Annotated in this window: 47 protein-coding genes, 1 tRNA gene and 3 pseudogenes (1 of these 51 running past the window's edge); 20 read left to right on the top strand and 31 right to left on the bottom strand. The window is 53.7% G+C overall.

Annotated elements, in window-relative coordinates:
- From IPQ00_03525 to trmFO, 7 genes are all read right to left on the bottom strand, one after another.
- On the bottom strand, positions 1 to 467 hold the 5' portion of the coding sequence (locus IPQ00_03525; protein ID MBL0239633.1) for a carboxypeptidase regulatory-like domain-containing protein. It extends 5248 nt beyond the left edge of the window; only the first 467 of its 5715 coding nucleotides appear in the window; the start codon lies at positions 465 to 467; its stop codon lies off the left edge, out of view.
- A gap of 157 nt (positions 468 to 624) precedes the next feature.
- Positions 625 to 936 carry a hypothetical protein gene (locus tag IPQ00_03520; protein MBL0239632.1) on the bottom strand — a complete coding sequence of 104 codons (312 nt, stop codon included), beginning with the start codon at positions 934 to 936 and terminating at the stop codon, positions 625 to 627.
- Positions 937 to 942: 6 nt separating this feature from the next.
- The gene (locus IPQ00_03515) at positions 943 to 1260 is read right to left on the bottom strand and encodes a hypothetical protein (GenBank protein ID MBL0239631.1); all 318 of its coding nucleotides are present in this window, start codon (positions 1258 to 1260) and stop codon (positions 943 to 945) included.
- A 194-nt stretch (positions 1261 to 1454) separates the two neighbouring features.
- Positions 1455 to 2366, bottom strand: coding sequence for a tyrosine recombinase XerC (gene xerC, locus IPQ00_03510; GenBank protein MBL0239630.1), 912 nt, complete (start codon positions 2364 to 2366; stop codon positions 1455 to 1457).
- Entirely contained in the window at positions 2366 to 3430 is a 1065-nt protein-coding gene (locus tag IPQ00_03505; GenBank protein ID MBL0239629.1) for a VWA domain-containing protein, read from the bottom strand. The genes xerC and IPQ00_03505 overlap by 1 nt, the downstream gene beginning before the upstream one ends.
- 40 nt (positions 3431 to 3470) lie before the next feature.
- The gene (locus IPQ00_03500; protein ID MBL0239628.1) at positions 3471 to 4208 is read right to left on the bottom strand and encodes a sulfite exporter TauE/SafE family protein; all 738 of its coding nucleotides are present in this window, start codon (positions 4206 to 4208) and stop codon (positions 3471 to 3473) included.
- 99 nt (positions 4209 to 4307) lie between these two features.
- Positions 4308 to 5654 carry a methylenetetrahydrofolate--tRNA-(uracil(54)-C(5))-methyltransferase (FADH(2)-oxidizing) TrmFO gene (trmFO, locus tag IPQ00_03495; protein ID MBL0239627.1) on the bottom strand — a complete coding sequence of 449 codons (1347 nt, stop codon included), beginning with the start codon at positions 5652 to 5654 and terminating at the stop codon, positions 4308 to 4310.
- Positions 5655 to 5950: 296 nt separating this feature from the next.
- Here trmFO and IPQ00_03490 point away from each other — a divergent pair, with 296 nt between their 5' ends.
- From IPQ00_03490 to IPQ00_03475, 4 genes are all read left to right on the top strand, one after another.
- Positions 5951 to 8620 carry an EAL domain-containing protein gene (locus tag IPQ00_03490; protein ID MBL0239626.1) on the top strand — a complete coding sequence of 890 codons (2670 nt, stop codon included), beginning with the start codon at positions 5951 to 5953 and terminating at the stop codon, positions 8618 to 8620.
- Between the two features lie 159 nt (positions 8621 to 8779).
- Positions 8780 to 9463 carry a hypothetical protein gene (locus IPQ00_03485; protein ID MBL0239625.1) on the top strand — a complete coding sequence of 228 codons (684 nt, stop codon included), beginning with the start codon at positions 8780 to 8782 and terminating at the stop codon, positions 9461 to 9463.
- On the top strand, positions 9456 to 10715 hold the full coding sequence (locus IPQ00_03480) for a hypothetical protein (protein ID MBL0239624.1): 1260 nt from the start codon (positions 9456 to 9458) through the stop codon (positions 10713 to 10715). Before IPQ00_03485 ends, IPQ00_03480 begins: the two co-directional genes overlap by 8 nt.
- Positions 10712 to 14206: an error-prone DNA polymerase gene (locus IPQ00_03475; protein ID MBL0239623.1), complete on the top strand. Its 3495-nt coding sequence runs from the start codon at positions 10712 to 10714 to the stop codon at positions 14204 to 14206. The genes IPQ00_03480 and IPQ00_03475 overlap by 4 nt, the downstream gene beginning before the upstream one ends.
- A 125-nt stretch (positions 14207 to 14331) precedes the next feature.
- Here IPQ00_03475 and IPQ00_03470 read toward each other — a convergent pair whose 3' ends face one another.
- From IPQ00_03470 to IPQ00_03435, 8 genes are all read right to left on the bottom strand, one after another.
- Positions 14332 to 17364: an ERAP1-like C-terminal domain-containing protein gene (locus IPQ00_03470; GenBank protein MBL0239622.1), complete on the bottom strand. Its 3033-nt coding sequence runs from the start codon at positions 17362 to 17364 to the stop codon at positions 14332 to 14334.
- Positions 17365 to 17573: 209 nt separating this feature from the next.
- Positions 17574 to 18812, bottom strand: a complete 1239-nt coding sequence (locus tag IPQ00_03465; GenBank protein MBL0239621.1) for an energy transducer TonB — start codon at positions 18810 to 18812, stop codon at positions 17574 to 17576.
- 142 nt (positions 18813 to 18954) lie between these two features.
- The gene (locus IPQ00_03460) at positions 18955 to 20235 is read right to left on the bottom strand and encodes an amidohydrolase (GenBank protein MBL0239620.1); all 1281 of its coding nucleotides are present in this window, start codon (positions 20233 to 20235) and stop codon (positions 18955 to 18957) included.
- Between the two features lie 202 nt (positions 20236 to 20437).
- Entirely contained in the window at positions 20438 to 20830 is a 393-nt protein-coding gene (locus IPQ00_03455) for a cytidine deaminase (protein MBL0239619.1), read from the bottom strand.
- Complete coding sequence (udk, locus tag IPQ00_03450; GenBank protein MBL0239618.1) at positions 20831 to 21460, bottom strand: uridine kinase; 630 nt, start codon at positions 21458 to 21460, stop codon at positions 20831 to 20833.
- 74 nt (positions 21461 to 21534) lie between these two features.
- Positions 21535 to 22392 (bottom strand): purine-nucleoside phosphorylase, encoded by an 858-nt coding sequence (locus IPQ00_03445; GenBank protein ID MBL0239617.1) that lies wholly within the window; start codon positions 22390 to 22392, stop codon positions 21535 to 21537.
- Positions 22393 to 22537: 145 nt separating this feature from the next.
- Positions 22538 to 23458 (bottom strand): ABC transporter permease, encoded by a 921-nt coding sequence (locus IPQ00_03440; GenBank protein ID MBL0239616.1) that lies wholly within the window; start codon positions 23456 to 23458, stop codon positions 22538 to 22540.
- A 1-nt stretch (position 23459) separates the two neighbouring features.
- The gene (locus IPQ00_03435) at positions 23460 to 24542 is read right to left on the bottom strand and encodes an ABC transporter permease (GenBank protein MBL0239615.1); all 1083 of its coding nucleotides are present in this window, start codon (positions 24540 to 24542) and stop codon (positions 23460 to 23462) included.
- 248 nt (positions 24543 to 24790) lie between these two features.
- Between IPQ00_03435 and IPQ00_03430 the strand changes: the two genes are divergently transcribed.
- The 3 genes from IPQ00_03430 (at position 24791) to IPQ00_03420 (ending at position 28708) form a co-directional block, all read left to right on the top strand.
- On the top strand, positions 24791 to 25291 hold the full coding sequence (locus IPQ00_03430; GenBank protein MBL0239614.1) for an Hsp20/alpha crystallin family protein: 501 nt from the start codon (positions 24791 to 24793) through the stop codon (positions 25289 to 25291).
- 77 nt (positions 25292 to 25368) lie between these two features.
- A complete protein-coding gene (gene clpB, locus IPQ00_03425; protein MBL0239613.1) occupies positions 25369 to 27984 on the top strand; it encodes an ATP-dependent chaperone ClpB in 2616 nt (871 codons plus the stop codon).
- 91 nt (positions 27985 to 28075) lie between these two features.
- Complete coding sequence (locus IPQ00_03420) at positions 28076 to 28708, top strand: nucleotide exchange factor GrpE (GenBank protein ID MBL0239612.1); 633 nt, start codon at positions 28076 to 28078, stop codon at positions 28706 to 28708.
- Between the two features lie 179 nt (positions 28709 to 28887).
- On the opposite strand, the gene IPQ00_03415 is transcribed toward IPQ00_03420, so the two are convergent.
- From IPQ00_03415 to IPQ00_03390, 6 genes are all read right to left on the bottom strand, one after another.
- Entirely contained in the window at positions 28888 to 29817 is a 930-nt protein-coding gene (locus IPQ00_03415; GenBank protein ID MBL0239611.1) for a DMT family transporter, read from the bottom strand.
- 732 nt (positions 29818 to 30549) lie between these two features.
- On the bottom strand, positions 30550 to 33117 hold the full coding sequence (locus tag IPQ00_03410) for a glycoside hydrolase (GenBank protein MBL0239610.1): 2568 nt from the start codon (positions 33115 to 33117) through the stop codon (positions 30550 to 30552).
- Positions 33118 to 33226: 109 nt separating this feature from the next.
- Positions 33227 to 34330: an ABC transporter permease gene (locus tag IPQ00_03405; protein MBL0239609.1), complete on the bottom strand. Its 1104-nt coding sequence runs from the start codon at positions 34328 to 34330 to the stop codon at positions 33227 to 33229.
- Between the two features lie 213 nt (positions 34331 to 34543).
- Entirely contained in the window at positions 34544 to 35758 is a 1215-nt protein-coding gene (locus IPQ00_03400; GenBank protein ID MBL0239608.1) for a threonine synthase, read from the bottom strand.
- 55 nt (positions 35759 to 35813) lie between these two features.
- Positions 35814 to 36392 (bottom strand): hypothetical protein, encoded by a 579-nt coding sequence (locus IPQ00_03395; protein MBL0239607.1) that lies wholly within the window; start codon positions 36390 to 36392, stop codon positions 35814 to 35816.
- Positions 36393 to 36426: 34 nt separating this feature from the next.
- A complete protein-coding gene (locus IPQ00_03390; GenBank protein ID MBL0239606.1) occupies positions 36427 to 37068 on the bottom strand; it encodes an arylesterase in 642 nt (213 codons plus the stop codon).
- A gap of 170 nt (positions 37069 to 37238) precedes the next feature.
- On the opposite strand from IPQ00_03390, the gene IPQ00_03385 reads away from it, so the two are divergent.
- Both IPQ00_03385 and IPQ00_03380 read left to right on the top strand, forming a co-directional pair.
- Positions 37239 to 37937: an ABC transporter ATP-binding protein gene (locus tag IPQ00_03385; protein MBL0239605.1), complete on the top strand. Its 699-nt coding sequence runs from the start codon at positions 37239 to 37241 to the stop codon at positions 37935 to 37937.
- On the top strand, positions 37934 to 40459 hold the full coding sequence (locus tag IPQ00_03380; GenBank protein ID MBL0239604.1) for an ABC transporter permease: 2526 nt from the start codon (positions 37934 to 37936) through the stop codon (positions 40457 to 40459). Before IPQ00_03385 ends, IPQ00_03380 begins: the two co-directional genes overlap by 4 nt.
- Positions 40460 to 40464: 5 nt before the next feature.
- Here IPQ00_03380 and IPQ00_03375 read toward each other — a convergent pair whose 3' ends face one another.
- Positions 40465 to 41742 (bottom strand): hypothetical protein, encoded by a 1278-nt coding sequence (locus IPQ00_03375; GenBank protein MBL0239603.1) that lies wholly within the window; start codon positions 41740 to 41742, stop codon positions 40465 to 40467.
- A 150-nt stretch (positions 41743 to 41892) separates the two neighbouring features.
- Between IPQ00_03375 and rdgB the strand changes: the two genes are divergently transcribed.
- The 4 genes from rdgB to IPQ00_03355 all read left to right on the top strand — a co-directional run bounded on the left by rdgB (position 41893) and on the right by IPQ00_03355 (position 43617).
- Positions 41893 to 42513, top strand: a complete 621-nt coding sequence (rdgB, locus tag IPQ00_03370) for an RdgB/HAM1 family non-canonical purine NTP pyrophosphatase (protein ID MBL0239602.1) — start codon at positions 41893 to 41895, stop codon at positions 42511 to 42513.
- A 64-nt stretch (positions 42514 to 42577) separates the two neighbouring features.
- Positions 42578 to 42654: transfer RNA gene (locus IPQ00_03365), tRNA-Pro, on the top strand.
- A gap of 112 nt (positions 42655 to 42766) precedes the next feature.
- Positions 42767 to 43048: an HU family DNA-binding protein gene (locus IPQ00_03360; protein MBL0239601.1), complete on the top strand. Its 282-nt coding sequence runs from the start codon at positions 42767 to 42769 to the stop codon at positions 43046 to 43048.
- A gap of 320 nt (positions 43049 to 43368) precedes the next feature.
- Positions 43369 to 43617 (top strand): hypothetical protein, encoded by a 249-nt coding sequence (locus IPQ00_03355; protein MBL0239600.1) that lies wholly within the window; start codon positions 43369 to 43371, stop codon positions 43615 to 43617.
- A 64-nt stretch (positions 43618 to 43681) separates the two neighbouring features.
- Here the strand turns inward: IPQ00_03355 and IPQ00_03350 are convergent, their stop codons facing one another.
- A complete protein-coding gene (locus IPQ00_03350; protein MBL0239599.1) occupies positions 43682 to 45496 on the bottom strand; it encodes a hypothetical protein in 1815 nt (604 codons plus the stop codon).
- A gap of 99 nt (positions 45497 to 45595) precedes the next feature.
- Between IPQ00_03350 and IPQ00_03345 the strand changes: the two genes are divergently transcribed.
- On the top strand, positions 45596 to 46042 hold the full coding sequence (locus IPQ00_03345) for a GatB/YqeY domain-containing protein (protein MBL0239598.1): 447 nt from the start codon (positions 45596 to 45598) through the stop codon (positions 46040 to 46042).
- A gap of 21 nt (positions 46043 to 46063) precedes the next feature.
- On the opposite strand, the gene IPQ00_03340 is transcribed toward IPQ00_03345, so the two are convergent.
- Complete coding sequence (locus tag IPQ00_03340) at positions 46064 to 46933, bottom strand: UbiA family prenyltransferase (GenBank protein MBL0239597.1); 870 nt, start codon at positions 46931 to 46933, stop codon at positions 46064 to 46066.
- A 971-nt stretch (positions 46934 to 47904) separates the two neighbouring features.
- Between IPQ00_03340 and IPQ00_03335 the strand changes: the two genes are divergently transcribed.
- Both IPQ00_03335 and IPQ00_03330 read left to right on the top strand, forming a co-directional pair.
- Positions 47905 to 48228, top strand: a complete 324-nt coding sequence (locus IPQ00_03335; GenBank protein ID MBL0239596.1) for a DUF2227 family putative metal-binding protein — start codon at positions 47905 to 47907, stop codon at positions 48226 to 48228.
- A 91-nt stretch (positions 48229 to 48319) separates the two neighbouring features.
- Positions 48320 to 48610, top strand: a complete 291-nt coding sequence (locus tag IPQ00_03330; protein MBL0239595.1) for a hypothetical protein — start codon at positions 48320 to 48322, stop codon at positions 48608 to 48610.
- On the opposite strand, the gene IPQ00_03325 is transcribed toward IPQ00_03330, so the two are convergent.
- Positions 48600 to 48830 (bottom strand): hypothetical protein, encoded by a 231-nt coding sequence (locus IPQ00_03325; protein ID MBL0239594.1) that lies wholly within the window; start codon positions 48828 to 48830, stop codon positions 48600 to 48602. The two genes, IPQ00_03330 and IPQ00_03325, sit on opposite strands and share 11 nt — an antisense overlap.
- 148 nt (positions 48831 to 48978) lie before the next feature.
- Positions 48979 to 49296, bottom strand: a complete 318-nt coding sequence (locus IPQ00_03320; protein MBL0239593.1) for a hypothetical protein — start codon at positions 49294 to 49296, stop codon at positions 48979 to 48981.
- 321 nt (positions 49297 to 49617) lie between these two features.
- On the opposite strand from IPQ00_03320, the pseudogene IPQ00_03315 reads away from it, so the two are divergent.
- Positions 49618 to 50804 (top strand): annotated as a pseudogene (locus IPQ00_03315) (nucleotide sugar dehydrogenase).
- A 131-nt stretch (positions 50805 to 50935) separates the two neighbouring features.
- Positions 50936 to 51952: pseudogene (gene wecB, locus IPQ00_03310) on the top strand (UDP-N-acetylglucosamine 2-epimerase (non-hydrolyzing)).
- A gap of 242 nt (positions 51953 to 52194) precedes the next feature.
- Here the strand turns inward: wecB and IPQ00_03305 are convergent.
- A complete protein-coding gene (locus tag IPQ00_03305) occupies positions 52195 to 52533 on the bottom strand; it encodes a hypothetical protein (protein MBL0239592.1) in 339 nt (112 codons plus the stop codon).
- 3 nt (positions 52534 to 52536) lie between these two features.
- Positions 52537 to 52995 (bottom strand): annotated as a pseudogene (gene bcp / locus IPQ00_03300) (thioredoxin-dependent thiol peroxidase).
- A gap of 61 nt (positions 52996 to 53056) precedes the next feature.
- Here bcp and IPQ00_03295 point away from each other — a divergent pair.
- Positions 53057 to 53215 carry a hypothetical protein gene (locus IPQ00_03295; protein MBL0239591.1) on the top strand — a complete coding sequence of 53 codons (159 nt, stop codon included), beginning with the start codon at positions 53057 to 53059 and terminating at the stop codon, positions 53213 to 53215.
- Between the two features lie 717 nt (positions 53216 to 53932).
- On the opposite strand, the gene IPQ00_03290 is transcribed toward IPQ00_03295, so the two are convergent.
- Positions 53933 to 54124, bottom strand: a complete 192-nt coding sequence (locus tag IPQ00_03290; GenBank protein MBL0239590.1) for a hypothetical protein — start codon at positions 54122 to 54124, stop codon at positions 53933 to 53935.
- 463 nt (positions 54125 to 54587) lie between these two features.
- On the opposite strand from IPQ00_03290, the gene IPQ00_03285 reads away from it, so the two are divergent.
- On the top strand, positions 54588 to 54854 hold the full coding sequence (locus IPQ00_03285; protein ID MBL0239589.1) for a hypothetical protein: 267 nt from the start codon (positions 54588 to 54590) through the stop codon (positions 54852 to 54854).
- On the opposite strand, the gene IPQ00_03280 is transcribed toward IPQ00_03285, so the two are convergent.
- Together IPQ00_03280 and IPQ00_03275 are read right to left on the bottom strand one after the other, a co-directional pair.
- Positions 54807 to 55037 (bottom strand): hypothetical protein, encoded by a 231-nt coding sequence (locus IPQ00_03280; protein ID MBL0239588.1) that lies wholly within the window; start codon positions 55035 to 55037, stop codon positions 54807 to 54809. The two genes, IPQ00_03285 and IPQ00_03280, sit on opposite strands and share 48 nt — an antisense overlap.
- 1842 nt (positions 55038 to 56879) lie before the next feature.
- On the bottom strand, positions 56880 to 57053 hold the full coding sequence (locus IPQ00_03275; GenBank protein ID MBL0239587.1) for a hypothetical protein: 174 nt from the start codon (positions 57051 to 57053) through the stop codon (positions 56880 to 56882).
- Positions 57054 to 57671: the final 618 nt, after the last annotated feature.

Raw genomic sequence — 57671 nt, 5'->3', positions numbered from 1 at the left:
TTTTCGGTAAACGGATTAACGGCACGTACGCGAACTCGATACGACATACCCGTAAGGAGATTATCGCTCGCGATGATCCGTAGCTCGAACAATTCGTCGATCATCTGTGACATTGAGATGATCCCGGAGGCTTGGCCGACGGTGTAATGAAGACGGTACCAAGCGATGTCGTCTTTGACGGATGAAAGTATGTCAGTGACCGCCATTTCAAAACTAAGCGATTGTTTTCCGCCAAGATCCGTCACAACGAATTTTGATGCCCGAGCACGTACCGTACCCGCAGGGTCGATCAGTTCGACTGATGAGGTTATTCCGCTTAAGTCGCTACTGCCCGCTACGACAATATTGGCAGTGGCGATCCGGTCGCGGACGACGACTTTTGACTCGGACTCGATCACCGTCTGCGCCGCCGCCGAAAATGAACAGACCAATAGCACTAGGAACAATGGCAGAATTCTCCGTTGCATCACGGTTACCTCTAAATTTTATAGGGGTTTTTACAGTTTATTGCTTCTACCGCGTGTGATGCTCTGAGATTTGAAAATGGTTGCATTGCGGCCGGGCCGAAACCGCAAAAAAAGAGACCGGCCAGACCGATTCCTCACCCTACTTTTCTGCTTTCCGCTAATCTGGAAAGCCCAAACTACCATTCTCATCTCCGTCCCAAATAATCTTCTCCGTAAGTGGCTCATTGATCACCCAAAGTTCGCTCCCTATGATTTTCATGACCAATTGCAAGCATTGGACTGCATCAATTCCCCCAGCAAACCTTATATGTTCATCGCCGATTCCTTTAATCTGGTATGGCACATAGTAGTCATCGGAATCTGGAAACGGCATTGGTTTACCGATAGCGACGATGATTTCGCTTGTTAGTTTGGATTCGAACTTAAAACGCCTTACCGCAATTACGTCGCCTAAATCTTTGATTTTCATATGTTCTTACCAAGTGACAAGTGGCGGGATCCATGGAAGATTTCTATTACACGCTGATAGACGTTCGGCGACGAGAGCACCGCTGTTAAAATATGGAGCCATCTGTCCGCTGACCGCATCAACCCGCATCAATCGGCCTGCGACCACCTGTTTGAACGACTTACCATCCGGCGACCATTGCACCGACGCCGGCGAACCGCCAAATCGCACTCGTTTTGCCGCATCGGGACTAAAGATGTCATCCACCGTGAGGAGTTTGTCTTGAGCGAACGCACCGGACGAAACCGCGAGCATTACGACCACCAGCCATTGGATTTTTTTCATATATTTGAAATTAGAAAAACGATATTTTCTTGAATTCTAGTTGAAACGCTCTCGGATAGGCAAACAACATATTTGAGAGCGGATCTTTAGGATACAGTCGATCGATGCGGACAATGGACTGCACATTCTAACACGCAAGTCAGGACCAATGTTTTCGGACTTGCCCTTTTCACCTAGTTTGCCGACCCGGAAGGTCACGCTTTCGGATGAGCTTTGTCATAAACATCGATCATCTTTTCCATCGACACCTGCGTGTATATCTGGGTGGTCGAGAGCCGTGCGTGGCCGAGCAGTTCCTGAATGTCGCGAAGGTCGGCGCCGCTGTCGAGCAGGTGCGTCGCGAATGTGTGCCGCAATGAGTGCGGCGAGATGTCGTGAATATCCGCACACAGCTTGATGTACTTGTCGATCATTCGGCCCACCGAACGCGTCGTCAGGCGCCCGCCGCGACGGTGCAGAAAAACAGCATTTGGGTCACGGGTCGTTAGTGGGCATTCATTTAGAAACACCGGTCGCGACTTCTCGAGGTAATTCATCAACGCCTGCAGTGCAGGTTCGCCAAAGGGCACTATCCGTTGCTTTTTGCGTTTACCGGTGACGCGTACCATTCGTTCGCGAAAATCGATATCCCCGAGATCGATGCTCACAAGTTCGCCGACGCGGATGCCGGTCGCGTACAAAAATTCGAGTATTGCGCGATCGCGGCGGCCAAGATCGGTATTGACGTTCGGCGTTTCGATAAAGCGAACGGCGTCCTCCATCGAGAGATGGTTCGGCAGTTTGCGTTCGATCCGCGGCGTAGCTACGAGCTTTGCCGGATTGGATTCGAGTTTGCCCTCACGAACCAAAAACTGGAAGAAAGTACGCAAACTCGCCAATTTACGTGCGATCGATGTCTTCTTATGATCTTCGTGCAATCCGGCCATCCATTCGCGGATCGTTAGCCTGTCGATCTGCTCGACGGGAATGTCCGCACGCTTTTCGACGCGAAAAAGGTAGTCGCCAAACTGCTCGAGATCGCTCGCGTAGTTTCGCAGCGTATGCGGACTGAGATTGCGCTCGTATTTAAGGTGCTGCAGAAATTGCGTGAGATATTCGTTAAGCATTAGGGCCTTTTCCCCACATAGTATCCCTTACGTGTTCGCACGGTAAAGTTGGGTTTGCCCTTTATGCTCAAAGATATGAGGCGCAGGTCACTAGTATTCTTTCCGTCATCGTCGGGGTAATAACTCAGTATATACTGTTGCGAAAGCTCTGCGGATATCTGAGAAAAGGCGGCGTTCATTTCATCTTCGTCGATCGGCGAATAGACCGCTCCGCCGGTCTGTGCGGCGAGTTCGAGCATTCGCCGCTCCGCCGTTAATGATCGAATATTGGCATTGCCGCCGCGGAGTCCCGTCCGTTTAAAATTCTCAAATTCCTTGGTCTTGACCACGTAGACCTGACAATTGGCGATCTGCAGTTCCTTGATCACGGATTCCAAAGTGGTTTTGATATCGCTATAAGTGTCCTCGCCGTCCGAGACGATCACGACTACGCGGCGGCCCTCAGCGGCTTTGAGGTATTCGGCAACCTTCACGATCCCATCGAGCAAGGCGGTCGCACCTTTTGGTTCGGGAAACATCCTGATCGCCTGCGTCAGCAGTGAGACGTCGCGCGTCAGCGGTTGTTCGAGCCTCGTATAATCCGAAAGTGAAAATAGGGCTGCCTGATCGCCGCCGGGCCTGATCACCCTCTTAAAAAACCTTACGGCCGCCTCCTTTTCAAATTCACGAGCGATCATCACGCTCGACGAATTATCAAATATCATTGCCAGCCTGATAGGCGAATCGGAACGAGTAAGTTCGCTGATCTCAGCCGGTTTTCCGTCGATCTGTAATTCAAAATCGGCGAGTTTTAGGTTGGTAACTGACCTGCCCGATGCGTCGGTCACCGAAACAGGTATCGGAACCAATGCCGAGTCGACCGTTATAATATCCGGATCGTCCTTCGGTTTTGGGGTAGGCGTCGGCAATGAGGTCGGCAGCTTTGCTTCGGTCGGAATATAACCTGTCGCCGATCGAGTAGCCGGCGTTGGCGTCGGCGTCTCATTCGGTTTATTACGTCCCGATTGGGCCGAAACAAATGCTGCCGTTACCAACAATAACAATGTCGAAATTAATATCTTCATTAAGCCGACTATTGGATTACTAAACGACCTTAATATTTGCCTACGCCCAAATTAACTTTACGCCCGCAAATAGCAGCACAACGGCCAACACGCGCCGTAGCATCATCGAATTAAATTTCTTGCTACCGAGTGTCGAACCGATCAGGCCGCCGACAACTGCTGCCGCGATCCATATCCAGACCTCGGCCGGAAGACCGTTGAGTGCACCTTTGAAATACTGCCCGACGAGGCCCGAGACCGAATTGACCAAAATGAACAGCACCGATACGCCTGCCGCGACCCGCGTTTCTGCCCAGTGCATCAACAGTAATATCGGCGTCAGGAATATGCCGCCGCCGACGCCGACCATTCCCGACAGCAGTCCGATCACAGCACCGATCAGCAAACACGCAATGATCGGCGGTTCTTTCACCCTATCGTCGCCCTTGAGATTGACCGCGAGTCTGATCGCTGCCAGACACAGCACGGCGCCGAGCACGATCTTATATACGTCCGTCGGCAAATGTATCATCCCGCCGACAAATGCCATCGGTATCGAGCCGGCCGCAAATGGTAAAAACAGCCGCCACGAAAAATACCCTGCCCGATAAAATTGCACCGTCCCGATCGTCGCCACAAATAGATTTAGCACGAGCGCTGTCGGACGAGTCAGTTCCGGAGCAACGGCCATAAACGCCATCACCGCTAAGTACCCCGACGCTCCGCCGTGTCCAACTGACGAGTACATTATTGCGACCACGCAGATCGCAACTATCATCAATATTAGCGTTGGTTCCATTTCTATTATTTTGTATTGCCGATCGCTTTAGCGAACCGGTTCGGATCATAAAAACTTAAAGTCTTTAACCTCAACGTAACGGCAGTCCATAAGCCCAATTCACGATACTGCGACATTTGTTATCCATTCATCCCAATCCATGAGAGCGATCTCGACCTGGAATATATGCCGTTCGCGTTTCTTTCGGTACTGCTTGCGAAGCTCGGGCGGAAGTTCTTGTATCAACCCAAAAGTGATGTTTACCGGCTGAAAATTCTTGGTCTCGACATTTGATACATAGCGGCACAATGCCCCGATCGCTGAGGTCTGCGGAGCGGTTATCATCGGTCGGTCACGCATCACATTGACCGCGTTTATTCCCGCGAGCCAACCCGTCGCGACGGATTCGACATAGCCTTCGACGCCCGTGATCTGTCCGGCGAAAAACAAACGCTCATTATTACGAGTCGCGAGCGTTTCATTCAATATTTTGGGCGAATTGATAAATGTATTGCGATGGATCTGACCGAATTGCAGAAACTCGGCATTCTCCATACCGGGTATGAGTTTCAGTATTCGTTCCTGCTCACCGTAACGCAGATGATTTTGAAAACCGACCATTCCATAAGCATCCGCCATCATATTTTCCTGGCGAAGTTGTACGCAGGCGTATGGCTCTTCGCCGGTTTTCGGGTGTCGCAATCCCTTTGGCTTCATCGGGCCAAAACGCAACGTCTCAGGACCGCGGCGGGCGATCTCCTCGATCGGCAAACAAGATTCGAACCAATGCGTGTCTTCGAACCGCTTGAGTGGAACCGATTTTGCCTCCAAAAGCTCGGCGATAAACAATTCATACCGATCGCGGTCCATCGGGCAATTGATGTAATCATCGCCGCCCTTGTCGTAGCGCGCCGCTTTGAACGCGATCGACATATCGATCGAATCGGCCGCGATGATCGGAGCGATCGCATCGTAAAAGTATAGTTGATCATCGCCCGTGAGCTTCATTATCTCGACGGTCAGTGCATCCGACGTGAGCGGCCCCGTCGCAATGATCGTGACCGGAGGACTCGCGTCCTGCTTGTTGCTTGAGATTTCCGTAACCTCTTCCCTTACGATCTCAATATTCGGGTGAGCCTCAATTCGCTCGGTGATCATCTCGGCAAACTTCATCCGATCTACCGACAACGCTGAGCCGGCCGGCACCCGCGTCGCGTGAGCAACCTCCAAAACCATCGAACCGCCGCGCCGCAGTTCTTCTTTGAGTAAGTATGGAGCACTTCCCGGTTCGTCCGTCTTTAACGAATTTGAGCAAACGATCTCGGCGAGTTTATCAGTTCGATGTGCCGGTGTTTGCTGCACGGGCCGCATTTCAAACAAACGAACCTTTGCTCCACGCTCCGCCGCCTGCCACGCCGCCTCGACTCCGGCAAGTCCACCGCCGATCACATTTAATACTTCAGTCATTGATGTCAGATTATAGATCATATTTGCCGAGTGGTCAGCGACGCGGCCACACCATTCAACGCTTGTCGATAATAATGTCGGCTCGACGGCTCTGGCCGTACAAAAAAACGCTTGACATTAAACGTCGTTTAACGCCATTATACATAGAGTAGCTCGAGTAGCTGTACGATTTGTTGCTCACTGCCAACTAAGCCGAAACGGAGTTGTTTGCCGATTCGACTTTATTTCTATATCATCCCGCCGAAGCTGTTTTTCGATACGTTCCTTTATAAGTTTTCCTCACATTTCTTATTAAAATGAACAATCTAGAGCAAACAAATTATGCCGGGAGCACGCCGCAATGGAGTGAGCCACATTTTGCATTCGGGTCCGCGAATACCGACGATGCACATATCACCGAAGGCGGAACTTCGCTTCAGACCGTTGGCGACAGTATTTTTAATTCGATCGGCGATGCGATAATCGTTACCGATCGGGATGCCGTTATAGTCAAGGTCAATCCGGCTACATTGCGTCTGACCGGTTTTGACGAATGCGAACTCGTCGGCAAGCCTATCGACATTTTATCTCGAAACAAAAATTCGTTTAGCCGCATATTCACCCGGACCTTTAAGAACAGCAATTTTTCAAATCGAATTCAGACTATCTGTCTGCGTAAGGACGGAAGTTTTTTTCCTACGTCGATCTCAGCGTCCAAGATATTCGACCCTGACTCCGGGGCATACAATATCGTCTGCGTTGCCCGCGACATTACTCGCTCCAAGCGCCTCGAGGCTGAGGCCCGAGCGATCTCAAAGATTATTCACGGAGTCACAACGACGGCAAACCTCGACGAATTGCTCCTATTGATCCACCGGACGATCAAGCGGATCGTTTACGCAGAAAACTTTTTTGTCGCACTTTTTGACCCCCAGACCGAGATGCTCACGATGCAGTTCTGGGTGGACAAATATGATCCGATGCCCGGCCCGCTGAAAGTTGGCAACAGCTTGAGCGCCTACGTCTTTAAGCAGGGTCGATCAATGCTCTTTACAGACGAAGAAGCCCAGAAACTGATCGACAGTGGTGATGTCGAATCGGTAGGCACTGATTCGCCGATCTGGCTCGGAGTTCCGCTTAAGACGCCTGACGGTGCGATCGGCGTTTTGGTCGTGCAGGACTATGAGAATTCGGACACTTACTCGCAGCAGGACGTCGAACTGCTGACCTCGGTTGCCGATCAGATCGCGATGGCGATCGAACGCAAGCGCTCCGAGGAAGCTCTGCGGCTCAGTCAGGAACGATTTGAGTTAGTTACGCGCGCCACAAGCGATGCGGTCTGGGACTGGAATCTTAAAACTGACGAGATCTGGTGGAACGAGGGATTTCAGAATCTATTTGGCTATTCAGGCGAGGAGATCGGCTCACAGCGGTCTTCGTGGACAGAGCGACTCCATCCGGACGACTCCGAGCGAGTTACCGAAGATATTCTCCGCCATATCGAAAGCGGCAAGACGAATTGGATCGAGGAATATCGATTTAGACGGCGTGACGGATCTTACGCGTCGGTCGTGGACCGTGGTTACGTCGTATATGATCAAGCGGATCAGCCGATCAGATTACTTGGTTCGATGATGGATGTCACCGAGCGTAAGTCGCTCGAGGAACAATTGACGCATCTTGCCCTGCACGATCCATTGACCAAGATCGCCAATCGAGTGCTTTTCCGTGATCGTGTCGATCACGCACTTTCAAAAGTCGTTCGAAACCACGTGTCGATAGCGGTACTTTTTCTCGATCTCGATAATTTTAAGTCGATCAATGATTCGCTCGGCCACGCGGCGGGTGACAAACTTCTTGTCGCAGTTGCTGACCGTCTCCAGGATTGCCTCCGCAATTCGGACACCGCCGCCCGTCTTGGTGGCGACGAATTTGCCATCTTGATCGAAAGCGTACTCCATACGGACGAGCCGGTTAACATTGCCGACCGTGTTCTTGACGTATTTCGCCAGCCATTCTCGATCGAGGGTGTTGAGGTGTACGTTTGCGCGAGCATCGGTATTGCTGCGGGATCGACCGAGACCAGCGGACCCGAAGAACTGCTCCGCAATGCCGACCTTGCGATGTATCTCGCAAAGGGCCGCGGCAAGGGCAAATATGTGGTCTTTGAACCAAAGATGCACGAGGCTCTGATGGAGCGCATCGAACTCGAGGGCGACCTTCGCCGCGGGATCGAATGTAAGGAATTCACATTACATTACCAACCGATCGTCGAACTGACGTCCAACAAATTGCTCGGTATGGAGGCGTTGGTCCGTTGGCAGCACCCGCGATTCGGATTGCTGTCGCCGATGAGATTTATTCCGGTCGCCGAGGAGACCAATCTGATCGTGCCGCTTGGCGAGTGGATACTTGGGGAAGCTTGTCGCCAAGTGCAGTCCTGGCGCGAGCAGTACGCATCAGCCGAGGACGTCTCTCTGACGGTCAATATCTCGATCCGGCAGTTTTTGCAGCACGAGTTGGTTGAGATCGTCAGTAATGCCCTGCACGCATCCGGACTGCCGCCAAAATTATTGATACTTGAGATCACCGAAAGCTTTATGCTCCAGGACACCGAAGCCACGATCTTAAAACTCCACGACTTAAAGAAACTCGGCATTCGCCTGGCGATCGACGATTTTGGCACAGGCTACTCGAGCCTCAGTTATTTGCAGCGATTCCCGATCGATATCCTCAAGATCGACAAGTCATTTATCGACAAACTCGGCCAGGGCAGCGAGGGTAATGCCGTCGCCCGGGCGATCATTATGATGGGCGAATCGCTTAATCTACGAACGATCGCCGAGGGCATCGAGCATCCGCACCAGATCGAAACTTTGCAGGTTCTGGGTTGCAATGCCGGCCAGGGATTTCATTTTGCCAAGCCGCTCACGCCCGCCGATATGGATGCGTTTCTGACCGGCGAACTCTCATCTGCGGCATCTTAATTTGGGGCTTAAGCCCGGTTAAAGGTTGCCGCCTGCTGTTCTGCGTTTTTAGGATCTCCGCGAAAAAACCTTATAACAATTGAGGTGTGGTTGGGCGTGTCGCTCGTTGGATATTGCCTCGATCTCATCGCCAAAATTTCTTTGACTTGTGTTTCATCTATGAGATATACTTGCACCCTCGCAAGTATTTATATGAGGCATCTGAGCTTAGTTAAAAGTTTATCCCACCTTCAAGAGGAACAAAAGCACTCCGAAGAAGTTGCACTCGATGCGGTCGGGATCGCCCTGACGCGCGGGACGCTGAGCGAATTTTTCGGCGGGGCGAGTAGCGGCCGTACCAGTCTTGCCCTCAATCTGCTTGCAAAATTGACAGCACTCGGCGAGGTCTGTGCGGTCGTCGACTCGTGTGATGCCTTTGATCCCTGCTCCGCAGCAAAGAGCGGTGTGACTCTCGACTCACTTTTATGGGTTCGCTGCGGCGGCAACCTCGAGCAGGCATTTACCGCAGCCGACTATCTGGTGCAGGCAAAAGGCTTCGGGGCCGTCTGGCTCAATCTCGGCGGATTGCCGATGCAGAAATTACGGATGGTGCCGCGGACGTATTGGTATCGCTATCGCACGCGGATCAAGGAAACACCGACGCTCTTTGTCGTCACGTCGGAAGAACCTGTCGCGGGTTCGGCCGCCCACCGATCTTTCGAGATCGTCCGCAAAGACACCGTCTGGTCCGGACTCGGGCGGTACAAACTGCTGCGTGAATTTCATCTCGGCCTATATTCGAGAAAGCATTTTTACGGACCTCAAACGGCGGCCAAGATCGAATTTGACTACAGCGATGTCTAGATCATATGCCTGCATAATTTCGAAAAGCTCATGTGAGGACGCCGGCATCTTGTCGGCCATCGCCTACGGGTTTGCCTATCGCATCGAGATGCTCGGGGACGGCGTACTTTTTGACGTCAGCGGTCTCGAAAAGCTCATCGGCGATGAGGATAAGATCGCCCAACAGATCGTGAAGGAACTCGAACGCAATAATATCAGCGGAAATGTCGCGGTCGCCGGGACGGTCGAAACAGCGATGCTGCTCGCGCGCGAAAACCGCGGGCCGGGCCACACTGCAGACTCATCGGGGGCGTTCGCTCAACTGCCATTGAGCGATCTCGACATCGACCGCGACACGGTCGGCGTTTTTGAGGCACTAGGCATCAACCGTATAGAGGATCTGCAAAACATCCCGGCCGACCAACTCATCGCCCGCTATGGCCGCGACTTTCAGCAAGTGATCGACGTCATCAACCGTAAAACAAGGCGGTCATTAACGCCGAATATTAGAGAAACCAACGTCACGTGGCGGCACGAACTCGATTTTCCGGTCGACGATTTCGCCCAACTGATCTTTGTCGTCAATCGCGGCCTCGAACAGATGCTTGCGGCCGTAAATAAAAATGGCTGGAGCACTGAGCAGATCGACATCCGTTTCAAACTCGATAGAAAAGCCGATAAGATGTACGAGATCAAAACATCTTTCCCGACACTCGACAAGGCCTTTTGGCTCAAGATAATCGACCTGCGCATATCCGCCGACCCGCCCGCCTCGGGCATAACGGCCGTCAGCACAAGGGCTCATTTCACACGCCCACGGCCGGCACAGAGCGGGCTTTACGCCGCCGCAAAGCCGCAGCCCGAGAGCCTTTTATTGACCGTCGGCAAGATCAAAAAGCTGGTCGGCGAGGCCAACGTCGGTGTGCCGGCCTTGCTCGAAAAAAGGGTAGAACGGCCGTTCACGCTTGACGCCGAACGCCTGCCCGACGGCACCGAGCGAAATGCTGATCCAAAGGCCCCGATCATCGCCTTTACATACTATCAACCTCCGATCGCCGCCGAGGTTCTCGTGCGGGACAAGCAGCTTATTTACCTGCGGACACGATATTTCGCGGGCCGCGTTACCGCCTGCAGTGGAGTTTGGCGGACCAATTCGCGTTGGTGGGAAAAGGCCTGGGACACGCGTGCCTGGCACGTCGAGGTCGAGAATGGCGGCGTCTATTGTCTGCAAAAAACCGGCAACGAGTGGATCATCACGGGGGAATTTGATTGACCGTGTTCTACGAACTCCACACACGCTCCGCATTCAGTTTTTTATCGTCCGGCTCTTTGCCCGAGGACATCGCGGTGCGCTCCGGCGAGCTTGATATGCCCGCCATCGGGATGATGGACCGCGACACGGTCTCGGGTGCGGTGCGGCTTCATTTTGAGGCCAAGGAGCAGGGCGTCAGGGCGATGATCGGCTCCGAGATCACGATGGACGACGGCAGCCTTTTGCCGCTGATGCCGCTCGATCTTACGGGCTATCAAAACCTCTGCCGCCTGATCACGACGGTCAAGCTACGTCATAAAAAGGGCGAGCATTTTGCGACGCGCCGCGACATCGAGGAGCACTCTGCCGGACTGCTCTGCTTTACGGGCGGGGCCGATGGTTTTCTCCATCACCACATCAAGCGGCATCAGGGCCAGGAGGCACTGGCGTGGCTCAACTATGTTTTCGAAGGCCGTCTCTACGTCGAATTGCAGCGGCATAATCTCCCGCACGAAGAAGCGGTCAATCAGACGCTGCTCGGGCTCGCTCACAAGTTTCGCCTGCCGTATTTCGCCAGCAACGGCCCATACTATGCCGCACAGCGTGACCGCGAGCTTTTCGACGTTTTTACCTGTATCAAGAATCACTGCACCATCGAGAATGCCGGCCGCCTGATCTCGGAAAACAGCGAACGCTATCTCAAATCAGCGTCGCAGATGCTCTACCAGTTTGACGATTACCCGCAGGCGGTCGCAACGACCGTGGAGATCGCCGACCGCATTAAATTCTCGATGGACGAGCTCGGCTACACATTTCCCGATTATCCCGTGCCGCCGGGCGAGACGATGGACTCGTACCTTCGCAAACAGGCTGAGAAAGGCGCGGTCTGGCGATATTGGGCATTGACGCCAAAGGTCCGGCAAAAACTAGATTACGAGCTCAATATGATCGCCAAGCTCAATCTCGCCGGCTATTTCCTGCTCGTCTGGGACATTTCGCAGTTTTGCCGTTCGCAGAAGATACTCTCGCAGGGCCGCGGTTCGGCGGCCAACTCGGTCGTCTGCTACGCTCTCGGCATCACGGCAGTCGACCCGATCGAGGCTGACCTGCTCTTCGAACGCTTTCTCTCCGAGGAACGCACCGAGTATCCGGATATCGACATCGACCTGCCGTCGGGCGAGGATCGCGAACGCGTCATCCAGCACGTTTATCAAAAATACGGCGAGCGTGGTGCCGGTATGACGGCCAACGTCATCAGCTATCGCGGACGCTCGGCTGCACGCGAGGTGGGTAAGGTCTTCGGCTTTGACGAGGACGCTCTAAAGCGTCTGTCCAAGCTAATTCCGCATTACGGCACGCACACGCGCTCCGAGATGATGTCGCGGTTCGTCGAGGCCGGCTTTGATCCGCGTGACAATTACCGCATTGCAAAATATATGGAGATGTACGCCCGAGCACTCGATTACCCGCGGCATCTCGGCCAGCACTCGGGCGGAATGGTCATCTCACTGGGGCGTCTCGACGGCGTCGTGCCACTCGAGCCCGCCTCAATGGAAAACCGCAACATCATCCAGTGGGACAAGGACGACTGCGAACGCCTCGGCATCGTCAAGGTCGATCTGCTTGGTTTGGGAATGATGGCGGTCATCCGCGACACTCTCACGTTGATCGAGGAACATCGCGGCGAAAAGGTCGATCTCGGCCGTCTGTCAAAAAACGACCCGCTCGTCTATAAAACTCTGCAAGAGGCCGACACGATCGGGATGTTTCAGGTCGAGAGCCGAGCTCAGATCAACTTTCTGCCCAAGTCGCGACCCGAAAAGTTTTACGACATCGTCGTCCAGGTCGCCATCATTCGCCCGGGCCCGATCGTGGGTAAGATGCTCAGCGGCTACATCGCCCGCCGGATGGGCAAAGAGGAGGTCGACTATATGCACCCGTCGTTCGAGCCCATCCTCAAACGCACTTTGGGCGTCCCGCTTTTTCAGGAGCAATTACTGCGGATGGCGATGACGATCGCCGGATTTACGGGCGGCGAGGCCGAGGAGTTGAGGCGTGCTCTCGGTTTCAAACGGGCGGACAAACGCCTCGGCAAGATCGAGGTGCGACTACGCTCCGGTATGGCGGACAAGGACATCGACGAGGCGACGCAGGACCGCATCGTCAAGAGCATTCTGGCATTTGCCAACTACGGCTTTCCCGAGTCGCACGCGGCGAGCTTTGCGCTTTTGACCTACGCGTCGGCATATCTTAAGGTGCATTATCTGGCCGAATTTACGACCGCAATGCTCAATAATTATCCGCTCGGTTTCTATTCCCCGGCGACGCTCATCAAGGACGCCCAGCGTCACGGCCTGCACTTTAACGCCATCGACATCAACCGGTCGCAAAGGCTATTTACCATCGAGGACGGCCGCGTCCGCATCGGCCTCAAATACGTCAAAGGCCTGCGAAAGGATGTCGCCGAGGCGATCGTCGCCAGTCGTGTCAGAACCGGGAGCGATAGCGACTGGGTTTCTGTCGATGAGCCGTACACATCAGTCGAAAACCTCGTCGCCCGCGTCCCCGCGATCAACAAAAAAGAGGTCCGTGCCCTCAGCCTCGCCGGTGCTCTCAATTTTGACGCCACGGTCCATCGCCGTCAGGCCCTTTGGGAATCAGAACTCGCCATCCAACCTATCGGCGAGCTTTTCAAGAGTCCGACAAACTTCAGTTTGTCGACCAACGCCGCGCCACACTCAAGTTCACCGGATCCAGCGAACCAAAGTCCGACAAACTTCAGTTTGTCGACCAACGCCGCGCCACACTCAAGTTCACCGGATCCAGCGAACCAGAGTCCGACAAACTTCAGTTTGTCGACCAACGCCGCTCCACACTCAAGTTCATCTGATCCACCGAACCAAAGTCCGACAAACTTCAGTTTGTCGACCAACGCCGCTCCACACTCAAGTTCATCTGATCCAGCGAACCAAAGTCCGACAAACTTCAGTTTGTCGACCAACGCCGCTCCACACTCAAGTTCATCTGATCCGCCGAACACGGGAGCGACAAACTTAAGTTTGTCGGACATTTCGGACAATTCGGATAATTCGTTTATCAATAAGATGACCGAGTGGCAGTTGATGGAGAGCGATCTGATGACGACCGGTATCACGATCGGCAAGCATCCGATGCGCTTTCTTCGCGAAGAGCTAGATAAACGCGGCGTGCTGCCTGCAAACCGGACCGTCAATTTGCGTAAACGTGATCTCGTCACCGTCGCCGGTGCCGTCATCGTCCGCCAGCGGCCGAGCACGGCTAATGACGTCGTTTTTATCACGATGGAGGACGAGACCGGCTATTCCAATTTCATCGTTATGCCCGACGTTTTTGATAAATTTCGATCCACGATCGTCTCGAGTGATTTCCTGCTCATCCGCGGCATCGCCGAGGAGGGCGGTATGATCAAGGGCTTATACTTCGAGCCGATCAGCACCTTCGTCACCAAGATCGGCTCGCACGACTTTCAGTAGCGGGGTTCGCCTCGAAGACACAGAGGAATTTTAGCCGCAGATAAACGCAAATAAACGCGGATCAGAAAAACCATTTCTATCAATTTCCTATCTGCGTCATCTGCGTTTATCTGCGGCTAAAATTCCTAGTTCTTCCCGTATTTCCCACGGACACGCACGGCGCGTTCGATGAGGTCTGAGTTTTCCAGAATCTTCAGTCTCAGGTCTTTGTCGAGGTTCGGGTTGGTATCGAGGAATTTGTTAATGATCGCCAGTGCCGCGTCGCTGCGTTGGCCGCCGATGAAGGCACCGAGCCAGCCATTGACGAAGAATATCTTACGGTTGCGTTTGTGGTTCGGCAGTTCCAGCAAAGCTTTTTGTAGATACGGCAATGTCAGCTCAGAATGTCGAATGTTGTTCCACGGGCCAAACGCCGCCTCGATCCAGCTCTCGGAGATGTCCTTGTTATTTACAAAATCGTCCCAATACTTCGCCTTGTTCTCCTTGGTCGGAATGGCGGCACGTGCGGCGTAGGCATAGCGTTTGGCATCGTCGCTCGTCTCCGTTTTCTCAAGGTCGGCAAGCAACTTCATCGCGTCCGGGTCATTCAACGCCAACAGTCGCGTAACGATGTCGAAGCGGTCCTTCGCCTTTACGGGCAGAAACGCGACCGTTAGGGAGCGTGCCTCTTTTGCCACGGAAGATGCACGCTCGTTCACACTCGCGTTTCCGCCCGTAGTCAGCAATTGTTTTAGAGCGGCTCTACTCTTTTCCGTCGTCGCGTTTGCGACCAACGCCCGAAAGAAGGTGATCCGCTGTCCGGTCGTTTGAGCATTCTGCATACGTTCGAGCAGTATGGCTTCGAAACGTGCGTTCAGGTCGCCTATCTTGTCAGAACCACTCGCTACTGCAGTCGGTTCTGACATGTAATACCGCATCGCAGTTGCGGCGCGGCCGATGATCGATTGGACGATGCTTTCGTCTTGCTCCACTACTTTCGAAGGAGGGGTGGATGCGGCCGCCGCAGACGGGGTGGATGCTCCGAGATTCTTGATGACCAACTCGACGTAACTCTTCGGGTCGAGCTCGCCCTCGCGGACGCTGTCCCACAGTGCGCCGTACATCATCGAACGCAGGAACGCGTCCTTTTCGTTCTGCACATTCTTCAGAACGTAATCGCGGCTCTTGTCGTCGAGCAGGAAAATGCCGTAGCCGTAGTCTTGGTAGTTTGGAAGAATCGCGGCGATCTCGGTTGACGAAGTTCTCGTGGCGGGTTCAATAAGGTAAAGCGTGGTTCGAGAAGTTGGAGCTGACTTCACGTTCAAAACAACCTTGCTGTTATCTGAAAATAACACGGCCGCGTTAAAGTTCTCTGACTGACCGCCGCTCGTGTTAGAAATAAAACTCGCCGAGCCAATCGCGTTATTCATCTCAAATCCATTTCTCACAACCTTAAAGGTTGGTAATCCAGGTTTCGTTACCCATTGACTCGTGAATTCTTGAAGTTCGGCTACTTTGGAAACGTTCGCGATCTCGTCCCCATATTTGGCTTTTCCGAATTCGTACACGAGGTCTTGCCACGTCGCATTCGCGTACTCGTGCTTCTTTAGAAATGAGCAGACGGCGAGTTTGAACTTGTCTTCGCCGAGGTAGAACTCGGCTTGTCGTAGGAAGGCGGGGGCTTTGTTGTAGACGATGTTGCCGTAGGCGGATTTGGCGGCGGAGAGGTTTTCGATGGGTTGATAGATGGCGGTGGTGCCTTTGGTGGAATCGGTGGCGTAGGCGGGCTGTTTGATGCGCTCGTAGAAGACCTTCCATGCGTTTGCCTCGGGCATGATCTTCTCTAACGCTTTATAGGCCATGAAGTTGGCAAAGCCCTCTTTGAGCCACAGGTCGTCGAACCATTTCATCGTCACGGTGTCGCCAAACCACTGGTGAGCCGCCTCGTGAAACATCAGCACCGCACGGCTGACCTCGTCGCTCTTCGTCGGCTCGGTCGGAAAAATGATCGCCGACTCTCGCAGAAACGTCGCTCCCGCGTGCTCCATCCCGCCAAACGGAAACTCCGGTACCAGCACGATGTCGTACTTCGGGAAAGGAAACTTGTAGTCGAAATATTCCTCGAAATACTTGATTGCCTCGCGGTTGAGGCGAAAGACCTCAGCAGCGTGAGGTTGGAACTTGGCAGCCTGGGATTTGCGGACGTAGATATGCTGAAAATCTCGCAAACCCGAGGCATAGCCTTTCGACATCTTCTCGTTTTTTTCTTTTTTTAGTCGCTGGGCGTCCTCAGAGGAAATCCTCAATGAAACGTCATTATTGAGCCACTTCTTGTACGCTTCTTTCAGTTCTGACCGAACCTCTACTTTCGGGCCATCAGGAACCCAAAATCGCTCGAATGGACCGGCGGCGAATGCGAAGAGGTAGGTACTGATCGGTCGTGTTTCGACTAACGCGGAGGTGAACTCTCTAGGCGTACCGTCGCTGAAACTAGCTTCGGAATCTTCACTTAACGCGTTCGAGATAACATTCCAATCCTTCGGCCTTTTAACTGTCAGCTCAAACCTCGCCTTCAGATCCGGCTGATCAAATACGGGGAAGGCGGTGCTGGCGTCGCTGGGGACGAAGAGCGAGTAGATGTATTCGCTGCCGTCCTCTTTGTCGATGTAGCGGGTGATGGCGGAGCCGCTGGTCAGGATCGGCGAAGTGAAATCGAGCTTGATGACGTTCTCGCCGAGCTTGACGCCTTCGGCAAAGATGAGATGGTCGTGGTCATCGATTATATAAGGTTTTGTTGTCGCGTCGATTTGAAACGCACCGCCATCGCGAACGTCACGAGCCTGGCCGTTGATCGTCACGTTGGTGATCGTCGAGAGCTTTTCGTGACCGGCGATCCTTCGCCAGTCGAGAATGATCTGTGGAATGCCGTTTCCCGGAAGGTCTTGGGGAACTGTCGTCATTTCGTCCATTGACGACACTTTCACACGGATCTCCATCGTCCCTTTCAGCACGGGCGACATCTTTTCGAGTGTGAGGTTTAGCTTGTAGCGGACATCCGAATAATGAGCCACCCGCCACTTTGCCAGAGTGTGCGAAACCCCAAACTCCATTGGCGGCCCCGCCGGGGACTGAGAAAACACGGCGATTGAGAGCAATAAGACGAGGATCAGATATCGCATAGATTCATATTATCGCCGAGACGTGGCGAAAAAAAACCTTAGCCGCAGATCCACGCAGGTAAACGCGGATCAGCATAGCTACTACTATCAATTTCTTATCCGCGTTCATTTGTGTTTATCTGCGGCTAATAAACTCTCCCCAAAATAACTTAGGCGGCTAACCTCTCGAAAAGGTTGCCGCCCGAAACCAATAAAACGAACCTCGTTAACTATAAAGCGAAATTAAAATTAACATATCCCGTCGCTCTGACCGGTTGGCCGTCTCGGACAAAAGGTTTGAATTTCCACTTACGGATCGCGTCTCTTGCCGCACCCTGGAGCATCGACGGGCCGCTTGTTTTCTGCACCTCTGAGACCGCGCCTTGTTCGTCCACCATTACCTGGACCTTGACTATACCGGTCGTCCGCGTCGTCTTGGCGACCGGAGGATACGTTGGTTGAGCCTGAAGCGTGGCATAGTTGACCAGCGATCCGACATCCATTGGCGAGCCGTCATTCTTTACCGGTGCCGTGTCGGCCTGCTTCGGAGTCTCTTTGGGTTGGACCGGTGTTGATGTTACAACGATCGGCTTATCGTTTTTGGCGACGGTGGTCTCGGCCGGCTTGACCTCGCGTTCGCGTACCGCAAGCGGCTTGTTAACAACTGTCGGGGGCGCCTGTATCACCGGCGGTGCTGCCGTGGTAGAGCTAACGGTAGCCGCCGTCGTTGACGGATTTAGCACGCCGTCGGCCGGAGTGTCGTTGACGGCATTCGTTACGACGCTGCGCGAATTGGACATCTCTTCGCGGGCGTCAGCGACCGTGTCTTTCCATCGGCGTGCATCATAGTCGTCGCGAGCAAGCATACTTCGCGATGTGCTCGCTTCTTCGACCATTGCCATTGCGTCGGCCGTCCTCTTAGAGTCCTTTCCGATCGCCGTCGCCTGTGTGATAACCAGCTCCAGCGTCTCGCGCATTTTCTCAAGATCGTTGGCCGCCTCGAGCGGCAAAGTGCGGTCCGAAATACTCAGGCCCAATGCCCGATATCGCTCCACCCGATTGCGCGCCCCTTTGACCACCTGTCCGGCGACGGACATATAATAGGCGGCCGCATTGGGCTTGGTCGTTTTCTGCTCGGTGTAAAAAAGATTCAGGAAATCCTGGGCTCGTTTGAAATCGCCCTGTTCGAGGTAACTGTTCATCAACAAGACGTTGACGACGCTCTGGACGGCCGTGTCGCCGGTTTCGCGGCGGATGTTTTCAAGCTCGTAGATCGCCGCGTTGTAGTTGCGGACGGCTATGTATGCCTTTGCCTTTGAGATACGGTCACGCATTACATCGCCCGAAGACGGCGGTGCAGCCTGCGGCGCAGGCGTCGGGGCCGGCACAGTCTGTGCGGCCGCAGTGGCGATCAATCCAACAATAACCAGTAAAACCGAAGTGCAAAACCTTCTGACATTTAACGGCATTTAGAGTCCTCCATTCCCTGACTTAAATTCTCCGTAAAGGTCAAGCGAACTTACCCTCGAAGGCTCACTTATACGACCTGTTCCAACCTCAAACTGCCGCCGCCAAATCATCGCCGAGGAGCTTTTGGTAAAGCCGGCAACATCAGTTCTTAAGACTATCGATGATTTTTCTGCGGTATGCGTTTGCGTCTTTCTTTATAACATTTTCGTTTAACGTGAGCAAACGTCGGTCTAGCATCACGATCCTACCGTCGATGATAACCGTACGGACATCCGCCGCCTTGGTCGAATAAACGAGCGACGAATAGATATTGAAATACGGCGTCTGATTGAGGCTGTCGAGGTCCACAATGGCGATGTCGGCACGCTTGCCGCCCTCGATCGAACCGGTGATCTTATCGAGATGCAAGGCTCGGGCTCCGCGGATGGTCGCCATCTCAAATGCCTGTTCGGCGGGCAGCGTTTTTGGGTCAGTCGAGATGAGTTTATGCAGTTTGGCTGCGGTATCCATCTCTTCCCACATATCGAGATCGTTATTTGATGCCGCACCATCCGTTCCGAGGCCGACGGCGACACCCTTTGCCAGCATCGCCGGGATCGGCGCCGTGCCGGAGGCGAGTTTCATATTCGATTGCGGACAGTGCGCGGCCCCGACACCCTTTGCCGCATAGATATCGATCTCCTCGGGCGTGAGCCATACGTTGTGAGCCGCAATGACGCGATCGGTCAAAAATCCGATACTGTCGAGATATTTGGCGGGCGTCATTCCCTTTTGAGCCAGGATGTCATCGCGTTCCTTTTTCGTCTCGGAGACGTGCGTGACGACCGCTGCGTTATATTTATCTGAAAGTGCCTTGATCGCCCTTAGATGGTCAGTCGAAACCGTGTACGGTGCGTGCGGCGCGATCGCCGGAACTATCAACGGGTCGTTTGCCCATTTTTTTAGATACCGCTCGGTGTACGCCATCGCTTCAGCGTTATTTTTATTATCAGCAACCGGAAAATCGATGATCGTCTCGCCCAAAACGCCGCGAACGCCGGCCTTTTTACTCTCGTCGGCGACCGCGTCCTCAAAGTAATACATATCGCAGTAAGTGGTCGTCCCGCCGCGGATCATCTCGGCCAGGCCAAGCCGCGTACCGGCACGCACGAACTGCTCCGTCACGTTCTTACCCTCAGCCGGAAAGATGTATTTTGTCAGCCATTCGTTAAGGTCGAGATCGTCCGAGATGCCGCGAAACAGCGACATCGCGGCGTGTGTATGTGTGTTAATGAGGCCTGGAATCACGGCCTTGCCCGCCGCGTTGATGGTGCGCTTTGCGGTGAGATTTTTGGTCACGACCGCCCGCCGCCCGACCCTTATTATCTTACCGTCCTTGATCGCGACGGCACCGTCCTCGATGACCCGGCGGTCCGCGTCCATCGTCACCACAGTCCCGCCCGTTATGAGCAGATCACACGTCAACGGCGCGACATACTTCTCGGAATGCGGTAACCGCTGTGCAAAAGTCGAATATGAAAATGTGATTAAAAGAAAAAAGGCGAGGTAAAACTTCAGCTTATCCATAGCTGAATTTACATCATAATCCTTGCAGAATGCAATTCGGTTTAAGTGTTCGGGCAGATTACTTCAAAAACTCAGCATCGAACGCATCGGGCAAAAGGTCTATCATCTGATGGGTTTCGACCTTGCCTTGGAGGTTGGACATTACGACCGGGATATTACCGCCAAATTCCCATATGATCTGACGGCAGCTGCCGCAGGGTGGCGTTAACTTTTCGGTATCGGCAACGACGGCGATCCGCTTGATCTTACGTTTGCCCTGCGAGACAGCTTTGCAGATAGCCACGCGTTCGGCGCAAATGGTCAGGCCATACGTGGCGGATTCGACGTTACAGCCGTCGATGACCTCGCCATCCTCGGTCTCAACCGCCGCGCCGACTCTAAATTCCGAAAATGGTGCGTATGCGTTTTCCCGAACCGCGGTCGCGGATGCTATCAGATCTTTATCGTCCATCTAAAATCCCTTTTCCTCGCTTTCGGCAACAAGCTTTTCGCGCACTAATCCGCACAAAAGGTCGACGCTGACGCCCGTCTGCCCGCCTTCGGGTATGATGACATCGGCGTGCCGTTTCGATGGCTCGACAAACTCAAAGTGCATCGGCCTGATCGTCCGCTCGTATTGCTCAAGTGTGCGTTCAAATGTCCTGCCGCGTTCGCTCGAGTCGCGTCGCAGACGCCGCATCAATCGTATGTCGTCCGGCGTATCGACAAATATTCTGACATCCAAAAGGTCGAGCACCCGCGGCTCAGCAAAGATCAAGATCCCTTCGACGATGACCACCGGTTTGGGTTCGATCACCGAAATCTTGTCGCTGCGTGTATGAGTCGCAAAATCATACAGCGGCATCTCGACCGCCAGGCCCTGCTTCAAACGCAGAATATGATTGACCAGCATATCACTGTCCAGCGAGTCCGGATGGTCAAAATTGGCCTGATGACGCTCGTCGAGCGGCATATCCGCCAGGTTGCGATAATACGAATCCTGCTCGACCAAAACGACTCGATCCGCACCGACCACATCGACTATCGCACGAGCGATAGTCGTTTTCCCCGATCCTGTTCCACCGCATATGCCTATGATCATAAAAAGATATTAACCGCAGGGACGCCAAGTCCTAGGTCAAGAAATACAAAGTTATTCCCAAATGGTGCTACTGCTCAATTGATTCTAGCCAAGATGCGGCGGAGCAATTCCTTGAACACCTCAGCCACGCGAGCACCGGTTTCCATCACTTCTTCGTGATTAATGGTGTCGCCGCTCATACCGGCAGCGAGGTTTGTGATACACGAAATGCCCATTACCCGCGTGCCCTGATGGCGTGCCGCTATCGCCTCCGGGACGGTGGACATTCCGACTGCGTCCGCTCCGAGTTGTCGATACATATGGATCTCGGCCGGCGTCTCGTACGTCGGGCCGGAAAGTGCACAATAGATGCCGGTATTGAGAAAATCGAGCAGGGGTTCGTCGTCGCCACGATCAAATCGTTCTCTCGCGATGGCACTCGCTTCTTCGAGGGCGATGTGCCGTAGATCGCGGTCGTAAACCTCGGTCATATCCGGAAATCTGGGTCCAAATCTACTGTCATTCGGCCCACGTAGCGGATTGACGCCGAGACAATTCAGATGATCGGCGATCAGCATCAGACTGCCGGGCTGCATATCTGAGTTTAGGCTGCCCGCGGCATTGGTGAGTATCAGGGTCTTCACCCCGAGCAAACCAAATGTCCGCACCGGCAGCATAACCTGCTCCATATCATAGCCTTCGTAATAGTGAAACCGCCCCTGCTGCACCGCCACCGAAACGCCGCCGATCTCGCCTAAAACGAGTTGCCCCGCGTGCCCCTCGACAGTCGACCGAGCAAAGCCCGGAATATCTTCATACGGTATCCGAACCGCATTCGCCACCTCGTCCGCAAAGGCACCTAACCCGCTCCCCAACACGATCGCAGTCTGCGGTTCGCTCGGGTATCTCGATCTGATGAATTCAGCAGCCGCGGCCGCATTTTCGTATGACATAATGATCTATTTCGCAGGCACAGGGATTCAAGAGTTCGGGACCGAAGGCCTCGCTGGAAAGACTCAAACAACCGTACTCACCATTCCGTGTCAAGCCGTGAGAGCCCCACCGTTATCTCGCTCCACGGCAACTCTCGGGTTAGTTTTAGCTTTCCTTCCGATACGGTGTTCCCAGAGCCTTTGGAGCACGCGACAGACCGATAAAGCCGGCAAGGACGATGATCGTCAAAACGTATGGGATCATCTGGATGAACTGCACCGGCACATCCTCGCCGGACGGCATCTTGATCACGCCCTGCATCTGGATCGCGAGAGCCTCGGTAAATCCAAAGAATAGACAGGCAAACAGCACCGGGATCGGCTTCCACTTAGCGAGGATCAGTGCCGCAAGTGCGATATATCCGCGACCGGCGGTCATCCCGCGTGTAAAGAGCGACGATTGCCCGATCGAGAGATATGCACCGCCCGCCGCCGCCAGGACGCCCGAGAGTATGACCGCGATATACCTGAGTTTGATCACGTTGACGCCCGCTGCATCTGCCGCCTCGGGATTTTCGCCCGCCGCACGAATGCGGAGGCCGAACGGCGTTTTATACAGCACGTACCAACACACCGGCACGAGAGCAAAAGCCAGTATGGAGGCGATCGATACGCGATTGTAATACTCCGGGAGCAAAAACTGCTTTGCGATCTGCTGTGTCGATCCTGCCGAATCGTATAGACGACTGCTGATCACCGCCGGCAAACCGAGCATCAGTAAACTTACCGCAAAACCGGCCACGACCTGATCAGCCTCAAACTTGATCACCGCAACGGCAAAGATCGCCGCCACAAATGCACCCGCCGCCAAGCCACATACAAAGCCGAGGTAAGGATTGTTAAGTTCGTAAGTCGCAACCGCCGCCGTGAACGCACCCGTGAGCATCAGACCCTCGAGAGCGATATTGATCACGCCCGCGCGCTCAGAAAACATTCCGCCCAATGCCGCAAATATCAGCGGCGTCGCCAGACGGATCGTCGAGAAGAGCAAAATGAGCAGAAATGTCGGTGTTAAGAGATCTCCCATTCTATTTCCTCGTAAATTTCTGCAGAGATGCGACAAAAATGATGATTATGGCCTGCAATACTTCGACCAGATCCTTCGACACATATTTGGTCTCGATATCTACGAAGATCTCGCCTCGCTTGAGCACGGCAAAAAAGATCGCGGCTACAAAGATGCCGAGCGGATGATTGCGCCCAAGCAACGCAACTGCAATGCCGAGAAATCCCCAACCGTCCGAAAATCCGTCGTAATATCGGTATCGATAGCCGAGCACTTCACCGATCGCGACCATACCGGCCAGTCCGCCGGAAATGGTCATTGCGATGATGATCTGCTTTTTAGCCGAGATCCCGCCATATTCGGCCGCCGATGGATTTTCACCGACCGCCCGTAGCTCATAACCCCATTTTGTCTTCCATAAGAAAATATAGACGAGCACACACATCAGTATCGCTATTAGAAATGCGACGCTAAGCGGGACAAAATCCGGCATTCCCGGAATGTATTGGCTGATCCGCGGTATGTGCGCTCCGCTGCCGATCTCGGCTGTTTGCAGGATCGGATCGCCCGGGATCTTAAGGTAATATTGGGTAAAATAGCTGACCAGAGCTATGCCTATAAAGTTCAGCATGATCGTATTGATCACTTCGTGCGAGCCGAACTTGGCTTTCAATATACCGGGAATTGCTCCCCAAATGCCGCCTGCAATTACTGCGGTCAGCATACAGACGAGTATCAGCAGTACCGACGGCAGACTGTACCAGGACCAATCTTCCTGCTTGCCAAAGATCGTTACGACCGTTCCGCCAAATTTGATGCCGACCCACGCCGTTGCAAATGCGGCAACGTATAGCTGTCCCTCGGCACCGATATTCAGCAGGCCGCATCGAAATGCGACCGCCACCGCAAGCCCGGTAAATATTAGCGGCGTCGCGATAAAGAGCGTGTAGCCGATATCGTTGAGCGACCCAAAGGAATTGCCGATCAGGTGATAGAAGGTGACGAACGGATTATCGCCGATCAGCAGAACGATAATACCGCCGACGACAAACGCGGCGAGAACCGCAACCATCGGCCACAAGATTTCTCGAAATACTTTATTCATCAGTAAACTCGAAACTACCGCAAGTATCCAGATCGACAACCACCAGACCGGACCAAATTGTATTGGAAAGCTGCGACACTAAATATAACCGAGAATCAACAAAAGTGTCACCTTCAAACATCCCTATTTGGTGATGAGAATGATAATCTTTTGGCGAAAAGAGAACTTGACAAACATACACTCAAGTTTTATTATGGGTATAGACTAAGTAATTAGTCATAAATCTAGTTTTTTTGGAGGAAATGATTATGAACGTAGTTAGGTATGACCCTTTTCGTGAGTTGCGCTCGTTGCAAAACGATATCAATCGCCTGTTTACTGTCACCGCGCCGGATGCTCCGGCACGCGAGGATATGCTTACCGGCGAATGGGTGCCGAGGGTAAACATCTTTGAAAACGAGGACAATTTAGTGATCGAGGCTGAATTGCCCGGAATGAAGCGCGAAGACTTTGAACTTTCTTTCGAGAATAACGTCATAACCCTTAAGGGCGAGCGTCGATTTGAGAAGAAAGCCGAGGGCGACAACTATCACCGGATCGAGCGATCGTTCGGGTCGTTTTCGCGGTCGTTCACGCTGCCCCAGACGGTTACGGCCGAGGGCGCACGGGCAGAATTTGCAAACGGCATTTTAACTGTGGCTCTTGCGAAACGCGAGGACACTAAGGCACGCAAGATCGATATCATCGACGGCGACGCCGCCGCATTGAATGCGAAGCCGGTGGAAACGTCAAGAGTTGCCGGGGCTTAACCCCAAGGAGCGTGATCACAAGGACGGCCGCAATGGAATGATATGTTCCGCGGCCGCCCCGCGGTCACGATAAAGTTATGAGATTCGACAGATTTACAATACGCGGGCAAGAAGCGGTGCAGGAAGCCATCGGCGTTGCCGAAAAGGCCGAAAACCAACAGGTCGAGCCCGAGCATTTGCTTGCGGCGATGCTTGAGCAGAAAGAGGGCGTGCTAAAGCCGATCCTTGGCAAGATCGGAGCCAATGCCAATGCCATCGCAAATGAGATAACGGCTGCCATCGGCAAATTTCCGAAGGTGTCCGGCGGACAGCAATATTTCAGCTCGCGGACCAACACCATTTTTCAGGAGGCTCAGAAAGCTGCCGAAAAGATGCAGGACGACTATTTGTCGACCGAGCACCTTTTGATGACCATCGCTGCCGAAAAGGAAGGCGATGCGGGCCGCATTCTGCGCTCAAACGGAGTTTCTAAGGAAGACCTTGAAAAGGTCATCACCGATATGCGCGGAGGTTCGCGGATCACGGATCAGAATGCGGAACAGAATTTTCAGGCCCTCGACAAATATGCGATGGACCTGACCGATCGAGCCCGTAAGGGAAAGCTCGACCCCGTTATCGGGCGTGACGACGAGATCCGCCGGACGATCCAGATACTTTCGCGGCGAACTAAGAACAATCCCGTTTTGATCGGAGAACCCGGCGTCGGTAAAACCGCGATCGTCGAGGGCCTCGCCCAGCGCATTGTTTCAGGTGATGTCCCCGAAACATTAAAAAACAAGCGGCTCGTCTCGCTCGATCTCGGAGCGATGCTGGCCGGAGCTAAGTATCGCGGCGAGTTTGAGGACCGCCTCAAGGCTGTTCTCAACGAGATCGAAAAGGCCGAGGGCCAGATCATTCTCTTCATCGACGAACTGCACACGTTGGTCGGAGCAGGTGCCAGCGAGGGTGCGATCGACGCGTCGAATATGCTCAAGCCGACGCTTGCCCGCGGCACTCTGCGGGCGGTCGGTGCGACTACGCTCGCCGAGTATCAGAAATATATTGAAAAGGATAAGGCTCTCGAACGCCGTTTCCAGCAGGTTTACGTCGGCGAACCGAATGTGGAAGACACCATCGCCATCCTGCGCGGCCTCAAGGAGCGCTATGAGGTCCACCACGGCGTGCGTATCAAGGATGCCGCGATCGTCGCGGCCGCGACCTTGTCTAACCGCTACATCACTGACCGGTTTTTACCGGACAAGGCGATAGACCTGATCGACGAGGCCGCATCGCGGATTCGCATCGAGATCGATTCCCTGCCGCAGGAGATCGACGTGCTCGAACGCGAGATACTCCAGCTCGAGATCGAGCGGCAGGCTCTGACGCGCGAGACGGATGATAAATCAAAATCGCGTCTGAACGATATCGAAAAGCGCATTGCCGACCTCAACGAAAAATCGTCGGCGATGAAGGCCAAATGGCAGTCAGAAAAAGAAGAGATCGAAAAGATGCGCTCCGCCAAGGAGCAATTGGAACAAGCCAAACTCGAGCTCGAACAAGCTCGTCAGGGCGGCGATCTGACCATAGCCGCCGAGATCCAGTACGGGCGCATCCCGGAGCTTGAAAAGCTACTCGAAACCGAGCAAGCTCATCTCGCCGACCTGCAGAAAGACGGCGTGTATCTGAAAGAAGAGGTTGACGAAGAGGACGTCGCCGAGGTCGTCGCCAAATGGACAGGCGTGCCGGTTTCCAAGATGCTGCAGGGCGAAATGCAAAAGCTCGTCTCGATGGAGGACAATCTTCGCAATCGTGTCATCGGCCAGGACGAGGCACTCGAGGCGGTGGCAAATGCCGTTCGGCGTGCTCGTGCCGGCCTGCAGGATCCTAATCGTCCGGTCGGATCATTTATTTTCCTTGGCCCGACCGGTGTCGGCAAGACCGAGACGGCCCGTGCCCTCGCCGAATTTATGTTTGACGACGAACGCGCGATGGTCCGGCTCGATATGTCCGAGTATATGGAGAAGCACGCGGTCGCTCGTATGATCGGTGCGCCTCCTGGATACGTCGGCTACGACGAAGGCGGCCAATTGACGGAGGCGGTCCGGCGGCGACCGTATTCGGTCGTGCTTTTTGACGAGATCGAAAAGGCGCATCCGGATGTTTTCAACGTGCTGCTCCAGATCCTGGATGACGGGCGTTTGACCGATTCTAAGGGCCGCGTTGTTGATTTTAAGAACGCAGTGCTGATTATGACGTCAAATCTCGGTTCGCGGCAGATACAGGCGGCGACCGAAAATCCGCTTGCCGACCGCGATATCCGAAAGGAAGTGCTGCAGGTGCTCCGCGATCATTTCAAGCCCGAGTTTTTGAATCGCATCGACGACATCGTCGTATTCAAGCAGCTTGGTAAGGATCAGATCGCCACGATCATCGACGTCCAACTCGAAAAGCTTCGCAAGAATCTCGAGGAACGCGGCATCACGATCGAGCTCGATGATTCGGCTCGTGACCTGATCATCTCCGAGGGTTACGACCCGGTTTACGGTGCACGACCGCTCAAGCGGGCGATCCAGAATCTTGTGCAGAATCAGCTTGCCGTGAGTCTTTTGAAGGGCGAGATCGTCAGCGGCCAGACGGTTCGCGTCTCGGCCGAAAATGGCGCGATGAAGTTTACACCCGCTGATGGAGCCGAAAAGTCGGCCGAGGCGGCATAGATAGAGTCGCTAAACCATTGGTAAACCGCGATGACTTTAACTATCGCGGTTTACCAACTACTATTTAGATATTGTGTTTAAGAGAAAGAAAATGAACGAGAAAGAGATCGAAATAGAAACTGAGGGCGAAGATACGATCCCCGTTAACGACAAAAGGCGTTTTAATGAGAGCGGCGAGCGGGTCAAGGACGACGAGATTCCGAAAGTGCCGTCCAAGTCCGCGGCCGAGATCGCACTTGAGGCGACGCTTAAGGCGGAGATCGAGCGCCGTGAGGCGGCCGAGTCCAAGCTGATCGGTGTCCAGGCAAAATTCGAAGAGGTTAAGGCTGACCTCGAACGCGAGACGGCCGAGATGCGTACCCGTCTGATGAAGACGCTCGAAGATCGCGGCAAGCAGGCTCAATTTAATTTTCTGACGACGCTCTTGCCGGTGCTGGATAATCTGAATCTTGCCGTTGCAGCCAGCCAGTCCGACCCGAACATCGATAATCTACGCGAGGGCGTCATCGGCACGGCGCGCAGCTTTGAGCGTGCATTGATCGATGTCGGCGTCGAGCCGATCGCCTCGGTCGGTTGCGATTTTGACCCTGAGCTTCACGATGCGGTCGATATGACACCTACCGGCCCCGAAAACGACGGTAAGATTGTCTCGGAATACGTGCGCGGCTATAAGTTCGGCGATCGCCTGCTGCGGCCAACTCGCGTCCAGGTCGGCAAAGCTTAGGTTTAAGCAATTAGATCGAGTTGATCATTTGGTAGACCGGCCCGCGGATAAAGCATCCGGACGATTGATCACAAAGGCCCCACGCGACATTCCAATATTTGTCGCCGGGGTCTTTGTCTGTTTGAAATAGATAGGCGAACGTTTTGTGGATCTGCTGCCCGAGGGCGTGTCTATTTCGCTTAACTCACAGGCGGGGTTTCTGTAATTTCTTCGATCGGGGTGCCGGATCTATTCTGTAATGACACCCAAACACCAAATAAGACTAGAACGCCGCCCGTAATTTGCTTAAACGTCGGGCTTTCACCGAGGAAAACTACCGCGACCAGAACGGCAACGACGGGCATTAAATTAAGAAAATTTGCTGTTTCGCCGGCACTCAAATATTGAAGCGAACGATTGTAAAGCAGCATCGCGACGGCAGACGAAAAAAGGCCGAGGTAAATTACGCCGGTCCAACCCGTTGCGGAAATCGTCGGAAAGCCTTTGTTACCGAGTTCGAAAAGCGCGGCAGGTATTAGCAGGGCCGTGCCGACAATTGTCGCTCCGGCAGTGATCACCAGCGGATCAAATTTTGCAAGGCGCTTGGCAAAAAGCGTGTAGCCCGCCCACAAAATGACGGATAAGAGCATCATCACATTGCCCAAAAAAGAATTCGGTGCATCGACATCCGCTTCGGCAAAGAACATTATCAGGAAAATTCCGAGAATCGAGATTCCGATTCCGATCAGGCGGATCCGCGATAGTGATTCTCTGAGAAATGCAGCGGCAAAAAGTGTCGTAACTGCCGGAATAAAGCTTTGCACCATAGCACCTTGCGACGCACTCGTGTAAACGAGCGATACATTGTAGGCAATGGTGTAGAGAAAAACGCCGCTTGAGCCCATCAGCACGATCGCAACCCACGGCACAGGACGCGGAATCTTCGCTAGTTTTCCGCTCAAGATAACGAAGACAATCAGCAAGATCGAAGCTGTAACGTACCGCAGTAACGCAAACAAAACCGGCGGCACCTCCTCGAGTGCAGCTTTGGTAACGGCAAACGCACTGCCCCATATGATCATTGCAACGATCAGCAAAATAATGGCGGAGAGACGTTTATTCGATGACATAATTCGATTACATCATACTCTATATAATTTCCCTTCTTGATCATTGAGCTTTGCCCATCGTGAGAGCGATCCTGCTTGCCGTTAAACTTCTCCGGACATTGACCTTCTACTTCGATGCGATGAAGCGAAAGCGTGATGTCTTTTGGCTCGTTCGCCGTCCGTGGGATTTGGCGAGGCGGCGATAGCGTCATTTTGTACCTGTTGCCGGTTGGTGTCAATGGATCTGTTCGCGGCGGGAGATGTCGCTCATTTTTATTTTTGTTGCACAGATAATATATTGTCTGATACACAACATCTGTGAGATAATTGACTTGCGGATCCATTCGGCAAGTTCTGCCGCTTACGGGTTGATCTTTGAAAATACTCGGATACGCAGAATTGTATTGTGAAACACCACAATACCGCTAAATGCTACAAACACAGGTGTTAAGGCAATTCCGAACACATTTTGCGATAAACCCGAGGGGAAGAAAATTAATTAGGGACACTTTGGGTGGTTAACTTATTTATTCAGAGCATTTAGCCTGTCCCAAATTCGGCAAAAATGTGTAATTAATTAGGGACACTTTCCGCCCGTAACTAACAGCGATCACACGGCTTAGCGTTACAGAATGTGTAAACCGACTGTTTCAAATTAATTTGATGTAATTTGGGACAGCCGATGTCTGGGAAACTACTTGGAGCGACCTGTTTCTGAGGCAAGGCGGCGAGTGAATAAGTGGCGGTGAGGACTTATGGCAATTTCAGTAAGTGTGTTTGGATCTGTTGCTGGTTTACGTACGCATATAGGTTGCCGCTGGAGACGTTGGCCGGGGCGATCCGGGTTTCGACGTGCGTGACGCGGTCGGCAGAGGCGATCGGACGGGCGAGTGATAGCGAATACGACAGCGGCGATCCAGCTTGATTCCAGACCCTTGCAGCGACACCTTGCCCGATACCGTCCTCGGCTGGTTTGAGCGCCCACAGCATTACGTTTGGATCGGATATTTGCAGAAACGAAAAGCTACTAGCCGGATATTGCCGCACCTGATCGCCCAATCCGCCGATCCGGCCCGTGACAAAAGAATTTTGGTGCTCAAGTGAGAACCGCATTGCTGCCGTCTGATCAAAACCGCCGTGAGTTTTGAGAGCAAACCGCTGCAGAAAATAGCCATCGCCGCCCTGATCACGGATACCGAGGTTCGGGCCATCGACCTGGCCGCCGGCCAAGACGTTTATCTGCGGCGTCGTAGTGTCAAAAACACGCGGGGCACTCGACCCAAGCTGCATAAAGGAATTGTCCCAGTTCGAAAGCGTCACGCCAAAGGCATTGCTGCCGCCGTCGGTAATGTCCGCAAAATGATTGAGCGTGAGCCAGTCGTAACGGGCGTTTTTGGGCGAATAATGGCCGCCGCTTGCCAGCATTTTGCCGCGAATCACCGCACCGACCTCTTCGTGCCAGACGTCGGGCGAGTTGATGTCGAACGAATAGCTCCACGTCTTAACGTCGTCAAAATTTTCGGTAATATCATTACGCACATCGATGCGGTCGATATCGCGAAAGAGCGTTACGCGCGTCGTATGGCGAACCGGACTGCCCGAGACAGCTCGAAGCGTCACGCTCACCGGACCGGCGTTTTCGACCGTCACCGTACCGGAACGATCGCCGCCGAGGTCGTTGAGCAACTTACCGCCGATGTTGCGGACGGTTTCGCGGTTGTTTCGGGTTTTATCGATCAGACTGGAGATCGCTCCGTCGGGTGCGATCGTCAGGCGGTAAGTGCCGTTCTCGATCGTCGCACCGTTCTGAACCGCGGCATTTGGCAACACTGCGGGAGCACCGCACCTGAGTTCAAAAACCTTGTAACCGACCGACGGAACATCAGAGGCAAGCACGCGAAGTATCCGTTGCGTGCCGAATGTCATCAGCTGTGACGGCACCTCAACGCCGGTCGCGGCGTCAACGGCCTTGACCTTTCGATATCCCCGCACCGGAATATCAGCAAAATCCGTGCGGGCCCAACTTAGCGGATTGAATACGAAAAACCGCTCCGTGTTGCCGGTCCGCGAGATCATCCGCCCGAGTTCGTATTTGGCGTCATCATAGAGTTTATCCACATACTGCGTGATCTCATTTTCGACTTTGCGGTGCCACGCTGCACGCTGTGAGCGCGTGACTGCACCGTCGGCCGTCCAGTCGTGCTCATAATACAAGCCCAGATCGATCATCGCCCGATCGCGTTCGGCGATCCGCGAGGTCATAAACGACGGTTGTTCGAGAGCGACCAAGGTCGCCATCGCCTCGGCACTGCGGAGCTTTTCCGATGCACGTTTGACCCTCGACGACACCTCGGCCATCGATGCGATCAGCACGTCCCACTCATTACCGAAGGCGGCCGAAAAGGTTTCGAGTTGAGGCCCGTAACTTGCCTCAAAATCGCGAAAAAAGTCCTCTTGGTTGGAGATGATGACACGGCGGCCAGGCGTCGATTGCTGTTGTGCGACGGCGATAAATTCGTCGCTTGTGTACTGGAGATCGTCGCCGCCGCGGCCAAATGCTCCGATCACCGAAAACGGATATTTTTGTTGAAACAGCATACTATTATCGGCAAAGCCGATGGTCGCGACCGGGTCATCGGCTTCGATGTAGCTGCCGAACATCTTATTGGTCGTGTATTGCGACTGCCATTTCATCAGCACTTGGCTGCCGTCACGTCCGCCGGAGTAATAGATCTCGCGGTCACGGTTATTTAGCCCTGTCACCTCGGTCGCACAATTACAAACGCCCTTCCAGGAGTATTTGGCACCGGCACCGGCCCACAGCGACGAGAGGCCGTAAGGCATCGTCTGATTTTCCATCGCGACCGCCATCGGAAATCGCAGGTTGTAACGCCGCTCGATCCGGCCCGAATAGAGCATCCCGCGCAGCACGCTTTCGGCATTGGATCCGCCCTGTGCCACGACCAGCGGATTCATCGGCACGCTCATATGTCCGTCACGGACGCGTTCGATGAACCGGTTAAATTGGGCTGAGCTGCGGTTTTGCTCAAACTCCCACATCCAGAGGCTGCCGTCACAACTCCAACGCATTTGCAGATCCGATGGATTCGACTGCGTTTCGTCCATCTTGTTGAGGTAATAATCGATCATCGTCAAAAACGCTTGACGATAGGTCGCCTCATCCGCAGTCCAGTAATAGTCTGTGTGATCATCGGGTGCGAGATAGAACCGCTTTTGCCCCGACGCTGCAACGGACGCGGCGAAAATGATCGCGATCAGACTGATCGCTAAAGATAGATTTTTAACAGGACTCAGAGTCATAAGAGATCGAAACGTGCCGGATGCGTAGTACAGGCTTATAAAACACCAAAAGCGAACGTTTTCCAACATTCGCTAAGGTCATTTAATTTTAATTTGATCTACTCAGCGATCATTCGTAGCCGAGGGCCTCGACCGGGTCAAGCCGTGCCGCCCTGAGTCCGGGATAGAGTGCACCGACAATGCTGCTGAGAATACCGACGACGAGTATGCTGATGACCGTCGACGGTTCGATCTGGACCGTAAGCGACGTCCATTTGGCCAAAGCGATACTCACCAGAAACGTCGCGATCACGCCAAATAGAACGCCACAGGTACTGATCAACAGTGCCTCCTGCACGATCGTCAACGCAATGCTGAAATTGGACATACCGAGCGATTTGAGCACGCCGATCTGCCGCGTCCGTTCGGTAACGGTCGTGTACATCGTCAGCAGGATGATCAGGGCCGAGATCGCACCGGCAACGCCGACGACCACGTTCAGAAAGACGTTCAACGCCGGAAAGCCCTGCATATAAAGCTCTTCGAGGTCGCGGGTGAGTATTATTTGATTGTCAGGGTACTTGGCCTGTATGTTCTGAGCAACGGCGTCCGGCGTGAAACCGTCTTTGGTCTTGATCAGCAGAGCCGAGACCTTGCCCTCAGCACCCAGCTGTTTTTGCATCGTGGTGAGCGGTATCTTGATGCGGCCGCCCGCACTCGGTTCGTACGAACCGACCAGCGTGAAATCACGATCGTAGAGGCTCATCTTACCGCCGATGACCAGGCTCTTTTGCTGGACCCACGCGACGTCAGCGATCACCTCGTCAGCTCCATCGACCGGTTTTCGTCCTTTGGCGATCTGCACTCCGGAAACAGATGCGTACTCGTCAAAGCTGATGCCATCGACTAGTCGACTACCGGTACTGGAGTCCGAGACCGAGATGCTGTTCTGTGCGATCGGCACCGCCGTTGCGACGCCATCGATCTTCTTCACATCATCGGCGAGACCCACCGGCAGACGGAGGGCTTCGGATCCGCTGAGGCCGAGGCTGCCCGATGCTCGCAGCATTATCTCCGCCCCGACGTTCGCCTCGCGTTGGGCGCGCTCACGCAAACTGCCGTTTGCCAGACCGACCGTAAATACGATCAGCAAAATGCCGATGCCGATGCCGATGATGCTCACCGCCGTCCGCGCCGGACGGTGAAACATATTTGAAAATACGAGGCTGTTCATCAAAAATATCCGAAAAAAGTATCTACCAACAAATTGCCACCAGCGTATCAGGCTAGCGGCAAACAATAAATCTACTCCTTTACCACGCAAAACGCTAGAAGCCGCCATTCAGCACCGGAGCCTACCTCGCCAATTTTTTTTTATTAGCTATAGATCGCCGTGATCGACCGGGCCGTCTTAGGTGACTTGATAAAGCGAATTCACATCAGGCCTTTATTCGAACGCTTCCAGATATTTTATGCCCGAGCCCGTATTAAATATGACGACCGACTCGCCCTCGCGCACGAGGTTTTGAGCGATAAGCTTTCGCAGAGCGGGCAGACAGGCGGCGCCTTCGGGGGCGGTGAAGATGCCGGTGGCGGCTCCGATCTCCGCGACAGCGTCGACAAGTTCGGCGTCCGTCACCGAAATTGCGGTTCCGCCGGATGCACGGATCGCGTCCAGGATGAGAAAATCGCCGATCGCTTTCGGCACGCGAAGCCCGGACGCGACGGTAGCGGCGTTTTCGAATTCGTCGGCAAATCGCTCGCCCTTTTCAAACGCACGCACGATCGGTGCGCACGTATCAGATTGGACGGTGACCATTCGCGGACGTTTTGAACCGATCCAGCCCATTTGCTCCATCTCGGCAAACGCTTTCCACATCCCAATAAGGCCTGTACCGCCGCCGGTCGGGTAAAGGATAACGTCGGGTAAATGTCCGATAAACTTCAGTTTGTCGTTCCCCTCATCATCAAACTGAAGTTTGATGGACATTTGTTCGAAAAGCTCATAGCCCATCGTCTTTTTGCCCTCTACGCGATATGGCTCTTTGAGCGTGGAGACGTCAAACCAGCCTTCGGCCTCCTTGCGTTCGGCGACCATCTTGCCACAGTCGGTGATGAGGCCGTCAACGAGCGTGACATTGGCTCCGGTTTGCTGACATTCGACGATATTTGCGCGCGGAGTGTCGGCGGGCATAAAGATGAAGGCTTCCATTCCGGCCTTTGCGGCATAGGCGGCCAACGCACCGGCGGCGTTTCCGGCCGATGGGACGGCGACCTTTTTGACGCCGAGTTCCTTCGCCATTGAGATCGCGGCGGTCATCCCGCGTGCCTTAAAGCTCTGGGTCGGATTTTGGCCTTCGTCCTTAATATATAGGTCGAGTTTGAGCGGAAGTGCGTCGGCCAATCGGTCGACCTTAAAGAGTGGCGTCCAGCCTTCGCCAAACGATACGGTATTTTCGGCCGCCTCGACCGGCAAGACCTCGCGATAGCGCCATAGTGATGATTCGCGTGTCTTGAGCGACTCTTGCGTCAGCGTTTCGGCCGCCTTTACGAGGTCGTAGCGAACGAGCAAGGGCTTTCCGCATTTGACGCAGAGGTTTTGAAGAGTGCGGGCCTCGTGACGAAGCCCGCATAGTGCACATTCGAGATGGGTAACGTTCATACCTTCCTACGTTAACCACCTCAGCGAAAAATGTCACGACCGAGTCGTCACCCGATCATTTTTTGAATGCAAATTCTTTGACGAGATTGAATAGAGCATTGACGCCCAGCGATATCGAACCGGTCTTAACACCTTCTTTCCAATCGTAGCGCGCCGGATACCAGACCTGTGTCGCGATCATATTAGCCGAATATGTTCCGACGATCCGCGGCAGACCGATCGTGCGTTTGCCCTTCGCCGTTCGCGCGGTAACCGTAGAAAGGAAGGCATTCTTGACCCGGGACCCGGCATCGCGTTTGGTGCTACGGTAATAGTGGCTATCGAGCTTAAGCGCCTCGTCCATTCCGTAAATGACCGTATTGCGAATGACCGTCTTGCCAAAATTTGACGCGAATCTGCGGCCGAACCCTTCGGTTGAACGGCCCCACTCTTTTGGGGTATCGGCCGCGGTTGAAAATGCCGCACCTGCTCCGACACCGACCCACGCAAATGGACCGACCGTATCGTTCACAAAACGCTTGAAACGCTTGTCGGCATCAGGCCGAGTGTAGTTGGCGGCGGTGCCGCCGGCCTGTGCCATCGCTCCGGCACACACGGAGAGTATAAGGATATTTATAAAAACAAACTTTTTCATAGATAGTAGATTCGCCGAAAGTTCGGCATTAGTTTCACTTTGCGAGCATTGGTTTGAGAGCTGTATAGACATTGTCAGTCATCAGCTTTTCGCCCTCAGCGTTGGGATGAATGCCGTCAGCTTGATTCAGCTCTTTTTTCATCGCGACACCGTCGAGCAGAAACGGCAGAAAATCGAGTTTATGCTCGGTCGCTAGATCCGGAAACACATTAATAAAATCCTTGGAATAATCTGTACCGCCGCCGGGCGGGGCAAGCATTCCGCAGAGCAGTATCCGCACGTTTTTCGCCTTTGCCTTACGGATCATCGTGTCGAGATTGGTCTTTACCTTCGCCGGCGGCACGCCTCGCATTAGATCGTTTGCACCAAGTTCGAGGATGAGGATCTTAATATTTTCCATCTCCAGGACCCAATCAATGCGTTCGAGGCCGCCAAGCGTTGTGTCGCCCGACACGCCGGCGTTGATCACTTCAAAATCGTAACCGTCCCCCGCCAGCTTTTGCTGCAGCAGATACGGATAAGACTCTTTTTCAAGCAAACCGAAACCCGCTGTCAGACTGTCGCCAAAGGCAACTATTTTTGGCCGGTCAGCCCTGATCTGCGGCGTCGCGAGCGGCTTGGCCGATGCCGCCGAGTTTTGCTGGCCGCCCGACGAACCGCAGCCAACGCCAAGCATTGCCAAAAAGATGAAACTAACCGCAATTGAAATTCGAATTACAGACCGCATAGGTTAATGTTAATAATACGTGCGTTCAACAACTTTCGATGCACAATAATTGAAACTTGTTCACCTAATTTTCGCAAGTTAAGATTCAAAGTGGGCCGCCGGGGCGCAATTATCGCGATATGATCCAACTAAAAAACGTCACCAAGACTGTTCGGTCAGGATCTGACGACCTGACAATTCTGGATGATGTATCGATGTCGATACCGGACGGACAGTTCGTTTCGATCACCGGTGCCTCGGGTAGCGGCAAATCAACATTGCTCGGGCTGATCGCCGGGCTCGATGAACCGACATCAGGGACCATTATGGTCGATGACGATGAGATCACCGCCCAAACCGACGACAAACTCGCACAAATTCGCAGCGAGAAGATCGGCTTTGTCTTTCAGTCATTTCATCTGATCCCGAGTCTGACGGCTTACGAAAATATTCTGATCCCGATGGAGATCCTCGGCCTCAAGGACGCTCGGACCCGTGCTAACAAGTTGCTTGCCGATGTCGATCTAACAAATCGCGGCCACCACTATCCGCCCGAACTCTCCGGCGGCGAACAGCAGCGTGTGGCCATCGCCAGGGCATTTGCCAATTCGCCTAAGTATCTTTTGGCGGATGAACCGACCGGTAATCTTGACTCTAAGAATGGTCAGCATATTTTTGATCTGATGACAGAACTTCACCGTCAGAGCGATGTGACGCTGGTGCTCGTCACCCACGATCACGCCCTCGCCGCGCGTGCACAACGCCAGATTATACTGCGCGACGGTCGGGTCGTCAGCGACGAACTCAACGGTCAAGGCAGCGGCGGAGCAGCGGAATGAAGTTTATTTTCAATCTGACAATTCGCGAGATCCGCTCGTCCTGGCGGCGCTTGCTGTTCTTTTTTCTGTGCATCGCGCTTGGGGTCGGCTCGGTCGTCGCTCTCCGATCGCTGATACAGAATCTGACAAGAGCGGTCGGTTCCGATGCCCGGGCGCTTCTGACCGCTGACATCGAACTGAGTTCGACCAATGATTTTTCGCCCGCCGAGATCGCCAAGATCGAGGAAGTCATCGGCAGATCCTCAATTGTCGAGGATCGAAACGAGACTATCACCACCGCGATGATGGTCCGGCCTACGGATCGAATGAACACATCGCTTAAGTTTGTAGAACTCAAAGGGATCGAACCGCCATTCCCGCTCGTCGGGCAGTTTACCATCACGGGCGGCCAGCCATTTGATTTTGCCCTGCTCAAGGACAATGGTGCGGTGATCGCCGAGATCTTGCTCGAGGATCTAAAGGTCAAAGTGGGCGACAAACTCAAGATCGGCGAGGGTGAATTTACCATTCGAGCGACATTTGACGAAGAACCGGGCGGAACCAACGGTTTCAGGCTCGGCAGCCGCGTCTTTATCGAAAAAAAGGCGTTTGACTCGGCGGGCATAACCCGTAATACCGGACGGATTCGCCGTCGAATTCTCTACCGCACCGCCGACGACCCGACCGATCTCGTCCGCCAACTCCGCGATGCACTCAAGGGCACGACCATCACCACCTCCTCGTACCGCGAACAGCAGGAGAATATGGGCGAGCAGTTCACACGTACTGAGAACTATCTCGCTCTGACCGGCCTTTTGATCCTGGTGCTTGGCGGTGTCGGCGTGTGGAATGTCGCACGAGCATTCGTCGAGCAAAAGCGAAAGACGATCGCCGTACTCAAGTGTCTTGGCGCAAGCGGCACGCGGGTCATCTCAGTCTATCTGCTCCAAATATTGACGTTGGGACTGGTCGGCAGTCTATTCGGCGTGGTTCTGGCACAGGCGGCGATGCTGCTCGTAAAATGGCGGTTTGCTGATGTAATGCCGGCAAAGATGACGTATGCCGTGAGCTTTTCGACCGGATTTCAGGGTGCGGTGCTCGGAGTTTTGATCTCGCTTTTATTTTCGGCACTGCCGCTGCTCCAGATCCGGACCATCAAGCCAAAGCTTCTGCTTCGTGACGAAAACAACTCGAGCCTGAACAGACTCGATCGGACAAAATGGATATTCGGCGCGGTTTCGGTGGCCGGCCTGCTCGGCCTCGCGGTGTGGCAAGCGGGATCCTTTAAGGTCGGCGCATTCTTTCTGGCCGGACTCGCGGTCACCTCTCTGATATTGTATTCCGCGGCGACGGCCCTGACCTGGCTTTTGCGGCGGGTCAAGCCATTTTCGTCATTCTCGATGACGCAGGCTATTAATTCGCTTTACCGTCCGGGCAACCAGACACGCATCATCCTTTTGGCGGTCGGCCTTGGTGCCTTTGTCGTTCTGGCGGTGCAGTCAATGCAGGCAAATCTCGTCCGCGAATTTGATTTTTCACGAAACCAGAAATTACCGAGCCTGTTTTTTGTCGATATCCAAAAGAGCCAGGTTGACGAACTTCGACAGCTTCTGGCCGATCGGACCGGCGAGCAACCGGAGATAATTCCGACCGTGCGGGCACGCGTGGCATACGTCAACGGCGTAGCATTTGACTATACAAACCGCGAGGTGCGGCAGCAGCAGGGCCAGATCGGACGCGAATTTGCAGTAACATACCGCGAAAAGCTGGATGAGAACGAGAGCGTCATTGCGGGTCAGTGGTGGGACGCGTCGCCGGCGGACGTGCCGGAGGTTTCCCTGGAGGAAGATATGGCATCGCGGTTGCAGGTCACTGCCGGTGACTCGGTCACCTTCGACATCTCGGGGCGCAAGATCACGGCACGTGTCGCGAATATACGGAAACTCGATCTTCGCAATACGCGGACCGCGTTCATCTTTGTCTTCCGTCCGGGTGTGCTCGAAAAGGCACCCCAGAGCTTTGCCGCAACCGTCGTCAAACATATGGGTGCGACCGACCGCCAGAGGCTTCAACGGGACATTCTCGAACGATTTCCGAACGTACAGATCTTCGACGTTGCCGACATCATCGCTACTGTTCAACGTCTGATCGCCAATTTTGTACTCGCGATCTCGTTCGTCGGCAGCTTTGTGATGCTCAGTGGCATTCTGATCCTGATCGGTTCGATCGCACTGACAAAATCGCAGCGGATATATGAGAACGCGATCCTCAAGACGCTCGGGGCAAAGCGGCGGGTTTTGGCGGCGATCTTATTTGTCGAATATGGCTTGCTTGGACTTTTGGCCGGGATCATCGGAGCCGGATTTGCGGTTGCACTGTCGTTTGCTGTCAGCCGATTTGTGATGAATATCAAATGGGAGTTTGATCCCGCGGCACTAGTGTTAGGTGTCTTGGTCACCGCATTTCTGGTAATGGCAGTCGGCGTGGCGGCGAGCTTTGACGTGCTGTTTCGCAAACCGCTCGGCACTTTGCGTTCGCAATAGCTCGCTTAGGCCTTGGGGATCTCAAACGGATGTTTTTCGAGCACCGCCCGCATATTGACCTGAGCAAAAAGTGTCTCGACGTAGGCCCCAAAGCGATGAAGGATCGGCACGAGATCCTTTTTTTCTTTGGTAACGATGATCTCTTCGGCAAATCGCTCAAAGGTTTCCTTATCTTTGTAAAATAGAAATGATACGGCCTCAATAAGATATGTCTCGAGTGCCGCGTTGAGGGTCGCGACAGGCGCCGGTTCCGGTTCCCGCTCGGCTCTCTGAGCGAGTTTCATAATGTCGTAGAGGTCCTGGCGGAGCTTTAAGCTTCGGCGGAGTTTGATCTCAAAATTCGGAAATAGCTCCATCGCATCCGTCGTCGGTTCGAACTGGCGGGCAAATCCGGTCAGGATGTGCTGAAAGCTCTCGGCCAAAACCGCGTGAGCAGCCTCGATCCGCGCATACACCGATGTCGGCGGTCGAACCGATGTGAGGCCCGCGAGTTCGAGTTGGACGACCTTTTTGAGTTCGATCGACGCCATATATGACGCACCGTCGATAGCGGCGGTAAATTCGTCATCGGTGTCACCCGACCGCTCGACCCTCTGGTTCAAGTGGGCGATCAATTCGAGCGTCATTTCGTTAATGCGCGAAAATAGCAACAGGGACGGTTTCAAAGGCTCGTCGGCCGCCAACATCCTGCCAACTATATCCAGCAACCGCAGGATACGGCCAAATCGAGGTAGGATCACCGCATATTCGGGCCGCTCGGCACCGCTGGTTCCAAATACGGTCCGCTGCAAGATCTCGGGCAGATGATCGTCTCCGCCGGCGTCGGTCAGTGCAACGAGCTTAGCGAAAGCGGGTACTGCCGCCAATCGATCGACGAATACACGGCACCAGGCCTGCCATTCAGACAAGCTCAACGAGTCCGATTCCTGCAGGCTCTCGGCCAGCACGAGTGGTTCGCGCAGTGCCGCACCAAACTGCAGTATCTCATCCATCGATAGATTAAATTCTGGCAGGATAGAATCGCCCGCGAGCGAAATTTGCAGTACCAACCGCGAACACCTTTGCAACACATTACGCGACAGGCGCAGATCGCGGATGAGGTCCGTACCTGTGCTTTGCGCGGCCCGATCACCAAATGCGTCACCGGCGGACGACAGAAAACTATCGAGCCCGGCGGTCCAACCGGCCAGGTCAAGTACAGCGTTTACCGTCGCCGATCCCGAGTCGTCTCGCGGCGTTAGTTCTGAAGTGTCGGCAATTTGGTCAATAGTAGCGGATAGCAAAGTGTGATTTCCCCGTTAAAGAGTAATAGGCAGAGGCGAAACGTAGAAAATTTCGCTAACTCTATTTATACATTTATTTGCCTGCTGTTGGCAACGGAAATCGCTTTTGCCGGTGACGTCTTGATCAACACTCGGCTATATTAACCTTCTATGCACATTACCGAACCGATCACCAGACTCACGATCGCCACGCTTAACCAGGGAAAGCTAGTTGAAATAAAGCGTCTATTGGCCGGAATGCCGATCGAGATACTAAGCCTGCTCAGTCTGACTAATCCGGCCGAAGTCGAGGAGACAGGTGGGACATTTGCCGAAAATGCGGAACTAAAGGCATCGCAGTACGCCCAGATGACCGGCACATATACGCTCGCGGACGACTCCGGACTTGAGGTCGCGGCACTCGGCGGACGGCCCGGCGTACACTCGGCACGGTACGGCGGGGCCGAGACGGGATTCGACCAAAAGATGGCTATGATCCTCGCCGAACTTGCCGATTCGGGCAGCGCGGATCGCAGTGCGAGATTTGTGTGTAGCATGGCCATCGCCGATCCCTCGGGCCGGATCGTGCACAGAGCCGACGGCATTTGCAGCGGCCGGATCGCTCCGCAACCGTGCGGAAATGGCGGTTTTGGCTACGATCCTATCTTCGTGCCCGACGGCCACAACGGCACATTCGGCGAGCTTTCGGCGGCCGTTAAACACGAAATCAGCCACCGAGCGCGCGCATTGGCCGAAATAATGCCGTTTTTACGCGATAATACGGCACTTTGACTTGACCCGACGCATTTTCAGCCTTAGAATTCGACACTTGGAATTGTTTCTGGAGTGAGACAGACGGGGCGTAGCACAGCCTGGTAGTGCGCACGGTTTGGGACCGTGAGGCCGCAAGTTCGAATCTTGCCGCCCCGACCAATCAAATAGTTTACGATTGGTCGATAACACCAATTTGCGGTAAGTCCGCGATACGATTTTTCACTGAAGACGTTTTTAATATTCACAACCACACTTGGAGGATAGATAAATTATGGCACGTATGACACAAACGGAAATCATCAGTAGCTTGGCTGAAACGACGGGATGCAAGAAGACCGACGTTAAGGGCATGTTTGACGCATTGGCAGCTTTGGCTACGGATGAAGTCAAAAAGAACGGCGAATTCACGCTGCCGGGCTTTGGCAAATTGGTCAAGGCAACCCGCAAGGCCCGCGAAGGCCGCAACCCTGCAACGGGAGCAACCATCAAGATCCCGGCGAAGACCACCGTTAAGTTCCGTCTGGGCAAAGCAATGAAAGACGCGGTCAGCTAAGACCACAACATTTCGTAGCTTGTTTTTAGCGAAACGGCAGACCTTGTGGTCTGTCGTTTTTGCATTTGTAGCCGATATTTGCAAAAAAGTGGCGTTTGATGAAAAAAAAGTAGTGACAAAGCGTCGAACTCTCTGTTAACATCTACTTACAAGTTGAAAGGAAGATAACAGGCGCATTATCCCTGCAACGTAAAGGTTGAGGATTTCAACTTATTTTTACCGTTTTGCGGTTTTTACGTGAATCGGCCGTTCCATTGGACATTTATGGAACGAGATCTCTCGGGTAGCGAGAGAATTTTATATATAAAGGAGAATAAAAAGTGGCAGCAGCTAGACCAATGAGTTTGCAAGACCGAGTCCTGCAGATCGATCACATCCAAGCACGCCGTTTTTCTAAATTGACTGGCGATACTCTCGAGATCGCAACGGAAGGCATCATCAGACATCTGAGGGCTTGCGTTCGTATGGACGTGAATCCTGACGCCTCAGCCGTTCGCGAGATCATAGACGACGCTCTCAATGGGCGCCGAGTGTTTGCGGAAACGTCAAACGACCTACTCGCAGCTTAGTAGTACTAATATCTTAAGTAATACCAACTCCGGCCGCCTTTATTAAGGGCGGCCTTTTTTTGTGCTATTGCCGCAGCTTTAGGCGATAGAGCATCGATCTGCCCAGCCTCTCGCCGGCGTCACGCTCAAACCATTTGTCCACGTTTGCCAGGTCAGGCTGAAAGTCCGCGTCACAGATAAGGTAATCGGGCGGGCGGTTTGCCGCCTTTGCAGGGTCAAAATCCTTTATATAATCGGCGTATTTCAGCGCCTCGGCGTCGATCTCGCCAAAACTCAGCGGCTTGTACGCTGCGTTGAGCCGATCGGTGTGCCTGCCCCATCCGAATAGTGCGATCACCGAAACAAAATCGTCGCCGCTCTTCATCCCGGCGGCAAGTTGCCGCGACGATATACCCTGATAGTTGAGGTATTGGTAATAGCGTTCCTTGTTCTCATCCCACGTTACGCCTGCAAAAACGTGCTGATGCCGGGCCCAGAGCGTGGCTTGCGGGGCGATGGTCGGAAGGTCGTCGGCCTCAGCGATGCCGAAATGCAGCACCGTCTGCAGGTGACGATCCGGCGAATCGCCGGCGAGTTCCGTCAGGCGGCGGGCAACCGGTATTTGTTGATCGCGGAGCACGTTTACATCGTCCAAAACCCTGACCGTATAGTGACACTCGACAAAGCCCCACGCCGCCGCCGTAATCGCCAGCACGGCAAACACGGGCCTTGATCGCGAGGTTTCTCCGAAGCCCTTGATCACCAGGCCGATCGTTACTACCAGAGCAAGCCCTGCGACATAGTTGCCGATAAAGACCTCGTAATGAATGGGCTGGAGCGAACGCCCTGTGATGACCTGCTGATTAAATACGGCGATCGGGACGAGTGCCAGCGACAGCGCAAATACACTCGAACGCTCTCGCAACTCGATCACGCCGATCAGTGCCGACGCCATCAGGATAGCGATCACTGCGTAGCTGATCACCTCGGGCACGCGAAACAGATCAGGAGCGTGGGTCAGGATAAGCAGTTGGACATCGTCCATCGTGTGCGACCGCTGTGAAAGAAGGTACGCGTACGGCACCAGAAATACGACACATCCCGCACCGACGCCAACTAACCACATCAGATCCCGCCGAAAGCCGTCGGGCCTCAGGATCAGGTAGCTGAGCAGCAAACATACGAGCCAGGCGGCGGCAGCGGTCCAAACATAAAAGTACGAAAATGCTGTGTAGCCGAAACAAACCGTCGCTGCCGCAGCGGCCAGAAAGTTAGGCCCCGAAGGCATCCGGCGTCGATCATTCGGGTCGCGCTCAAGCAGTTTCCAAACCAACGCGATCAAGCCGAAAAACGCCGGGAAAGCCATTGCCGGTATGTAGCGTCTGAAGCCGGGGAAGTACGGATACGAATAACCGGAACCGAGGATCTCGCCGATCGCACCTTCGCCTGCAAATAGAGCTCCGCCCGCCAAAACCACAAGACTTGCGGCCATCGCGTACCAACTGTCACCGGTCACCATACCGATGAACCAAAAGATCACGAATGCCGTCAGAAAGGCCGCAAAGGCACCAGCCAGCGTCATCGCCCAAGGCGCGCCGATGCCCAAGATGCGGGCCGGGATCGCGATCGTGTAGGGGCCGGCAAATTGTATAGAGAATAGTGATTCGGGCTGCGGATGCTCCGCCGAATCGTCGCGTCCGGTGTATGGGTCGTTCTTTCGCGGGCGGCCGTCGATCAGAGCCCTGAGATAGGCTGCGTAAGCGACTTCGTCGATGTCGTTGTAGGCGTAATTCCCTTGCCAGTCGCTCCCGCGAAGATAGACCATCTTCATCTGCGGATACAGCGAAAAGACCGCCAAAAACAGCCCTGCAATGATCCCAAATCGCCAGCGTAGCTTCATAAACGAACTGACAGATTAGCATACTGTGCGCCCCTCGCGACAGTTTTCGGCCGCAAACGCGGGCTTGAGTATCACGGACACTCACCTTAGACTATGCGTATGAGCTTAAAAGAAACGATAATTTCCGACCTGACCGCCGCGATGAAGGCCAAGGACGTCGACAAACTCTCGACGCTTCGGATGGTCAAGGCCAATCTGATGAATCGCCAGATCGATAAGGGTAGCGACCTGACCGATGACGAAGTGCTAAAGACATTGCATACGCTAGTCAAGCAGCGTCGCGATTCGATCGACAGCTACGAAAAGGCCGGCCGCCCGGAACTCGCCGCCAAAGAAGCGGCCGAGATCGTCCATATTGAGATATATCTGCCGCAGTCGGCAACCGCTGACGAGATCGCCGCTGCCGTTGACGCCGCCGTCGCCGAGACCGGTGCTTCGACAATGAAAGATATGGGATCGGTGATGAAAGCCGCGATGGTACACCTCGCCGGCAAGTCCGCTGACGGCCGAATGGTCAGCGACGCGGTCAAGGCTAAGCTCGCGTAGTATTTGCCGCCAAAAAGCGGTCTACCGGGCCATAAACACCGCTCCGCCAAAGGTGAGCAGCAGTATCACGCTGACGAATGCGTTGGTGGTGAAGAATGCCGCGTTCATACGGCTCAGGTCGTTTGAACGGACGAGGGTGTGCTGGTACAGCAAGAGGACGCCGACCGCGATAACGCCCGCGAGTGCGAGCCATCCGAGTCCGCTGACCAAATAGACGATCATCAGCACGATAAAGGCCTGCAGATGAAATAGGCGTGCGATCCAGAGCGAGTTGGCGATGCCGAACCGTGCCGGTATCGAATGCAATCCGCTGCGCCGGTCATACTCGAAATCCTGACACGCGTACATCACGTCAAATCCCGCCGTCCACATCAGTACAAGCAGGGATAGCAGGATCGGCAGTTCGTCATTAAGCGTGCCGCGTACCGCGATCCACGCCGCCGACGGCGATATCGCAAGTGCCAGCCCGAGCAGCAGATGTGCAAATACCGTAAAGCGCTTGGCGTACGAATATCCCAAAACCACGATCAGAGCGACCGGCGACAGGGCAAACGTGAGCCAATTAAGCGAGTACGAAGCGAGCAGAAACAGCCCGATCGAGATATATAGAAACACCCACGCAAAGCCGACCGACAGCTTGCCCGACGGTATCTCGCGGCCCGCTGTCCTCGGGTTTTTGGCGTCGATGTCGCGATCGATAATGCGGTTAAACGTCATCGCCGCCGAACGCGCGCCGACCATCGCTAGCGTGATCCACAACACTTGCGGCCAAGTCGGAAGCCCGTTTGCCGCGAGCACCGCTCCCAAAAAAGCAAACGGCAGTGCGAACAGCGTATGCTCAAATTTGATCATCGCCAGCGTCTTCTGCAGTTTTTGCCAAAAGCCTTTCATTACACTTCCGTCCGGAGGCCAAGCGAAAAGTGTAACAAAATCGCCGATTCGCGTCATATGAGCGTGAAACGATCCGGCCGGCATCTACTAGCGAACGCGGCCGACAACCTCCTGTCAGAACCGGGAGCGATAGCGGCCGGGTTCTTTTCCGGACAATCAAAAGCCCGCGAACGCGGCCCAGACTCCTGTCAGAACCGGGAGCGATAGCGACTGGGTTTTTTGTAATCAATTTTTTGGTGGGGGTGGGGAGATGCTCGCTCATTTTTTTTTTTTTGGTCATAGATAATATTATGCCCCACAACAACTTCTGTGGGAATATTGGATTGTGGGCTCGGACGGCACGCAATTCATGTAGCTTTGGGTGTGATCTTTTGGAAAATACTTGCAATAACGAAAGGGTTCGGAGAAATGACGAATAACGAATTTCGAATACGGAATAGCGGCAGGTGTGGTTTCTGACCGAAAGAAAAAGGGCAGGTTTAGCGGAAAACAGCCGTGCCATTTTTGAAGCGGTGTTACTTGCACAACGTAAAAATGGCACGATTTGGCGGCTGCGATGCCAAAAATGGCACGATTTATGGCACGAATTTTGGCGCGGTCGAGGCTTTTGCATTACACAATGTTCGTTTGAGAATTACTGAATGCAGAACACAGAATGACCCAATTCGGATGGATCGCAATACTCGGATACCGGGAATTGTATTGTGAAACAACAGAATTCCGGTAAACGCCACAAACACACGCGTTACAGCACTTCCGAGCACATTTAGCGATGAACCTGAGGGGAAGAAAATTAATTTGAAACAAAATCGGGGGTTAAAGTCGCTAAACAAAGTACTTAAGTTGTTTCAAATTCGCCAAAAACGTGAAATTAATTTGAAACACTTTGGTGCGATTTGGGCGGTTTATTGAGCGCATTAGATTGCGATCTTGGAGCGATGCCTCTTCGAGGTATAAGGTAGAATTAAGCGATGCCAGGCGGATCAAAACACGACGCGATCACGATTGATACTGTCAGTACCGGCGACCGTGATCACATATGGCGGTCAGTAGCTGCCGATAGCAACGGCGACAGTCAGTGCGGCTTTCTTGTTTGGCGGCCTGATGTTCGGGCCCGACCTCGACACGATCTCGCGTCGTATTCACGCTGGTCAGTCTTTCGGATTATATGGTTTCCGTACCGTCATTTCTTCAAGCACCGCTCTCGCTTTTCGCACGGGCTGTTATTTGGAGCATTGTTTCGGGTTATCTATTTTCTCGGGTGGCAACGATACTTGCGTATCTGGCCGCCTTGATACGAAACGGTATTGCCGGCGATGGTATGCCCGACGTCGCCAGCCTCGCCCGAGCCGGGCACGATCCGCGACGTCATACGCAGCTATCTGGGTGAAACTTTTTCTATTATTTGCGTTTTTGGGCCTATGGCTCGGTGCGGCAAACCATACTCTGGCCGATATAGCCAGTACATTTATCAAGACCGGCCGGCGTGAAGTTTTTCTAACCGCGGCCGCCGGTTCGGGCCGACAGCAGCCTGGCAGCGTGCCGCCGGACTCCGTCGAAACGTTACGGTTCTTTGACAATGCGGTCAGATCTCGCAGCTGCAGCCGCGACATAATGGTCAGCGAATTGGCGATCGGCGTTCGCGGATTGCGTACCAGCGAGTGCATCACGCCGTAGCTTCGCGACCATTGACGGTTGGACGCGATCTGCCGGAGGACGTCTTCGGAAAGGCTGCGCATCGCCATTCGTCGTCGGTGTCTTTATCAGGCACCTCGATCTGTTGGGCGAGGAACAGAGCGTCCTCGGCACTCAGGCCGGAATCATCGCCGTCGTCCGCGATATCGACGCGCTCGACAAATTCGGCGGCGGCCTCTTTTGCCCTGGGCACGAGGCTCATTGGCGATCTGCTGGGCACCGCGCTCTTTTCGAAAAACTCGCGTTTTGTTTCGCTGGCTCGCCGGTCCGCCTCGGACGTTCGGTGCGGTTGCCGAGAATAGCCTCGATTATGCTCGAGTCACGGATTAGTAACTGCTGATTGAGCGATATCAACTCGAGCAGGTCTCCGCTGGTCGTCTTACATTACCGCAAACCCCGCGATCGCGGCGGATGGTGTATTGGCGTTCTGGATTATTGACTGATACGCGGCGTTCGGCCGATGCTCCCGAGGCGACAAAGTACGCCAGAACGGCGGGTGCCGTGTCGTGCGATGACAACGTCCCGTCGAGTGCGACCGAACTCTGCGTGCTCAGCGTCTGCCGTGCATTTTCTTTCAGTTCGGCATCATCGCCGTCGTAGAAACTGACAAGTATCTCGAGCAGGTCCGATTGCGGCGGCGGCAAGGAATGCCCGCGACGCCGCGACACACGCCGTACGCGCTGCTTTGCCCTCGACAACCGATCGGACTACAGGATTATTGGAATGTACCCCAAAACTCATAAGAAGTCGGAGAATAGAACCTATTGACTGTATTAAAAATACTTGGAGGGCACCGCGTGAAAAACCCTGCTAATATTAACACATCGCGCGAAATTTGACTAACATTACTGCTTAACATAGTTTAGAACATCCGCACCTCGTTTTCCCAAGTGATTTCATCGCGGCGCCAGCCCAAACGAACGTAATAGAATATCTGACACTGATCAAAGACGAATTTGAACAACTGATCTCGGAACCCAGGTGCCCGTATCGGCGTCATCGGCCTCAGCTATGTCGGCCTGCCGTTGATCGTCGGATTTGCATTAAAAGGTTACGACTCGATCGGTTTGAGGTTGACGACAAAAAGGCCCAATCAGGTCAACACCGGCGTCTCGTACATCGTGGACGTGCCGGACGAAGACCTTAGGAAATGCGTCGATTCCGGCAAACTGTCGGCCTGACCGACTTTCGCCGGCTTGCCGAGTGCGACGTGATCATCATCTGCGTCCCGACGCCGCTGAGAAAGACCAAGGATCCGGATATGTCATATATCCTGGCAGCGCGGCGCCGATATCGAACGATCGCTCCGCCGTCGCCAACTAATTATCCTGGAATCGACCACGTATCCTGGCACGACCGACGAAATGCTGCAGCCGATGTTTGAAGAAAACGGGTTTAAGCTCGACGAGGACTTTCTGCTTGCGTTCTCGCCGGAGGGTCGATCCGGGCAACCCGCAGTTTCAGACCCACAACATCCCTGAAGGTCGTCGGCGGTTGCTGCGATTCAACGGCGATCGCGGCGATGCTCTATGGCCAGATCGTCGAGAACGTCTTTTCCCGTCTCGTCAGCCTGGGTCGCCGAGGCGTGTAAGCTCTGGGAAAACACATTTCGGGCCATCAACATCGGAATGGCAAACGAAATGGCTAAGCTCTGCAACGCCCTCGGCATCAACCCATGGGAAGTCGTACGAGCAGCCGCGACCAAGCCGTTCGGCTTTATGCCGTTTATCCGGACCAGGCATCGGCGGCCACCGCATTCCGCTCGATCCGCATTATCTAACGTGGAAAGCCCGACAGCACGGCTTTGATTCGCAGTTCATAAGCCTTGCCGAGCAGGTCAATTCGGGGATGCCGAACTACGTCGTCGAACTTGCCCCCGACGCTCTGAATGACGTCAAAACCCGTCAACGGATCAAAGATACTGATCCTCGGCGTCGCGTACAAAGGACATCGACGATATGCGCGAGTCGCCGGCGTTATCGATCATTGACCTTTGCGGGCCGCGGGGCGAAGTCAGTTATCACGACCCCGTTTGTCCCCGAGGTCACTTTTGACCACGCCTACACGATCGGCGACGGCGAGCCGCTTTAACCAGGAGTTGACGGACGAGTTGATACAGACCGCCGACTGCGTGATCAATATCTGTACCGAACATTCGCCCCCGTGGATTACCTGAGGTTTGCGAAATTAAGCATCGCTGGTTGTGGACACTCGCAACGCACTGTCAACCGATACTCGTAACGGAAGCAAAGCGAGGGTCGTCAGACTCTAGCCGCCGACATTGCAGGCGACGGCGTCCAGTATAAAATGCTAAAAGTTCTAAACATCGTCGGTGCCGGGGCCCAATTTATGAAGGTCGCTCCGATCTACGCCGAGATGAGCGACGCTCTAGTGAATTTCAGCCCTTGATCTTTGCATTCCGGTCAGCATTACGATGCGGCGATGTCAGATTCATTCTTTGAGGATCTCGGCATGCCCAAACCGGACGTCTATCTCGGTATGGGCTCGGCGTCGCTCGCAGTTCAGACCGCCAAGGTGATGACCGAATTTGAGCCCGTACTGCTCAGACATAGACCCGATTAGGTCGTGGTGGTCGGCGACGTCAATTCGACCATCGCCCTGTGCACTCGTCGCGGTAAAACTCCGCGTCAAGGTTGCTCACGTCGAGGCCAGATTGCGTTCGCGTGACCGCTCTATACCTGAGGAGATCAATCGCATTCTTGCCGATTCGATCTCGGATCTGCTGCTCACAACCTCGCAGGACGCAGACGTTAACCTTTTAGCCAAAGGCATTCCGGCATCAAGGATTCGATTTGTCGAAATGTGATGATCGATTCCTGCTTGACCATTTGAAGGTCGCAGCCGCATCAAATGTCCGCGATTCAGTCGGCGTCGGTAGCGAAAGCTACGCTGTCTGTACCCTGCACCGCCGTCTAACGTAGATGATAGAGATACTTTCACAGACATAATCGACGCGTTGATCGAAATATCAAAGCGTTGCCGATCGTATTTCCGGCTCACCCGCGAACGCGTGCCAAGATCGATGAGTTTGGCCTTTTGGAACGTATCTCATCATCAAATATTCGGCTGATCGACCCGCTTGGCTACGTCGATTTTATGCGGCTGTATGGCAGGGGGCAGAACATGTGCTGACCGATTCAGGCGGACTCCCGGAAAACGACGGTGCTCAGGATTCCTTGCCTGACGCTCCGCGAAAACACCGAGCGACCGGTCACCATCGAACTCGGCACCAATATTCTGGTCGGAACCGACCCGGAGAAGATCAAGGCAGGCTGCATTTGAGGCTTTGGCAGGCGACCGTAAGCCGGAAAGCGCAAAGTCCCGCCGCTCTGGGATGGTAAGGCCGCCGGGCGAATCTGTGATGAGTGCTGGCAAACTAAGATTCGGATCAAATCGAAAAGACGCTAAAGAGCATCAATCTCATAAAAGCGCCTTTTCACTCAAATCGTGATCAGCTTACTGACCCTTTTCCATGGATAGCCGGCCGTTTTCCAGGCTTGTGTGCCGCCTAGTAATGCGTAAACATTCAGGATCTGCTTTTTCGTTCATTTGGAATGCCAAACTGGCACTCGTGTGTTCTTTTCCTCAGGAACAATAGACAATGATCTTCTTGCCCTTGGGCAGAGAATCGAAATTTGGTGCCTGGCCACTGTAGGCAATATTGATGGCACCGGCGATATGCTCCTCGAAATGACGGTTCCGGCACTGCTGTCCACAAGGACCGCATTGCCTTCGTCAAACGCCTTTTTAGCGTCCACGAGCGTGATCCTGGGCACCTCGTCGTCATTTGCAAACTTTTTGAACGGTACGGTTTGCTGACACGCCGCGACCGTGAGCAAGAGCATCGCAGCAAACGCCGCTACGAACTTATATGCCGCTTTCATAGATTATTTTTCCACAAACGCGGCAAGCACCTCATCCGCGTGCTCGGCAACGACGGCCCTATCCAAGACCTTGGCAATCTTGCCGTCATCGATCAAAAAAGTCTTTCTCAGTGTGCCCATATACTTTTTGCCTTACGTGCTTTCAGCCCAAACGCCGTATGCCTCGACGATCTGCTTTTTCGGTATCGGCTAGCAGGTCAAAATGGCAGTTGGATTTTGATATGAACTTTTGATGAGATTTTTTCGCTATCGGTCGATACACCAAGCACCTTGATCCCTTTTGCATTAAAAACGTCGTCGGCATCGCGAAACAGAGCAAGCTTCTTTAGTACATCCGGGCGTATCATCCTTCCGGATAAAATACAAAACGACTCGCTTTCCGCTAAAATCGGACAGTTTAACCACATTGCCGTTTTGGTCAGTTGACACAAAATCCGGCGCCGCATCTCCCGCTTGTAACATTGTTAATTTACTCCTCTTCGAACTCTAATAACGATACAATTTTGCCCCATTAGGCCGATCGATGCAAGCTACTTTTCTTACCGAAATTCCATTTGATGCCGGTGGTCAGCAGCAAGTCGTTCTTCTCGGTGACACCGAACGGACGATTATTAAATCGGTCTCGACCGTAATGAACCAACCGATCCGCTTAGTGATATCGGCCGAAAGCGATGCGTCATAGATAATCCGATACTTGCTGGCCGTGTCAGATCCTGATAGAAGGTAAACGAATTTTGCACCTTAAGCCCGTTCGGTAAATTTATGTTTGAATGCTGCCGCACCGAGCGCTTCGGGTGTGTCGGTGTTCGCCCGACCTGCCACCCGATTCCACGCAGTCCGATCAAAGGTCAAGCTCCGTGGTCGTTCTTGATCATATGGTTATGCCGGGAGGCCGCCGATGATGACTGAACGGAAATTGAGCCCTTTGGCCTATCGCGTTACAAATCCAGGACCCAAGCTGAATAGTTTTCGGTTGGAATCGCGATCATATCTCGAGTCCACCCCCGGGCGCCTTTGGGTCGTACTCTGCAGCGTTGCGGTTGCTCTTCCAAAGGCTTCGGGCATAGACCGTGAGTTTGTCGCTGTGTCAGTCTTCGACGCCCTGACGCCACTCGCGAGCGTAGACGTGCTACTGTTGCCTGAAGTGAAGCTGAACCCGATATTGGCGTTGCCCTCCCAACCATCGACGATTCCCATATACCGTCCGCCGAAAAGTCAGGCTTTTGGTTTCGGCGTTGCGGGTGTCGCTGGTTTTATCGTCGACTCCGATGTAGCCTTTGCCGGATCAGCGGTTGAGGCCCGGAAGCACCTTGTTCTTTGTCTCCGATGTATCCGCGGGCCACTCACCCGATGCCGAAAATATTTGTCACCGGACGCTCCGCATCGATCGTTTCGATACCTACTCCATCGCGATCCGGATACGCCCGGCATATTGAGTTTCGAGCACCACGCCGTCGCGGTCCCGTGATACCACAATTCCGGATAACCTGTCGCCGTTTTTCAGTCTGATCTCGTGAGCAGATGCGCTCAACGCCGTAGCGGTCACTATCGCCAGCACCATCAATATCTTAAATAGCTTTTTGTTCATCATCTTATATGAATTCGTCCGACCAATTCGAGCGTCTCCGGACACAGATCGTACATAAAGTTATGATATTAGCACTTTCCAAAAAGCTGTGTTAATACTCGGCGTCCTCCGGACAAGCCCTCAATTTGACCAAATGTGCCGCCGAACTATAGATTGAAATGGCGACAAGAATGAAAATACTTGCTGAAAGAAGGCGATCGAACTGCTGACGGAGATCAGAAATGGGTTTGCGGAGAATGTTCGAACTAGTTTTGAACACCGTAAGAGTTGTCTGACGTGCAATACGCCGGAAGCGTGTTGTCTGGACGAGCATTTTGTAAATGTGCGTATCTCGCGTCTTGAGGCGGTGGCGATCGGCGGCGTCTTCGATTCCGCTGGCGGCCGAACGGCGAAACCGTCATTGAGAGAATAGCGGATTCTATCGAACGCTGCGGGCTTGATGAACGTGAAGATCCCCTGAAGACCTATGCTTGTCCACTCTACGAAAAGAACTGGCTGTCTGGTTCATCTCCGGGCAAAGCCGTTGCCCTGCATTCAACTCGCCTGCTACGAGTCCGCCGCCGACCTACCGCCGGATGAACTGCTCGATCAGGCCGAGGCGGCGGTCGACGATCTGAACCGACGAACCTTCGCACATCGGCAGCCATTGCTTGCGATACCTACCGCCCTCGAGCGTTTTGCAAGCTCAGGCGAACTTCTTGATCTTGCCGCCGACGATCGTGCAAGGTATTAGCGGCGCAGAAAGACTGCGTGATACCATACCGGCAGATAATTTCCAAGCCGCGATCTCGACTGCGGCCCCAAACCGTAAAAGCAATAGGCCGAGGATCATTGTGCTCCTGCGATTCTCGTTCGCAACAATGGCCGTCAGATAGCCCGCCATCAGCGAAGTGATAATGCTGCGGACTATATTCATCGCGAGTACGGTGCTATCGGCCTGGAACGGTTCTTTGTTTGTAAATGCAGCGTTTCAAAAGCGTTCTGGTACTCCTGTACCAAGCGATCGTGCTGACCATAACCTGAGTCGCTACCGATCCAGACTATCGACCACGCCAGAAGAAACCGGCGATCACACCCAGAATTATTCGAATCATAGTCTAAGCTCTCCCCTTTGTCTCGTATTTTGCCGGTGGAGTAAATCGTTTGAACGACGATTCCCGCTATCTTCGACATCAAAAACCACTGTGCGACACTCTATTATTCTACCCGCTTAATGTCAATGGTCTCAATGGGTTTCCCAAATTGCGCTCAAAAGCGATATCAGCAGCAGCACTGCCGACGACGACAATGGATTCCCATAAAGCGCATCACCGAAGCTCGATCGTAGTTCGCAGATCACTATATGAGTCTGTCAAAATCGGAATTACCTCGCTTCGAACAATTTGCCGCCCGGCGGAATAAGGTTAGAAGGCTTTTCAATCTGTTGCTTCAGATTGGCGGTTTCAGATCTTACCAAAGAGATTCAGGCGGTCGGTCATATCCGTTCGTATATTGAGGGGCCGAGATATTTGCCGCCGGCGATCGTTTGACATTTTTACCGATCGTGGTTCTGGCAACATCAAAATGGTCAAGTTTCGCGAGCCCGGCAAAGAAGTGATCGCAGGTATATTTGATTGCGGGAGAGATATTTGCAATTCCTCGGTGATCGACGGTGGCAGTTATCCTGCCACGGCGATCGCTATCGAAACCCGACCAAATTAATGCTCATGGATCGAAGTGACTTTTTGCGATTTGTGAGCAGTTATCGAGTTTCAGGCCAGGTATAATGGCCCGGATGTGCGGCGTTACGAGAGATCAGGTCGCTATGATGATCAAAACCTCGCGATATCGTCACCGGATCACCCGTTTACAACGATATCATTAAGCTTGTGGACGGCACCATTTTCGATCAACCTGCTCAAGATCGAACTGCGGCGAGAATATCGTAAAAGATGGCCGGCCTTACTGCGGAAACTACTATCCGCGTTATCATCGACTCGCTGATAAAGGGAGTTGATCCCGAATCGACCGTGGCAAGATCGTGGTGGTGGCCTCGCCCAACTTAAGCGGGCCGTGGAAAGTTAATTTCGCCTCAGTTTGTATCAACGAAATGAAGCACACGCCCCGCAGTTGCTTCGGTCCGCACCTTTATAAAATCAGCTCTATCTCCCTCAAATAGTTCGTCAGTGGTCTCATTAATATGTCGAGCCAACGCCCGATGTTCAGGAACTAATGTCTCCTTTGAATTCAATTCGCCGTGAACCTGGATGGATTGCGGCCGTGTTTGACGTAAACGTGGGTTTGAAGCGATCGTTTCCCAAAGTCCGCAATAACCGGCGGGTGATGTTCAAGATCAGTTTTGCAATATCCGTGAAAATATAGCCGATCACATCGTCGGTCGTCGCGCGATAAAACCGCTCCATCAACAGGTCCTATATCCTCACGGTTCTCGATATCTTTCACATATCCACTTCTTTGTCGTTAGTATAGAGATGCGGCCAGAACCCCTGGCCGCATCTTTGGATTTTTCTAGTACCAGGTGAGCGAGATATGCATACTTCCTCGGTCCTGCTTTCGCGCTGGTCAACATCGGTTTGAGGGCAAACCGTACAAATGCCACCGCACCGATCGCGAAAACCGTGTCGCCGGATAGTCCATCCATCGCCGCACTTGCATCAGATCGGTCTGCGCAAAATTCCGGTCCGCGTGCGGCTGTATCCTTTCGACACCGTTGATGCGTCTGCAACAGGCCGATCGGTAAAAGGCTGAAGGATCTCCATCAAAGGCCTATATTGATGATCATCCAAAATGAAAACGCCAACTTTGTATTCCATTTACGCTCAGGTTTCATCGCTCGCATACAGAACAACAAAAGGGCCAGGCCGAGGGTGCCATAAACTGCCAAATACAGCGATCCGTGAGCGTGTACCGCCGTCGTGTTCAACCCCTGCATATATTAGAGAGCGATTGGCGGATTGATCATAAAGCCAGATATGCCGGCTCAGAGCCAGATTCCAAAATGCCACGCCACAAAGCTATACCCATTGATACTGTCCCAACCACGGCCGCGACTGCGGGTAAGGTATGTTGTCAAACGCTTCAAAGCCGACGAAAATAATAGGAACGATCTCACAAATTAAGCGGAACGCACCAGTCCGAATGCCAGAGCGATGGTCGGTGTCCCCGCAAAACACAAATGGCGCAATTTTCCGATAATGCCGCCACGCTAAGGTGGATCGCTCCGGACAGAAGCGAGGCGTATGCTGCATTATCTGAGTTGATGACGCTTTAGCCGTGCAAAAAAAAGCGACGACCACCGTGGCAAAGACCTCCAAAAGCCGCTGACCCCAGAGGTGCGACCCACCAACGCCAGTACTCGACTTCCGTTAGGTGCGTACGCATTCCAGAACAAACCCGGTGCGTAAAAGCGATACCGGCGGTCGTCGCCAGATGAAGCATTATCTGGCGACTTACTATTGCCCTCGTGTTTGAGAGCAGGTATTGCCGAACGATGCGATCAGGAACAGCCACAACAACAACCGGACAAGCAATGCAGCCTGCCCTTACGACC

This window comes from Chloracidobacterium sp., assembly GCA_016720705.1.
Taxonomy (GTDB): domain Bacteria; phylum Acidobacteriota; class Blastocatellia; order Pyrinomonadales; family Pyrinomonadaceae; genus OLB17.
Note: the sequence above shows the minus strand (reverse complement) of the source record. Positions and strands in the feature narration are given on the sequence as shown.

Excerpts from the sequence above, each read along its gene's own strand:
- IPQ00_03520 (MBL0239632.1), bottom strand. The coding sequence starts at position 936 with ATGAAAATCAAAGATTTAGGCGACGTAATTGCGGTAAGGCGTTTTAAG.
- IPQ00_03515 (MBL0239631.1), bottom strand. The coding sequence starts at position 1,260 with ATGAAAAAAATCCAATGGCTGGTGGTCGTAATGCTCGCGGTTTCGTCC.
- xerC (MBL0239630.1), bottom strand. The coding sequence starts at position 2,366 with ATGCTTAACGAATATCTCACGCAATTTCTGCAGCACCTTAAATACGAG.
- IPQ00_03505 (MBL0239629.1), bottom strand. The coding sequence starts at position 3,430 with ATGAAGATATTAATTTCGACATTGTTATTGTTGGTAACGGCAGCATTT.
- IPQ00_03500 (MBL0239628.1), bottom strand. The coding sequence starts at position 4,208 with ATGGAACCAACGCTAATATTGATGATAGTTGCGATCTGCGTGGTCGCA.
- trmFO (MBL0239627.1), bottom strand. The coding sequence starts at position 5,654 with ATGACTGAAGTATTAAATGTGATCGGCGGTGGACTTGCCGGAGTCGAG.
- IPQ00_03490 (MBL0239626.1), top strand. The coding sequence starts at position 5,951 with ATGAACAATCTAGAGCAAACAAATTATGCCGGGAGCACGCCGCAATGG.
- IPQ00_03485 (MBL0239625.1), top strand. The coding sequence starts at position 8,780 with ATGAGATATACTTGCACCCTCGCAAGTATTTATATGAGGCATCTGAGC.
- IPQ00_03480 (MBL0239624.1), top strand. The coding sequence starts at position 9,456 with ATGTCTAGATCATATGCCTGCATAATTTCGAAAAGCTCATGTGAGGAC.
- IPQ00_03470 (MBL0239622.1), bottom strand. The coding sequence starts at position 17,364 with ATGCGATATCTGATCCTCGTCTTATTGCTCTCAATCGCCGTGTTTTCT.
- IPQ00_03465 (MBL0239621.1), bottom strand. The coding sequence starts at position 18,812 with ATGCCGTTAAATGTCAGAAGGTTTTGCACTTCGGTTTTACTGGTTATT.
- IPQ00_03460 (MBL0239620.1), bottom strand. The coding sequence starts at position 20,235 with ATGGACGCGGACCGCCGGGTCATCGAGGACGGTGCCGTCGCGATCAAG.
- IPQ00_03455 (MBL0239619.1), bottom strand. The coding sequence starts at position 20,830 with ATGGACGATAAAGATCTGATAGCATCCGCGACCGCGGTTCGGGAAAAC.
- udk (MBL0239618.1), bottom strand. The coding sequence starts at position 21,460 with ATGATCATAGGCATATGCGGTGGAACAGGATCGGGGAAAACGACTATC.
- IPQ00_03445 (MBL0239617.1), bottom strand. The coding sequence starts at position 22,392 with ATGTCATACGAAAATGCGGCCGCGGCTGCTGAATTCATCAGATCGAGA.
- IPQ00_03440 (MBL0239616.1), bottom strand. The coding sequence starts at position 23,458 with ATGGGAGATCTCTTAACACCGACATTTCTGCTCATTTTGCTCTTCTCG.
- IPQ00_03435 (MBL0239615.1), bottom strand. The coding sequence starts at position 24,542 with ATGAATAAAGTATTTCGAGAAATCTTGTGGCCGATGGTTGCGGTTCTC.
- IPQ00_03430 (MBL0239614.1), top strand. The coding sequence starts at position 24,791 with ATGAACGTAGTTAGGTATGACCCTTTTCGTGAGTTGCGCTCGTTGCAA.
- clpB (MBL0239613.1), top strand. The coding sequence starts at position 25,369 with ATGAGATTCGACAGATTTACAATACGCGGGCAAGAAGCGGTGCAGGAA.
- IPQ00_03420 (MBL0239612.1), top strand. The coding sequence starts at position 28,076 with ATGAACGAGAAAGAGATCGAAATAGAAACTGAGGGCGAAGATACGATC.
- IPQ00_03415 (MBL0239611.1), bottom strand. The coding sequence starts at position 29,817 with ATGTCATCGAATAAACGTCTCTCCGCCATTATTTTGCTGATCGTTGCA.
- IPQ00_03410 (MBL0239610.1), bottom strand. The coding sequence starts at position 33,117 with ATGACTCTGAGTCCTGTTAAAAATCTATCTTTAGCGATCAGTCTGATC.
- IPQ00_03405 (MBL0239609.1), bottom strand. The coding sequence starts at position 34,330 with ATGAACAGCCTCGTATTTTCAAATATGTTTCACCGTCCGGCGCGGACG.
- IPQ00_03400 (MBL0239608.1), bottom strand. The coding sequence starts at position 35,758 with ATGAACGTTACCCATCTCGAATGTGCACTATGCGGGCTTCGTCACGAG.
- IPQ00_03395 (MBL0239607.1), bottom strand. The coding sequence starts at position 36,392 with ATGAAAAAGTTTGTTTTTATAAATATCCTTATACTCTCCGTGTGTGCC.
- IPQ00_03390 (MBL0239606.1), bottom strand. The coding sequence starts at position 37,068 with ATGCTTGGCGTTGGCTGCGGTTCGTCGGGCGGCCAGCAAAACTCGGCG.
- IPQ00_03385 (MBL0239605.1), top strand. The coding sequence starts at position 37,239 with ATGATCCAACTAAAAAACGTCACCAAGACTGTTCGGTCAGGATCTGAC.
- IPQ00_03380 (MBL0239604.1), top strand. The coding sequence starts at position 37,934 with ATGAAGTTTATTTTCAATCTGACAATTCGCGAGATCCGCTCGTCCTGG.
- rdgB (MBL0239602.1), top strand. The coding sequence starts at position 41,893 with ATGCACATTACCGAACCGATCACCAGACTCACGATCGCCACGCTTAAC.
- IPQ00_03360 (MBL0239601.1), top strand. The coding sequence starts at position 42,767 with ATGGCACGTATGACACAAACGGAAATCATCAGTAGCTTGGCTGAAACG.
- IPQ00_03350 (MBL0239599.1), bottom strand. The coding sequence starts at position 45,496 with ATGAAGCTACGCTGGCGATTTGGGATCATTGCAGGGCTGTTTTTGGCG.
- IPQ00_03345 (MBL0239598.1), top strand. The coding sequence starts at position 45,596 with ATGAGCTTAAAAGAAACGATAATTTCCGACCTGACCGCCGCGATGAAG.
- IPQ00_03340 (MBL0239597.1), bottom strand. The coding sequence starts at position 46,933 with ATGAAAGGCTTTTGGCAAAAACTGCAGAAGACGCTGGCGATGATCAAA.
- IPQ00_03335 (MBL0239596.1), top strand. The coding sequence starts at position 47,905 with ATGCCAGGCGGATCAAAACACGACGCGATCACGATTGATACTGTCAGT.
- IPQ00_03325 (MBL0239594.1), bottom strand. The coding sequence starts at position 48,830 with ATGAGCCTCGTGCCCAGGGCAAAAGAGGCCGCCGCCGAATTTGTCGAG.
- IPQ00_03305 (MBL0239592.1), bottom strand. The coding sequence starts at position 52,533 with ATGAAAGCGGCATATAAGTTCGTAGCGGCGTTTGCTGCGATGCTCTTG.
- IPQ00_03295 (MBL0239591.1), top strand. The coding sequence starts at position 53,057 with ATGCAAGCTACTTTTCTTACCGAAATTCCATTTGATGCCGGTGGTCAG.
- IPQ00_03290 (MBL0239590.1), bottom strand. The coding sequence starts at position 54,124 with ATGATGAACAAAAAGCTATTTAAGATATTGATGGTGCTGGCGATAGTG.
- IPQ00_03285 (MBL0239589.1), top strand. The coding sequence starts at position 54,588 with ATGCTTGTCCACTCTACGAAAAGAACTGGCTGTCTGGTTCATCTCCGG.
- IPQ00_03280 (MBL0239588.1), bottom strand. The coding sequence starts at position 55,037 with ATGAATATAGTCCGCAGCATTATCACTTCGCTGATGGCGGGCTATCTG.
- IPQ00_03275 (MBL0239587.1), bottom strand. The coding sequence starts at position 57,053 with ATGCAGGGGTTGAACACGACGGCGGTACACGCTCACGGATCGCTGTAT.